The sequence below is a fragment of the Sporocytophaga myxococcoides genome (assembly GCF_000775915.1).
Lineage (GTDB): Bacteria > Bacteroidota > Bacteroidia > Cytophagales > Cytophagaceae > Sporocytophaga > Sporocytophaga myxococcoides_A.
Window position 1 is genome coordinate 403,700 of sequence record NZ_BBLT01000001.1, and the last position, 57,671, is coordinate 461,370.

Consider the following 57,671-nt stretch of genomic DNA (forward strand, 5'->3'; position numbering starts at 1 on the left):
TTGGGATGGCGGAAACTCTGGATTATTTAAATACAACTCTATTCGACTTTTCCCATTCTTCTTTATTGAAAGATGCGGAGACTAAAATGTAAACTTGAAAAATAGTTGTGCTTGGCATGAAATCCTTGTTTTATTTGGTATTCCTCCTGTTATCAGGATTTTTTACGTCTGTATATCAAATTGAAAAAACTAGGTACATTGAGCATGTCCAGAATCGTAGAAGAGATAAGTCCTCCTATAACGACTACCGCTAGTGGCTTTTGGGTTTCTGATCCGATCCCGGTAGAGATAGCTGCTGGGAGCAGTCCAAGGGAAGCCATTAGAGCAGTCATTACTACTGGCCTTAATCTTCTTGTAGCACCTTCTTTAACTGCCTGTTCAAGTTCCATACCTTCTTTTAAATTTCTCTTAAATGTATTTACCAGGATTACTCCACCCTGAACGGAAACACCAAAAAGCGCAATAAACCCAACTCCTGCAGAAATACTGAAATGGATTCCCGTTATATACAAAGCGAATATTCCCCCAATTATTGAAAATGGAACATTCATTAATATCAGGAAAGAATCTTTTACATCTCCGAAAGACATATAGAGGATGAGGAAAATTATAAAAATACTGATCGGTACAACAAATTCTAGCCTCTTTAAAGCCCTTTGCTGATTTTCAAATTCACCTTTCCATACTACTTTGTAACCTTTGGGTAGGTGTAGAACTTTGTTAACCTTTTCCTGAGCTTCCTTAATTGTACTACCCAGATCTCTTCCTCTTACCGAAAATTTTATTGCAATAAATCTCTGATTACCCTCCCGGTATATGAATGCAGGGCCAGTCTCACTGGTAATATCAGCAAGTTGTTTTAAAGGAATTCTTGATACATTATCTAAAGTTGGCACCATTATATTTGCTATTTTCTTTTCTGAGTATCTGTATTCTTCATCATAACGGACAACCATGTCAAATTTCTTTTCCTCTTCAAAGACCTTGCTTATTGATTTTCCACCTACTGCCATCTCTAATGCTGCCTGACAATCCTGGGTAGAAATATTATACAAAGCAAGTTTGGAAAGGTCAAGGGTGATTTTTAATTCGGGTTGTCCAATATTTCTAAACACTCCCAAATCCTTTATTCCCTCGATATTTTTAATTACATCATAAACTTTGTCAGCAGATTTTTCAAGAAGGTTCAAATCCTGTCCTAGCACTTTAATTGCTATAGCTCCTTTTACTCCGGAAACAGCCTCTTCTACATTGTCCTGAATAGGTTGAGAGAAATTAAAAATGATCCCTGGGTATCTTGATAATCTTTGAGAAATGGCATCAATTATTTCATCTTTGGAAATGACACGCTTCCATTCATTTTCAGGATAAAGATCTACGAAAAACTCAATATTAAAAAAGCCTGTAGGGTCAGTGCCATCGTTAGGCCTTCCTGTCTGTGACATTACTCCTCTTACTTCAGGAAACTCTTTAAATATGGAACGGAAAGTTTTGGTATAATAATAACTTTCTTCAAGGGAAACAGACATGGGCATTGTTGCTCTTACATATATAGATCCTTCATTGAGATGCGGTAAAAACTCGGATCCTACGAAACGAAATGTAAATAGGGCAAGCGCTAAAATAGCTCCGGAAATAATAAGTGTTCTTTTAGGGTGCTTGATTGTTTTCGTGATTAAAGGAGTATATACCTTCAGGAGATTTTTTATGATGAAATTTTCTTTTTCTGTTACGTCTTTTGGAATGAGATAATAAGACAGCATAGGGATTAAGGTAAGGCTGATAATCATAGCTCCCAGAAGCGCAAATCCGATAGTATAGGCAAGAGGGGAAAATAACTTTCCTTCTACTTTTTCAAATGAAAAGATTGGAAGCAGGGCTGCAATAATGATAAGCTTGGAAGTAAAAATAGACTTCCCCATTTCAGTGGCAGTTTGAATTACCCAACTTAACTTTCCTCTCTTCTTAAATTTGTCAAAACCAAGCTGGTAAGCTTTGTGTGCCAATACAACAAAAATACCTTCTGTCATAACCACTGCACCATCGATTATGATTCCAAAATCTATGGCCCCTATGGACAGCAGATTTGCTCTCATTCCTTTCAGATACATTAATATTATTGCAAATAATAAAGAAAGAGGGATTACAATAGCGACTATAATTGTAATTCTCCAGTTTGCAAGAAAAATAAAGAGGATAAGCGTCACAAGTGTAATTCCTGTAATCACATTTTCTCCAACCGTATGAAGTGTGTATTTATTAAGAGTGGATCGATCGTAAAATACTTTCATTTTTACATCATCCGGCAAAATCAATTCATTCAGCTCTTTTACCTTTTTTTTCAGGTCAGGGAGAACTTTTCCAGGATTTTCCCCTTTTCTCATCAGAACAATTCCTTCTACGATATCATCAAGACTATCAAGACCCACAATACCTATCTGAGGTAAATAGGATTCTCTTACAACTGCAACATTGGCAATCTTTATAGGAACCCTGTTAATATTTTCTATGATGATATTGGAGATGTCTTCTACATTTTTTACAAGTCCTATACCTCTTACCACGAAAGCTTCTGAACCACTTTTTATGACATTTCCGCCCACGTTAATATTTGAGTTCTTCAGAGCATTATAAACGTTAATGGCAGTGAAGTTATACTGCGCAAGCAGGTGAGGGTCAAGAATCACTTCAAAGGATTTTACCTTTCCACCAAAACTCACAACATCTGCAACACCTTCTACAGACTTTAGCTGTTTGTCTATAATCCAATCCTGAATTGTTTTTAATTCTCTTACATCTTTGGTTTTGCTTTGCAGACTGTATCTGTAAATTTCACCTGTAGGACCTGAAGGTGCTTGTATTTCAGGTACTACTTCATCAGGGATATCTGAATTTGCCAGTCTTGAGGATACTTCTGTCATAGCCTCAAAAGGTGTTACGCCATCATCAAAAATTAATGTGACTACTGATAGGCCAAAAAGTGAGACTGATCTTAATGTGTTCTTTTTGGGAACGATATTCATCTCCGTCTCAATTGGAATAGTTACGAAGCGTTCAATTTCCTGTGCACTTCTCCCAGGCCATTGAGAGATGATTATAATATTAGTATTGGTCACGTCAGGAAAGGCTTCAATAGGAAGTCTGGTAAAACTGAATATACCTGCTAAGGCCATTAAAGCAGTCATAAGCAGAATGAAAATTCTGTGTGTAACTGAAAAAGATATTATATAACATAAAAATTTATTCATATCATATATGATTCATGATATGGTTGTATATGAGCAGACTTCCTTCGGAAACAACTATGGAACCCTCGTCAACGCCTGATTCTATAAAAGTTCGGTGAGATGATTTTCGAAATATCTCTACTTTTTTAATGACCAGATTTTTATTAATCACCTGTACCACAAAATAGCTGTCTTTATCAAAAATAACAGCACGAGGATCGAGAGCAATAAAGCGCTGAGGAGAAGGTACATCTACTTTTAACTTAGCATACATTTCAGGTCTTAAAAGTTTCTCTGAATTATCTATTACCACTCTTATTCTTAAAACCCTTGCTGTTGCTTCCAGAACATGACTTACCTTATCGATAGTACCTGAAAATTCTTTATTAGGAAAAGCTTCAGTAGAAATCTTTACCATTAGCCCTACTTTCACAGAAGATATATCATCTTCAAAAACATTTCCCCATATCCATACTTTGTTCAAATCAGAAATTGTGAAGAGGTTCTTGCCATCTTTACTCACCTTCATGTTATTGGTAATATTCTTTTCAACCAGGTAGCCATTGATCGGGGATTTAATAATTGAAAGAGGGATTTTGCTGTCTTCTGAGGTACCAAAAATCGCTAAGTTTTCTTTGTTTTTTTGGAGCTCATTTTTACTTTTTTCAAGTTCCTTTTTAGCAGATAGATATTGCAGTTTTGAATTGAAATCAGCTTTGTATAAATCTTCCGCTACTTTAAAATTTTTCTGGGCCAGTTCATAATTGGCCTTGCTCGCATGATAAACTGTTAGGAGTTCTGAAATGTCACCGCTTTTTATTGATACTAAAGATTGACCTTTCATTATAGGATCACCGAGATTTACATTTATATCCTGAGTAATACCTGAAACCATCGGGAAAATCTGAACTACATTATTTTCATCAAATGATATACGGCCATTTAAAACAATTTCATCGCTTAACTCATGAAACTTAGCAGTATCTGTCTTGTAAACGAAATACTCAGAATAACTTTCCTGTGGCTTTAAGAGGGATTTTAATTTGGCTGATGGCTTGAAAAGCAGATAGCCTAATAAAAACGAAGCAATACATAGCAATACAGTTATACCTATCCATATTGATCGTTTATTTTTTACCATAAGATCATTTAGTAAAAGTTGGAATTAGTAACATAGTTTATTTGCATCTGACTAATAATAAGGTTGTATTCAATTTCATATAAGTCCATCTTTCCGTTTTCATAAGTTCTGATTTTATCCATGAAGTCAAGTATACCTATAGTTTTGCTCTCATATAACTGAACTGCTTTGAGAAGTATCTGGTCCAAACCGATTTTATAATTCGGATCTATTTTTATATAAATAGCATAAACAGTTTGGAAACGCAAACTGGCGTTGTTCACTTCCTCTTTCAATTGTAAAGTGGCCTGATCGATAGCTATTGCCTTAAGCTCTTTCTGAAGTTGAGATAGTTTAATGTTCCCCTGATTTCTATTAAAAATCGGAAGATCTATAGCTGCGTTCACTCCGATATAATTAGTAAAAGCATTTCCAAATCTGTCATAGGCACTACCAATCATTAAATCGGGGATTGCAATTGCTTTTTGGTATAAATAATTGATTTCAGAAAAACTCAATTCATCCTTTGCTACTTTTAAATCCGGTCGTCTGGACAATGCTGAGTCTTCCAGTATTGGTAATTCATATTTGGTAATGCTCTGCCTGCTTTCTTTTTTTACAGGAACGACAAAATGATTCGACGTTAACCGAAGCATTATTCTCAGATCTGATTCATTATCATTGATGTCTTTTATTATATATACCTTTTGAAGTCTTATGTCTTGTAATTCGTATTTGATTCTCAATATGTCATAACCTGCAATATCCCCATCCTTTAAGCGGATTTCAGAAGCTTTTAACAACTCCTCAAGCTGAGCTTCTTCGAGTGTCAGCAGATTCAGCTTGTTCAAGTCGTAATATATGGCATAAAAGTCCTGATATAGCTGAAATTTTAAGGATCTTAATACATCCTGAAAAGTATGAAAAGCAATACTTTTATTGGTTTCCTGCATCTTTACCAGTTTCGTTCTTTTTCCTGCCAGTCTTATTAACTGTTGCAGGTGCAGTTCAACCTGTCCGTTCTGGTCTGTAAAATCAAAAGGTCTGTGATCATTAGGATTATAAAGTACAATTTCTCCGAAAAAAGATGGGTTGTTCCATAACCTTGCTTGCTCTACTGCCGCCTCGGCAAAAGAGATATTATATTTTTGAGCAATAAGCTGAAAGTTTTTCTCAAGAAATATAAGCTCTGCCTGCTCAATATTGAGATAAAGTGTATCAGAATTTTTGCTGTATAAATTTTTAGATATCCCATATAAATGGGAAGAATACATAAACAGAATAAATATGATAAACACTTTCACGGAAAATGTTTTTAATGATAGAAAACAGGGAAGACAAGCAAAGGTTTAAATAATTCCTCCCTTGAAAGGAGGCAAAAGTTTATCTGTAAATTTCTGAAAATATTTTGTTCCGCTTTTTCAAGGAAGGGAGTGGAAACATTTTTCAGACATTTAATTGTTAAAATCATAAGTGAAGGCTGTTGGAAAGCTTTGTTTAGATTTAGTATTATTTATGAGGAGGATATCATGGAAAGTAAAGTTTTAAGTCATGGTCATGAGACGACCTCCCTACTGGTATTCCAGGAAGGGGATGAACTCATCAGTACTCTTGAAAAATACGCCTTCGATCATGATATCACTTCTGGACATTTTGAAGGGATTGGTGCATTTAAAAATGTAGTTGTCGCGTTTTTCGATTGGGACAAGAAAGAGTACATAAAAATTCCTTTCGATGAGCAGTTGGAAATTTTATCCTTTAATGGAGATATAACTATAGAAGATGAGATTCCCAAAATACATGCGCATGTTGTATGCGGAAGAAAAGATGGGTCGGCGGTAGGTGGCCATCTGGTTGAAGGATATGTAAGACCAACGTTAGAACTGGTTTTATATAAATCAGATAAACATCTAAGGCGAAAAGTGGATCCGAAGACAGGTGTACATGTAATTGATATCAGAAGCTCGGGAGATTAATTTTGCTGTAATAATCACTAATTGAATTTCTTCTAAAATTAAGTTGATTCTAAAAGTAAAAAACAAACCTATGAAAGTGAATAATACAACATATTTCACTCTCAGAATATATCATTTTAAACTTCAGTGAACAGACACATACATTATTCTACATCTTGAAACATATTATAATCACAGTGCATCCGAGTCAGATATCTTTTCCACAAGATCTCTGGTCACCTCGTCCAATTCAACAGCAGATTGCAGTACATATCCAAGAAGGTCATCATTGCTATCTCCGTTTTTCTTATTCAGTTCAATTAAATTGATCAATCCCATTATCCTTGCCACAGGAGCTCTTACTTTATGTGATTGATACCAGGCTATTTCTTTCAATTTTTTATTCTTTTCAATAATTAATTCATTATTAATTTTTAACTTTTCATTAGCCCTCTTGATTTTCTCTTCATCCTTTTTTCTATCAGTAATATCATGTACATTACCTATGAGATTCACGCATTCATTGTCTTCGTTAAAGACCGGAGATATAGTCACTATTCCTTTTTTCTCACCTGCGGGATAATTTGTGGTTTCTTCCCATGAAACAGTCGTTCTTTTTTCAATAGCTTCTTTGTATTTAGATAAAACCAGAGAATAAGACGGATTTGGAATGACCTCTTCAACAAGTTTGCCCTCAATGTCCTCCTTGGAAAGCTCCGTAGCATCAAGAAATCTTTTATTGATAGTAGAAAATCTAAAGACATCGTCTTTTTCTATATCAATCAGGAACATGATCTCATTTGTGGAATTGAACACTAGTTCAAGTTTTTCTTTATATAGTTTTGCTTCTGTCTCTGCAAGTTTTCTCTCCATTACATATACAAGAATTCTTCTGACGCGATCTATACTGTTTTCTTCCTCCTTTGAAAGCTCCCTGATTGATTTATGATATATGGCAAATGTTCCTAACAAAACATCTTTTGAATTGATGATTGGGTAAGACCAGGAAGAACGAAGGTCAAAATTTTTTATGATTTCCATATAATGATCCCAGTAAGGGTGATGGAATATATCCGAAACTTCAACCTTCTTTCTCAGAAATGCAGCGCTTCCGCAAGATCCGTAACCAATTGCTATTTTTGTTCCTTCCACTTCCTTATTAAAAGCTTCAGGAAGATGTGGAGATGACCAATTATATAAGCGGCCATTTTCCACTTTAAGAACAGAACAAAGCATGTCAGGATGAATATCTCTCAGACCGTTCAGAAGGAATGTAATTAATTCCTCTACTGAAGAATCTGGCTGGACATAGTGCTGAAGGACTGATTTCTCCAGATTTTCAAGCATCTCAATTCTTTTTTGTTCAGTAATATCCCTGATTATTCCCATAATCTTGTTATTACCAAACAAGCCTTCTGCAATCTCAGCCTTTGCAGAAATTATTCTTGGGATATCTTGATTCTCAGGACAGATCTGCACCTCAATATCATATTTCATATGCTCCTGAATAAGCTTTTGACCGGCACTTCTCACTTTGTCTATTTCTTTGATTAATGGTTCGATTTTGCTTATAGGTATTTCTGCAGCTACCGGAGCGAATCCGAATAATTCACAAGCTTTTTCTGATCCCCATATTACATCTTTGTTTTTCTCAAGCTCCCAATATCCAAGCTGCCCTATTTCCTGTGCTTTCAGCAGTCTGGCCTTATCTATCCGAATCTGTTGTTCTTCCAGTTTACGGGATGTGATATCCCGAAAATAGATAGTAAGTCCTTCCGCAGATGGGTAAATATTATTTTCAAACCATTTATTAAAAGGAGGGTAATATTCTTCGAGATAGATATATTGCTGTGTCTCCATTGCCTTATAATAGGCCTTATAGAAAGGCTGATCGATTCCTTCCGGAAATTCCGTCCAGATATGTTTTCCGATCATGCTTATAGGATCCCGGCCGAATATTTCTCCAGCCTTTTTGTTCATATAGGTGTAGCACCAATTTCTGTCAAGAGCAACAAATGCGTCAGATATTCTGTCGAGTACCGCTAATAAATTCTCCTGACTATATACATTTAATAAGGATTGAGAAGGTTTCTTTTCCATTGTGCTTAAAAAATCAAAATAATAGAACTCTAAAATATTGATTCTTATTGATTTTCAAAATGGTTGTAATGAAATAGAAGGATAAAAATTTGGAAAGAGAATATTGGGAGTAGTTTTGATAGGAAAATTTTCCCATCCAATTCTATTTCACAGAATCAGTTCCTGATGAATCACTATGAGAAGGATAATTTTTATCTATTCCGTCAGAGATCATTTTTAATACTTTGGCTATGACATGCACATTAGATTCTTTTTTAGGATGTTGTAATGGTATCGCAAAAGGTAAAGTATCGATTGGAGCAATATGTTCCGGAGCTATAGAACCCTTATCTTCATTTTCATGATGCTCATAATTACTAACAAATTTTATAGTCTCTGTTGAATTTTTATTTTGAGTAAAATCTGTTGCTTGGTAAATACCGTATAGACCAATAACCATAATGCATATAGCAAATGAAACTCCAGGGAGAGAGTGTTTTAAATTGCTCATATATAGAGGGTTTTAGGTAATACTAAAATATCGTTAAAGTGTTAGAATATTTTAGAAAGTATTTTTTGTTCTGATGGAATTATTTCCAATTTTACAAAGACTTCATAATAGAACAAGAGAATCATCCGGGATACTCAGTCAGTAGTTTATAATATGAATTTAATAATAACCTGTGTCATCATCTTAGTGTCTGTTATTACCTCTTACGGACAGAAATTTACACTGCAGGACACTACTTTTAACATAGGTGATGTTTTGATCTCACAGGATATTCTGTTCGATTTTAACAAGGCAATTATTAGTTCTGAAAACTATGATTTGCTTGATAGCATAGCATCTTTTTTACAAAAAAATAAAAAGCTGACAATTGAAGTGAGTCTTCATAGTGATGAACGTGGCTCAGGCAAATATTCTTAATGTCTGACATGTAAACGTGCTAAAGCGATTGCTGACTATATAATCTCAAAAGGAATATTTGCAGACAGACTTTTAGCGAAAGGATATAATGCCAGCAAACCTTTGATTAAAGGTGCGAAAACGGAAGAAGAACATCAACAAAACAGGCGAACTGAATTTAAAATTTTAAGCACTGATTATGTTGAATAGTATTAAGTAAAGACAAGTAATGATAATCAGGTAATGAAGAGGAAATACCAGTTAATTTTAATTTTTAAGATGATAACCCTAATTTCAGCTTTTGCAATTATGGTATCTTTATTTGCCTTTTATTCTATAAAAGAAAAGAAGCAGTCTGAACAGTTTGTATGTGGAGTAGTAGATGAGCGGCCTATATGCGGGAATGCAATAAGGCAGATGAAGATTTCTTTGATTATAAATAAAACTGGACAGCGATTATTTCAAGATAGTTGCAGGGCTTGTCATAGTATTCATGACGTTGTTGTAGGACCGGCATTAAAAGATGTAGTAAAGCGAAGACCTAAAAAGTGGCTTTATAAATTTATCAATAACTCAAGTGCTGTTATAAAATCCGGAGATCCATATGCTGTTGAGTTATTCAATAAATTTGGTAAAGCTGAAATGAAAAACTTTAATTTCACAAAGGCTGAGATAGATTCAATTCTGGATTATATTAAAGTTGAGTCTGATTATTAAAGTTGCTGCTTACAGGATGATGATTTTTTGATGATTGCATTAACTATTTTTATTTGCCTGGTAAGTTTAAGAGATTCATTTTTAGGTGAATAAAAAAATAGTTTCTGATATCAATTTATAATTCCTATCTATTTTTTGCTATAAAAGCAAAGTGTCATATTTCTATGTCTTGTTTATTGTCGTTTTAGTGGAGGTATTATTGTTATTTATCGACAAAAAGTATATTTTGGTATTTAATTGACATGAGAATTGGATTATTTATCCGTCCCTTTATAACAATTTATTGTCAATGTTCAGCATTTCAGCATATTACGTTTTAAGATACTATTTTCAATGATGTCGGAAATTACGATTTCAGAGATTAATGATTTATTTGAATCTGTTTATAAAACTTATGGATATGATTTCAGGGAATACAATCCTGATCATTTGAAACGCAGATTGATAAACAGGATGGCTCTTTCTCAAATAGGATCATTTGGAGAGTTGAAGAGAAGAGTAATAGCGGAACCTGTTTTTTCGTCCCTCATTTTCAAAGATCTTTCCATTCAGGTTACTGAAATGTTTCGTGACTCCAGTTTCTATGAGGCCTTCAGAGCTAGTGTAATTCCTTTTATTAAAACATATCCTTTCGTGAAGATCTGGCAAGCAGGCATCGCCAGCGGTGAAGAGGTTTATTCCATTGCCATACTTTTAAGAGAAGAGAACTTATACGACAAGTGTATGATCTATGCAACGGACTTTAATCAGCATGCCTTGGAGCAGGGGATGGAAGGCGTTTATCCGGAAAGTAAAATAAAAAAGTATATAAGAAATTATCAGCAGGCTGGAGGAAAAGCTTCATTGAGCGATTACATTGTGCACGATTATAACCGCATCATTATTAATTCAGATTTGCGTAAAAACATTGTATGGGCTAACCATAATCTCGTTACAGATAAGGTCTTCTCCGAAGTGAATATTATACTTTGCCGGAATGTTATGATTTATTTTAATAAAGAGCTTCAGGAAAAGGTTCACGCTCTCTTTTTGGAAAGCCTTGCAAATGGAGGATTTCTATGTCTTGGAATGAATGAAAGTTTTCCTGCTTCTTCTATAATGAAAAATTATTCAACGTTTGATGTCAGAAATAAAATCTTTAAGAAGAAATACAGGGCCTTGTCACATATGAAATAAGATTATTAATCCTGAATGCTTAAAGTAAATCCCAAATATAGATCCGAAAATACAACATATGAATATAACGATTAAAGCTAAGCTCATACTCAGTATATCTTTGATTCTGGTTATTATGTTTTCTTCATTGTTTTATCTCATCAATCAACTATCTATATTAAATGATAGGATGGCAAGACTGGTGGAAATGACAACAGACCGCATTATCTTATCAAACGAACTTGTTTACCAAGTGATGGATATAACAAGAAATGAAAAGAATATCATTATAGAAAAAGACCTTTCAGAAGTAAACAAATATGAACAGGAGATAACTAAAACAGTTCGGCTTGCCGATGGCAGACTGAGAGATCTGAAATATAAGTCAAATGAAGAAGCCAGATTTCTCTTGAATGATTTTGAAACAGAATGGAAAAAGTATAAGTCTGTTTTGACAGAAATAATAAAATATGCAAAGCAGAATGAAGTAGATCCTGCTTATACGCTTTCAGTTAAAAGCGCCAGAGAACCAAGGGCTTCTATGATTGATCTGCTGAATAGAGTAAATGAGCTTAACAAGACAAGAATGATGGAAGTAAAAGCTTCGAGTCTTGAGGCATATAATTCTAGTATCAAGCTGATATCAAGCCTGGTAGTCATATCATTGTTGGCATCTGTTATACTTACATATTGGATTGTAAGGGCAATCACGGGCAGGATTGAAAGAATTTCTGAGGTAGCTACAAAAATTGCATCCAGAGAGTTTGAAGATTTAAGTTTTGATGACAACAAGAAGGATGAACTTGTACCTGTAGTGAAGGCTCTTGAAGATGTTCTATCCAGCTTCAGAGAAGTTACCACAAGTGTGCGCAGTATAACAAACGGTGATTATTCTGTAAAAGTAGTTCCAAAGTCGCAGAAGGACTTTTTAGGAAATGCAGTGAACATTATGAACACAACTATTGAAGACGCAGTAAAAACAAATGCCCGTCTATCTTGGCTTACATCAGGATTAAACTTCCTCAATGAGAAATTGCGAGGAGACCAATCGCTGGAAATGATTACGGAGAAGGCTATTGCCTTTCTTAGTGAATATACAAAATCGGATATAGGGGCATTATATCTTGAGAATAATAATTCGGTTAAACTAGCCGCAAGCTTTGCTATTACTCCTTCTGATATTCACAGAAAAGAATATGCTTTTGGTGAAGGTCTTCCTGGTCAGGTCGCTGCAGACGGTGATTTCAGGCACTTTACTGATCTTAGACAGGAAAATCTCAGAGTATCTTCTTCTGTATTTGAAGCAATTCCGGAAAATGTTGTTGTTTTTCCTTTTTCAAAGGATGAGCAGTTGCTTGGCGTAGTTGAGATAGGAAAGTTAAAACCATTTAGCGAAACAGAAATAGAATTTTTCAAAGTAGCAATGCCTGTTATCGGCATATTTATATATTCCGCAATCCTTCGCAAGCAAACACAGGATCTTCTCGAAGAAACTCAAAGACAGAGTGAGGAGCTGCAGGTGCAGCAGGAAGAGTTAAAGCTCATCAATGAAGAATTGGAACAGCAAACACAGCACCTTCAGCAGCAACAGGAGGAATTGCAGGCAGCAAATATCGAACTTGAAGAGCAGACTCAACATGTAGAGATGAAGAATCAGGAGCTACAGGCTGCTAAGACAGAAGTTGAGATGAGCAATAAGTTTAAATCTCAGTTTCTTGCCAATATGTCTCACGAGCTCAGAACACCGCTAAACAGCTTGCTTATTTTGTCCAGGGATCTTTCAGAAAATAAAAAGGGAAATCTGGATGAGGGCCAGGTTGAAAGCGCGAAGATTGTATATAAAAGCGGAGTGGATCTGCTTCATCTGATCAATGAAGTACTAGACCTCTCTAAAATAGAAGCAGGCAAAATGGATTTGAATATTGAAGATATAAGAGTGAATCTCTTTATCGAAAATATTCATCGTAATTTTGATCATCAGGTGAGGGAAAAAGGTTTAATGTTATCGGTAAATAAAGATTCAGATTTACCTGATTATATCAAAACAGATCCTCAAAAGCTGGATCAGATCATTAAGAATCTTTTATCGAATGCAATTAAGTTCACAGAAGCTGGGAGTATCGATGTTTTTATAAGGAGGAATTCTGATATCACTATAGCAATAGATGTAAAGGATACAGGAATAGGAATTCCTGCTGAAAAGCAAAACACGATTTTTGAAGCCTTTCATCAGGGGGATGGAAGTATATCCCGCAAATATGGCGGAACCGGGTTAGGGCTTTCTATATCTAGAGAGCTTGCAAAATTATTAGGTGGAGAAATTAAAATATCAAGTAAACCTGGACAGGGTTCCGTTTTCACTATTATTATTCCATTGATTATACCTGAGGTCAGAAATCATTCAGAGATAAAGACTGAAGAATCACTACCTTCTGAAAAGAAAGAAGAATTCCTTAATTACCCGGGGATTGCTGATGATCGGTTGGCAATAAGCAAAAAGGATAAAATACTTTTGATCATAGAGGACGATCTCAATTTTGCTCAGATTTTAAAAAGACAGGCAGCTGCAAAAGGATTTAAAGTATTGGCTGCATCTAGTGGCGAAGACGGACTGGTTCTTGCTGATAAATTTAAACCGAATGCCATAATTCTTGATTTAAGTCTCCCGGGAATGGATGGAAGAACGGTGCTTCTTGAACTGAAGAATAATCCTGCTTTACGTCATATCCCGGTTCATATTATTTCTGCAATGGAGAGGACGCTTGACCCTATTAAGGCGGGAGCTGTGGAGTATCTCATCAAACCCATAGATAAGGAAGAGCTTGATCATGCATTTCAAAGAATTGAAAATTTCATAAATAAAAAAATGAAATACCTTCTGATTGTTGAAGACGATCAGAATAACAGGGAATCGATAAAGATGCTGATTGGCAATGGTGATGTAAAATGTATGGAAGCTGGAAGCGGAGAGGAGGCTATAAAACTGATGGGTAGCGCTGATATTGATTGTATTGTTCTGGATCTTGGATTACCTGATATGCCTGGTCTAGAGCTCATTAAAAGAATACAGAAGGATAAAGAAAAGGTTCCTCCTATAATCATATATACCGGAAAAGAACTGTCAAGAGAGGAAAGTGAAGAACTGCAGGGACTAACAAAATCCATTATTATTAAAGGGGTTAAATCAGAAGAACGGCTTCTGGATGAAACAGCTCTCTTTTTACACCGTACTATAGGCAATCTTCCTGATCATAAAAAAGAGATGATCACGGAGATTTATAAAAGTGAAGATATATTTCGGGATAAAAAAGTTCTTGTTGTTGATGATGATATGAGAAATGTCTTTGCCTTATCCAAAGTACTGAAAGAGCAGGGAATGAATGTGTTAAAAGCAGAAAATGGCATAAAGGCACTGGAGGCTATTACTAATAATCCTGATATCTCTCTGGTACTGATGGATATAATGATGCCTGAAATGGATGGTCTGGAAGCAATCAGAAAAATCAGGTCCATGGAAAGCTTTAAGGAGCTTCCTGTTCTTACCCTGACTGCAAAGGCAATGAAGGAAGACAGGAAAAAAAGTATAGACGCTGGCGCTAATGATTATATAAGTAAACCGATTGATCTGGATCGGCTTATTTCATTGATGAAAATATGGATAAAGAAGTAAGGTTCGGATATAAATATTATAACTATGTTCAGCAAGCCTAAGATATTAATAGTTGATGACAAGCAAGAGAATCTCATCGCACTAGAAACGGTCTTAAGGGATCTGGATGTTGAAATTATTAGAGCGACGAGCGGCAATGAGGCATTGAAGCAGACATTGAACCACGATTTCTCACTTGCACTCATCGATATACAGATGCCTGAAATGGATGGATATGAACTGGCTGCCATTTTAAGAGAGGATGAAAAGACGGCATCTTTGCCATTTATATTTATCTCAGGAATTTATACAGACCATGTAAACGTCTTTAAAGGCTACGACAGAGGAGCATTCAGTTTTATTACCAAACCTTTTCAACCTGAAATACTAATAAACAAGGTGAAATTGTTCATCGGGATATATCATCATGAATATATGCTGAAGCGACTGAACGATGACCTGGAAAGAAAAAATGAAGAGCTAAGAATTGTCAACAAAGAACTTGAGGCCTTTACCTATTCTGTTTCCCATGATTTGAGAGCACCCTTGAGAGTTATAAATGGTTATTCCCAGATAATTCTTAAAGAGCACGCAGATGTTGTAGATGAGGAAGTGAAAAGACTGCTCAATATTGTAGGTTCTAATGTAAAAAAGATGGGAGACTTGATAGACAATTTGTTGTCATTTTCAAAAATTGGCAAGAGAGAAGTGAATAAAGATGTTGTCAATATGGATTTACTTGTCAAGTCTTGCATCGAAGAAATGAAAGCTACACATGAAGGAAAAAAAGTAAACTGGATAATTGCTCCATTACATCCCTGTTTTGGGGACTCTCATTTGTTGAATCAGGTTATGATTAATTTTCTTTCCAATGCTGTGAAATATTCAAGTAAAAAAGAACAGCCAATCGTAGAAATAACTTCCGATATCAAAGGGGAAGAGGTGATATACTCTATAAAAGATAATGGGGTTGGGTTTGATATGAAATACTATAAGAAACTATTCGGAGTGTTTCAACGTCTTCATCGTGCTACAGAGTTCGAAGGGACAGGAGTAGGATTGGCAATAATACAGAGAATAGTTATGAAACATCACGGCCGTGTCTGGGCAGAATCAAGCATGGATAATGGCGCTAACTTCTTCTTTTCTGTTCCTGCAGTTAATTTATAAATAGCAGGAACTGTTATTAAATCAATTAGTTATTTATCCAATTCCTAGGCTGAGATGAGGAAATCGTAGGAATAAATATATTGATTCTGGTTCCTTCTTTCTCATTACTTATCAGGGTAATGGTCCCATTCAGTCTGTCCAGGATGGTCTTGGTAATATATAATCCTAGTCCTGCGCCTTTCGAAAGGTTACTTCCTCTGAAGAACATTCCGAACACTTTATCCTGAATGTATTTTTCAATACCTATACCATTATCTTCAACCTGAAGACTTAAGCCTGTTTCACTTACTTCTGCAGAACAAATAACTTTTCTTTCGGATTTATTTTTGTCCATAAAGACGATGGCATTGTGAATCAGGTTAAAGAAGACAGAGAAAAGAAGATTAAACTCAGACCTGAAATATTGTTGTCCCTTATAAGTTAATTTAAGGCCAACTTCTTTATAGTTTTCTATTTCAGAAATGGCAGATCCAAGTTTTTCAAAAAAAAGATCAAGGTCTATATCATCAAGTTTTATGTCATCATTGTAGATGAATTGGAAGCTACTTAAATTCAGTACAATACCTTCCATTTTTCTGTTTACCTGACTTATGATGTTTACATATTCAGTAATATCCTTTATGCTATTGCTTTCAGAATGCTGGATAAGGTTTAAAATACCTTTTACTGAACATATCGGTCCTCTGATGTCATGTGATATCCGATATACAAGACTTTTTAATTCTTCTACTTTTATCTTCAGTTTATTCTCAGCTTCTTCTCTTTTTTGTTTTTCTTTAACCTCGTTAAGTACCCTGGTTATAGCAGGTTCCAGTTTATGCAGGCTGTCTTTAAGTACATAATCATTTGCCCCCTGGATCATTGTTTCTACTGCAAGTTCCTCACCAAGTGTTCCGGTAACAAAGATAAAGGGAGTCAAAGGGTTATGTTTTTTAGCAATGCTTAAGGCTTCTAACCCGCTGAAAGTTGGCAGAGAAAAATCAGACAGAATAAGATCTGGTCTGAATTGCAGAAGATGTTGATTGAATTCTTCTTCAACTATTGCCCTTCTTGCTTCAAATGAAAAATTTATTGATTGGAGTTTTCTTTCAACCAGTTCAAAATCAAAGTCATTGTCCTCTATTATCAGAATTTTTACTTTTTGTCTACTCGTAAGATTCTCCTGTAGCATTGAGTTGGATCGTTAAATAAGTATAGTGGAAAGCTTAGACAGACTTAATTTTAGTCTCGATGTATTCTGGATATTTAGCTATTAATATAAAAAAGAAACTTGACTTATTCAAAGTTATAACAACATTTTGCTTATAATGTTTTTATGCAAAATGTCAGATTTAATGTGATGGAGCTGAATTATAGAATATCAGGACTGAAATAATTCTTTTGAATTGTATGGAAACTCAGGGTAAACACTGAATAGCATCATAGTGCCACTATTCCTTCATTAGTTATTCTGGTTCCAAATGCAGATGAAAGAAATTGCATGCGGGCTATTGCATATTCTTTATCATGTCCTGTAGCCAAGGATACCTGCAGGTTTTGAATGATAACAGGTATTAGTTTAAATGCACTTATCTGCTTATCCTTTATGGTGCATTCAAATAAAAATGACCTGTCATTCCTTAGCAAATCATTTACAACATAATCATCAATAAAATCTCCTGTATCGTATAGTATTAACTTGCCTTTGTATATTTCAATTCCCTGGAAGATGTGTGCACTATGTCCATGTATGATGTCTACACCGAGGTCAATAAGTCCGTGAGCAAACTGGATCTGTTTTTTATTTGGCTCCATTTCCATATTTGGTCCCCAATGAATAGATACAATCAACACATCAACTTTACTTCTTAATTTCAACACTTCAGATTCCAGTTCTTCGGTATCATCGATAGTAATAAAAAATGTACCGGGATGAGTGTTCGCTCTCCATGATGGTTCATTATCTGTACAACCAATGATACCTATAGTGATATTGTTCTCTTCAATAATTACAGGTCTTTTGGCTTCAATGATATTTATACCAGCCCCTGAATGCGCAATGGAATGATGATCAAGAATACTTATGGTTTCTTTTAATCCCTCTGTGCCAAAATCTCCTATATGATTATTGGCAAGATTAACAATGCGGATATTGGCTGCTTTAAGGGTATTGATTTTATCCGGATCAGCTTTGAAGTTGAATACTTTAGGGACAGGTTGCGAGGAAGTAGTAATGGCTGTTTCAAGGTTTATGATATTTATTCCTTCCCCCTGAAGCAAAGGCAAAACATCACCCCAAGGATATTCATATCCAGATTCTGAAATCTTAAGATTAACAGTTCTTCCAATCATCACATCGCCCATTAACCTGATGGTACAAGAGTTTTTCATAATAAGATACTTACCGGTATTAAGTGATTATGTTTAAGTGGTTTATGAGGGAGGGGGAAATTTTATATTTGAAAATTATATATTTAAAGGTGTTGTTTGTCTTAATCTGAACCTTGCTAAGAGAAGGGCGGATTAAATCATTAGGGAGCTTGGTGATGATGAGGAATTGTTTTGGCTGGTATTGCGAATTTATTTGAATTATAAGAAAGGCTGACTAGTGCAAAGGATTTTCGAGAATAGCGATACAATCGCCATTCTCGAAAATCCTCGCTGCAAGCAAGGACTATAGGTTTAATGTTTTTATTCCTGAAATCATTTATTCCTTAACAATTTTTTCGGTATATATTTTACCTGAGGAAGTAGTAGATATCAGAATGTACATTTTTGCGGGAAAGTCCTTAATTGAGATGCTTCCTTTACCTGCATCTATTGTTCCGGAAAATACAGGAGTGTTTTGCATGTTGATTATTGAGATTTCCATGGTTTCATGGTTGGGGTTTTCAATATTTAAAACATCCCTGCCTGGATTCGGATAAGAAAAGTGTGATTTAAATTGTCGGTTGCAGGCTTCTCTTTAATACCGGTTGTTATATCAATAAAAGCAGAGTAGAGTATTAATGTTTTTATAGTTTCATCTTCACCATTTAAAGTAATAATGAATTTAATAGAATTTTTTCATGGTATTGAATCAGATTAAATATGATTTTAAAAATTTGTTTAAAAATACAGATATTGCAGGAGTATAAAAATATTGTCTCTATTCCATTATAAAATTTTTCACTGTTATTGTTTCTCATAAAGTCAGGTGTCGGGCTTGCCTGATAATGTGAATGTGATTGAATTTTATGAAAGGTTAGCAATTACTTAAAATTTTTGAGAATAGCGATACAATCGCAATTCTCGGAAATCCTCGCTGCAAGCGAGGACTATTGGGGTTATCGGACAGTTTTAATTAATTTTTCAAAATCCGGTTGTATGAATTCATATTCTGTTACGCATTTGACGTTTCCGCAATTACGTATTACCAAAGGAAATTTTTTAATATTATTAGAATTTATCATTAATTCATATTGAACTTCATCTTGTGTTTCAAATTTCCAGACCGCTATTTCATTGGTTTGGTCAATTATATAAATTGAAATATTTGTTTCTTTTTTGTAGTAGTCCAATGTTTTATATTGATACACCTTATCAGAAACCTTATTTGAATTAAGTATTACGAATACACCAGGTCCATCAGAAAATTGTCTTAGTATAGTTGAATCATTTATGATAAAACCAAAATTATACATCCAATCAGAAGGACCATATAAATAATATTTATTATTAATCTTATAAATGGGAGTCCACTTGGATAAGTTATTGAGTTTATTGCTAAACTTAAGAGCTGAATTAATATTTTCTTTTATGTGTTGATAGTATTCTTGGTATATATGGAGATTGTCATCTGGATAGGAAGGAATTAACCACTTGTACTCTATTCTGGAAGTATCGTGGGTAATATAGACCTCTCCATATTTATCTTTTTTTAAAAGTTTCTTATCACTTTCACTTTGAGAGAAAGCCAATTGAGAGATAATTAATGCTAAAAATGTTAAAGATAGTTTCATAATTACTATTCTGTCGAATCTTTCAGTCTTCCTACACAAACTTTTTCCACCAAATCTTTTAATACTGAAACTCGCTCGCTCAAGTACTCCAAATCCTCTTTATTTATTGAATAGTTCTTTTTATATCTCGCATCTATGTACGCCTTCTTTAGAAGTTTGAAACGCTCATCCTTTTCAGGAATATCACGGGGAAATACCCTTTTAAATTCTTCATTAATAGTTTCTGCCTGATTACCCAGCTCCTCAATGTCGTGGATCTTTGCTTTGTAACCTGTAAATACTAAGAGCAATGCAGTGTAATATCTTTCTGTAGCCTGATGAAGTTGAAATGCCGATTCATTTAAATAACCTTTGTCCAGCCCAAATTGAAAATGTTCTAAAAATCTGTTTGCACTTTCGAACCATAAGTCATATTCTTCTTTGGCTCTGGTTTTTACCTTTTCTGGATCAATTGACTCTGGAAGTACTAAAGGAAAGTTTACATTTCTTTTATTGTCATAAAGGATAATTCCTTCTTTTACTATGTCCGAGAAAAAGTAACTTCCATGTGCAAGTTCACTTTTTAAGTATCCCCAGTTATGATGAATAAGATTTGCCGGTGCTGTAGTATGTAATTGTGCTATAAGTTTTTCAAGCTCTCTCCATTTAACGGATAAAGCATTATCCAATTTGGTTTCGGTAACAACCAGGATATCGTAATCACTTTTGTATTCATAGGTGATGCCATCTTCCGAATATCGGTCTTCCACCCAATTGCCTCGCGCATATGAGCCAAATAAAATGACAAAATCGGGATGCATCTTCTCAATAATAAGATCAGTGATTAATCTTAGTTCTTCTCTTTTAAATTCCGGAAGATGGTCCTGGCTGGTTTTCAAATTATATTCAATTAGTAAAACATGAATTTATTGAAAAGTAAAGGATAATTAAAGTAAATAGTGAAAATTCCCCTTCCAATATTGAAGATCTGGAAAATAATTAAATCAGATTCAGAATAATTATATCCTCATTTTAGATATACGTCAAGCGTTTTTTGTTGAAAATCTTCCCACGGTTTTTCTGTGTGGGGCCACAGAAGCCTCTGATGCTCCCACGGAATCTCGGTGGCATCCTACAAAGGTTTGGTATTACCCACAGCGATTTCGTTGGAACAATCGGAAGAGTCGGATGGCCCCACGGAAGACTGGTGGGGCCTCACAGGAATTCTGAAGCTCCCACGGAGCTTAGGGAACAATCCACGGATGTTGTGTACTATTCCACGGAACTTCTGTGGATATAACCGGAAGAGTCAGATTTTGCCACGGAATAGCCGGAGGGGCCTACGAATGTGGAAAAAGCCTGAGAGTTTTAAGAGGAGATAAAAACACATGGAAGATAAGTATTGAAAGTCTAATTAGAATCAGGAAGAGGTGGACGGAAATGTAAATCTGACGTTTGAGTATGGTTAGTTCATTGCTGGAGCCTTACCAGCATATCTGTATAGGATTAGGCGTTAGTTCGCCTATCAGTCCCAATTCGGCCTTATTTCTAGCTTTTCTCCTGAAGGGAATCTTAACAGATTGGATTGATGCCATCGCTTTAAGCGATGGCATCAATCAGATCTGGCAAGTTTAAGAACATCTCTTTCAAATTAGGGATATTAAAATAATAGGTCAACGAGCACCGTCAGCCTTCTTATAAATCATGACCCTAATCATTTCTGAACATATTGAGCAGCTTTCCTATACTTAACTTCACGCGTGCCAAATAAATCCAGGTTAAACGGACAAGTATCTTCTCCAAGCTCATCTCTTATCAGGGCATGTAACTTACCTAACATTATCTTTACAACTTCAGATTTGAATAAAGGATGATCAGGATGGGCAATGTTTTCCATCTCTCCAGGATCATTAACCAGATCATGCAGTGTAACATCACCAGTAGCATATAACTCTTCTATAGTCGAAGGATTTCCATATTCTTCAGGACTGAACCAGCGCACCAGTTTGTATTGACCATCGACCACTGCACGAAAGAATGTTCGCTTCCTAAAATCCGGGGCACCATGTTTTTCCCCGGTGTACTTCATGTATTCCTTACGGTCGGCAGAGGCCGGAAGATCAGTAAGCTCTCTTAAAGCGCCAGTCAGTGACCATTCGTGATCAAGTGAGTGTAATCCATCCCATGCAAATAAAGCTCCGTCCCCTGGTGTTTCTGCACTTCCCCGAGGACCTGGTTGTTCCGGATGAAGTATTGCATTCTTCAGACTACGTCCTTTGAGATGAGGATAATGCTGCTTAATTTCCTCTTCACTAAGTCCAGCAAAATCCAGTAGTGTAGGAGCGAGGTCGAGCAGGGACCCTACTGCTTTTGTACGTTTTCCCTTAGGGCCTCCCGGAACACAAACTGTCAGGTTTACTATAGCTGCTTCATCAAAGTGGATCGCTCCTTTCTGAGTCATTCTGTGGGCTCCATTCATCTCTCCATGGTCACACGTAAAAAATACTATTGTATTTTCCCATAAATTCTGACGATCCATTGCTTCAAGGATTTTCAGGAATTGGGCATCAACCAGGCGCATTGCATTGACCAGGTAATTGCGGCGTATGAGCCAAAGATCCTCACGATCATCGGGAAGACCTCCGTAATTTTTATCTATAAGTTCTTTGTATGCCTGTATTGCGTCAGGTTGATATTTATAATCGTCAGCAAAATTTTCCGGCATGGATATATCCCATTTCTTTTCAAACCATCCCAGCTTTTGAACCTGAGTTTGTTTTCCGACCATGTGCCCATTGGGGTGAGGAGCTTCAATAGGATCGGTTTGCAGATACATGATGTCATGAGGGTTGACAAGACTACTGATCAGCAGCCAGGGCTTATCCAGTTGTGTGGCTTTGTTTTCAAGCCAGTCAACTGTTTCAAATGCTGCAGCTCCATCATATAGTTCACCCTGCAGGGGAGTACCGAACATTTCACCCCATTGCTGCAGGTCAGAAAAGCCATAGCGTTCAAGAGCATTTTCATTATGAGGTAATTCAGATAGATGCCACTTTCCTTTGAAGGCAGCATAATAACCCTGGTCACGAAGCATATGACCAATGGTTGGTATAGCTCCGGATAATTCATTGATCCAGGCAAAATTTGTATTATCCCATAAACCTGTGTTTTTCGCATGTACTCCAGTCCACATAGAGGAGCGTGAAGCTGTGCAAATAGGTACGGTGCAATATTGGCGGTCAAAGCTTACGCCTTTTGCTTCGAGTCTGCGCATAGCGGGGAAAGGAACATTGTCAGGAACTTTCATATGTGTCTGCCATTGATCCATGCAAAGGATAAGGATATTGGGTCGTTGTTTATTGCTATTTTGGTTTTCCATATTTCTCAGTATTATTATATTGTATCCGTTTCATAATATAAAAAGTACTTTAAGAGTCAGGATTCGAGTGTATTATTATTTTTCTTGCCTTCGTAAGAGATTCGCTATAGGAAAAAGAAGGATCAATGCCAATAGAGAGGAGAGTATAACTACTATAAGCGTTCTCCGGTCATCAAATCCCTGGGTGGCAACAACAGTAGCAGCAGAAATATTACGCTGAGCTGTCCCTAATGCCAGGACATGTTTTGCAGCAATACCAGGTCCACCAAGCAGGAATCCAATACCAAAAGCCCCAATAATCAATATTGCAGCTGCTAATATGATACCTTCTCCAAGTATTCCTAAAATTGCTTTATAGTAAACAATAAATGTTATTGAAAAAAGAAGTATTAAAGCTAAGCTTGATAGTTTGGCAAGAATAGGCTGCAAAAGATTAGTCCATTTCGGAATATAGGCGTGGAGCAGGAAACCTATAGCAAGAGGAACAAGCATTGTCAGCACAAGAGGGGTAGCGATAGCCATTGGGCTTATCTTAGCTTCAGGAACTTCTATAGGTACTACCAATGGCATATATACAATTGTGAGCGGTAACAGAAGGGCTAATAGAGATGTACTGAGAGCAACATCAGTTCCCGCAGCAATTGTAAGCTTAATCAGAAATGGTGCACCTGCGGCACATGCAATCAGAATCAATCCTATCTCAACAGGTCTTTCCATCTGAAAGATATGAATGAGAAGATAACCTAGTATTGGTACCAACACAAAATTTGCTAAAAGAGCTTTAGCAACTTCAGGAATATTTCTCAGTGGAGCAATGATTTCATGAATCCTATAACTAAACCCCACAGATAGCATGCTTGAAGCAGCAAAGAACAGAACGATAATATTTAACAGTTTGGAAAGTGTTTCAAGCATAAGGCAGGAGTTTTTTGTTTAATAGAACCATGGTAAGTAATTTTTTTATATTGATAATCTTACCGTTATTCAACCTGATGGATTAGCTGTTGTTTATTTTATTAGGGATATTTTATTGGATTAAATATTTAGTTCCCTTGTCCAAGCCAATAAACCTCATCCCTAACCTTTCTCCTGAAGTAGAAGGGAAAAGTCGACGATAAAATGTTGAATTAAATGCGCTATAATTAATACCATACGCATTAAAGTCCCTCTCCATCAAGAGTGGGATTTAGAATGAGGTCTTTTAGAATTTTATCTAATGTGTCAATTATCCTCAGACCGGGACTTAAATAGTTAATTTTATTTATTTTAACATCTTTCTGCGTTTCCCGTTGTGCTCTAAAAATTGTTAATGAAAAGGATTTATTTCTTTGCTATTATAACTTTTTTATTTGCCTGTGTAAATGCTTATTCACAAACCGCATCTGATACTATTCCTGATATTACCAAACCTGCCAATGAGCTGGAACTTGCTAATACGCTTCAGAATCCCATAGCACACCTTATAAATCTTCAGTATCAGAATAATTTCGAATTTAAAGTAGGGCCGCAGAATGCATTCAGGTATACTTTAAACTTTCAGCCTTTAATCCCTTTTCATCTGGGAGAGAAATGGAGCATTATTACAAGATCAATTATACCTGTCATATCCCAGATAGGAATGTCAAACCCTACGGGTAAGACAGGCATTTCTGATTTTGTATTGAATACCTATCTTTCACCGAAAAATATTCCTTTTGTCCTGGGAATAGGACCATCAGTACAGTTCCCTGTTGCATCAAGTCCGGCCTTTGGTGCTGGGAAGTGGGCAGGAGGAGTAACAATAGCGTTGCTTAAACAATTCGGTTCATTTCGTATCGCAGCTATTCCTCATCATCTCTGGTCAAATAAAGATGACAGAACCGAAAGGAATATAAACTTTACCTTCATTCGATCCTATATCACCTATCTAAATAAATCCAGAACGACATACGGCGTTTTTTCGGAAGTTATAAGAGACTGGAGTGCCGGAACCTGGAATGTTGGCCTTACACCAACCATAGGACAGTTAACCAAACTGGTAAACCAGTATGTAGATCTCAGTATAGGAATTAAGTATTATGTAGTTGCTCCTGAACAGGCTCCTCAATGGGGTATTCGGGTTACTGTGATAGAGGTTATACCAACTAAAGCACTTAGTCGGATGATGAATAAATAAAACAACCTTTATGTCTTCTAGGGTATAGGAATGCTATTACCGGAAATGGTTAAACGATGGTGAAAACCAAATTATTAAAATCCCGGAACGACTAGCCTTCCGGGATTCCCTTACATATTATAGCTTTCTAGAGCTTTCTTTACTGATTTACCTTCATTAAATATTCTGCCTCTGAACAAAAAAAGTCCTATTGCAGAAACTGCAGCTATGTTAGCAGCTATCAGGCCAATTGCAGCTTTCCTGTTATACTTCCACATGACATTGAATCCTTTCTCTGCATAAATATTGGGTACTTTCCCTTTTTTCAAATCATCAATGATTCCTTCCACAACATCTACACGATCGGCAATCAGCAAAGGCAACCAGTGACTGAACTGTCCTTCGTTGTTCTTATATGCATATCGTCGAATGGCTCCGCTCAGGCCTTTGGGAGGTACAGATGTTCCGAATACTGCACTTAAGTTTGGTCTTTCTGTTGATTTGAGAATTTCCACAGTTTCAGCCTGCTGTACTGATCTTTCCCAGGTATAACCGTTTTGTTCTTCGTCAGTACGGTTAGGCTTCATGGGGTAGGTGGGATCGTTCTCCGGGTCCGCATCTATTCCCCAGTCTTTGATATCAGGTATTCCTTTTGCTATTTTTTCCATATGAATATCTTTTATTCTTTTACTGTAGGAGGAATGAGAATTGGTTTGATACAGTTATCCAGTTTGTCCGAAAAGATCCTGTATGCATCAGATACATTTCTTAAGGGCATTCTGTGTGTAATGAGTGCTTTCGGTTTGATTGTTCCCTTCTGAACATGATCTATCAGTTTTGGTAACAGTCTTTTTACAGATGCCTGATTGGCACGAATTGTAATACCTTTGTTCAATACGTTTCCTATAGGTACAAGATTTCCTGTAGGTCCATATACACCTACTATCGAGACAATACCACCTTTTTTTACAGAGTTTATGGCCCAGAAAAGTGCAGTGGCGGAACCGGCCTGCATCAGCGTTTTTCTTCCTGTAATCGTCTGCATAGCGCTACCGGCAGCTTCAGCCCCTACAGCATCAATACAGACATCAGCGCCAAGCCAGTCCGTAGTTTTCTTGATAAACTGTACCGGGTCTTCAATAGATTTAAAATTATAAGATTCACATTTAGCATAGTTCTTTACAAACTCCAGCCTGTATTCATTGTGATCTATCACTATGACCCTTCCTGCTCCAAATAACCAGGAACATTTAGCTGCCATAATTCCGATAGGTCCGGCGCCAAATACTACCACTGTGTCTCCCGGCTGTATTCCACCCATCTCTGCTGCCTGATAACCGGTAGGTACTACGTCAGTAAGCATAACAGCATCGTCCAGGTCCATTCCTACAGGAATCACAGTTGGGCCAAAATTTGCATATGGAACCCTTACATACTCTGCTTGTCCTCCATCATATCCACCGGCAGTGTGAGAGTATCCGAAAATTCCTCCGACTGCTGTAGCTTCAGGATTCGATTCATGACAATTGCCGTACAGTCCTTGTCTGCAGAAGGAACATTTTCCACATGCAATATTAAAAGGCACCAGTACCTTATCTCCCAATTTTAATTTATTAACTTCTGATCCTAACTCAACCACTTCTCCTACGAACTCATGACCAAAAGTACTACCTACACGTGTATCCGGTACGTTTCCATTATATAAGTGCAAATCAGAGCCACAAATGCATGAACGTAATACTTTCACGATACAATCCTCCGGATGAAGGATTTCAGGCATTGGTTTTTCTTCTGCACGGACCCTTCCCGGGCCCCGATAATTCATAGCAAGCATATTTTTCCTTTATCGTCCAATAATTTTTTTTAAGGGAAGATTCTCCTTTGGAATTCATCCCTTTTTAAAGAACCTCTGGTATTGTTTAAAAGTTAAGGCCAAGGAATGTGGGCTTAATAAGTGGGAGATATTGGGTTGATATAGATATGTTTGATCATGAAAGATTGTTATAGCTTTTCATTCTCAGATTACTTTTTCATTTTACCTCAAACTTTGGCTCCTTAAGGTAGTTTTTTAGTTATGGAGGAAGGTTCCGGCAATAAATCAGAAAAATGTGATAAACATCCCTTTACTACCCAATATAAAATGGAAGAACTGGGATTTGGCACTTCACCGGAAACAGAGAACGAACGTCTGATATTTCATGATGGGAGGTTTAATGTTCGTAGGTCAGGATTAATGCTTTATGGAGGAAATAACAGCCTGTATCATTGGTTTACTTCTGCAGATTGGGGTACATTTTCCATTGCAATCATTATTCTTTATCTCATTTTTAATTTGTTCTTTACAGGGTTATACTACATTGCAGGTATAGAAGGTATTATCAGAAGGCCTGGCTTAAACAACTTAGAAAAGTTCTTTGAGGTATTCTTCTTTTCATCTCAGACATTAACTACAGTGGGGTATGGTCGCGTGAGTCCATTGGGGATTGGAGCTAATGTGATCGCTTATTTTGAATCTCTTACAGGCCTCATGTGTTTTGCTGTGGCGACAGGTATTATGTATGGCCGTTTCTCTATGCCCAATGTAAAACTGCTATCCAGCGATAAAGCATTGATTGCTCCTCATAAAGGTAAAAAATCGTTTCAGTTCAGAATCGCAAATGCACGCAAGAATCAGTTATTGGATGCTGAAGTACAGCTTATTTTTTCATGGGTAGATGTTTCATGCGACAGACCAATAAGGAAGTTCAATAACCTTAAACTGGAGATTAATAAGATCAATTTTTTCCCATTAAACTGGACATTGGTTCATGTAATAGATTCGGAAAGCCCCATTCATGGCTGGACCAAAAATGATTTGGAAGAATCTAATGTTGAATTCCTTGTTTTGTTTAAGGCCTTTGATGATGTCTTCAGCCAGGTAGTACATTCAAGAGTTTCTTATAAATACAATGAAATCGTCTGGGGAGCCTTTTTTGAATCTATGTTTCGTAAAGACAGACATGGAGAAACCTTGCTTGAAATGAAGAAAATAAGCAACTACAGTCTGATAAAAGAAAATGATTTTTTTGACTATCTATAATTTAACCTTACTGTTATTTAGTTATTTTTTTTGTAGTATTAGTGTTTTAATTTCCCTTGTCAATAAGAACCGGCCTTGAGGAAATTGCGTTAAAAAAAATCAATGAATGTAGCGGCCAAAAATTTTGATGTTTGAGCCCGACGATAGGAGGGCGAGTTTCAAAATTTTTAGCGTAATGAATTGAAATTTTAGCAAATTTCCTCACAGCCTTGGATTCTTTTGGTTGCTTTTCTCATCAAGGAGATAAGTGACAAAACGAGTTTAAAGTGATTAATATGAAATCGATGCATAATTGATTTTGTAACGGGAGTTAGTCATTAATCCTATTTTTTAAAATAAGCTGATGGAGATAACTTTTAGTGTTATGGAGAAAAAACATATCATCAAGGTGTTTTTGTATATTACTGTTAAATAAATACTTTTATAAGGATTTATAAAAAGCATACATTTGAGACTTATTGTTAATATTGTTTAGAATGACTTGAGAGGATTCAATAAGTTATTATTAATCTGTTAATAAACATTCTGATTAGAAATATAAGATCTTTCTTAAATAAAGTAGCTATTTTGTAGGACTTAACATATAAAGATTGTGAAATGCTACAGCGCGTATCCGATAAGCTCCGTGAAGCCGAATTAAAACTTGAACTACGTTTTCCAAAAAAACTATTTGATTTCATCAGAAAACTGGAAAGTCCTGAAGTGATCTTTGGAGAAGAAGAATGGACTTTCCCCATTGTGACAGATGATCCTGATAATCCTTCTGAAAACTTTATAATCTCTAAGTCTATATGGTTTATTAACCAATGGAATATGAATGCACTTGTATTTGCAGTCGGAAGATATGGAGATTATCTTCTAGCTCTTCAGGATAAGAATGGCAGAATGCTGAAACAGATATTTGTACTAATTACTGAGAGCTCAGAAATAAAAGTTTTTAACACAAGCCTTGATAAGTTAATAGAGTATGGCCCCTTTGATTATATGGAATGGAGTGATTATTATTTGAAACTTGAAGACGGTGAAGTTATTAGAGGTGAGGAAATGAGTGATTAGGATGTGGTTTAGGTTTTAGAAGTATTTTCTTATGAATGCAGCAATGTATTTATAAACTGATATGGAGTAAACGGTTCTGTTAGACTAAGTTTTTTCTATTTCTACCTCTTTGAGCCAGGCAATGGCTTCTTCTTCATGATCAAAAATCTTTATCTGCACTAAGTCTCTGTTCTCTACTTTGGTAGCAATATTTTCTATTGCAACCCGATTGAAATAACTTGTGGGCTTAACTATTGCAATAGCCTTAAATCCTTTTTCGCTGCTGCGGGGAATAAAACTGTGCTCTATCCAGTTTTGATCCTCAGTGCTTATTAGAATCATATCTTTGATATTTGCCAATACCTTGTTTGCTTTATGCTCCACCAGTGTTGCCAGCATTTTTTCAGAACCTGACTTTAATTGCCTGCTCGTCGAATAACCATACCAGTTCATTACAACTACATTAAGGTCAGGATTATAAAAAATATCGTAAACAGGTCTTGTATCCATTAAAAGTGGAATTAAATCTGATCGATAACTTTAAATAAATAAAATTGTTTTCATAATTTGAATAAATAATCAATAGAAAAAAATCCCTAGAGGAATGTCAAATATGAGTTTTAATGTGAATAGTTTTTTATGTATCAGGCTCCATTTAACTTTTTTGAAAGTGGTTTCTTTTGTGATTTTGTATTTATTTGCAGCCTGGATTGATAATTATTTGTCTACAAAATAACCTAATGAAAAAGATATTTTTATTCTTTCTTCTTCTGTCACAATTGACATATGCTCAGGAAAAGTACTCTGGAGTTTCGACGCACTTTGAGGCTTTGGGCACTCCATATGGAGGATGTGGAGTTCCTCCGGATCTGGTAGAGACTGAGTACTTTGTTGCATTGAATGTTTATCATTCTCCAGGAGTGGGCACCTCCTGGCCTCGTCCTTTAACAGGAGCGGATACGCTCTTTAAAGGTGAGTTTAATAATGGCCGCAATTGTGGCCGATGGGTGAGGGTTTCTATCATGGAAGACTGTATCGGAGGAACCAATGATGGAGCACTGGGACAACAATTTTGCAGAGGCGCAAATGCTAAATGGACCCATGATAAATATTCTTATGCTTATCTAAATATGATTGTTACAGATGCTTGTGGTGACAATAACGGTTGGTGCAGGGATAGCAAATATCATCTGGATCTTCATACATCATCCCTGAATAAATTTGAGAAAGACGGACGGGCTGTCAATGATATGAATCCGGGGCATTTTAATAACAGAAAAATCGAGTGGGAATATATCAAATCCCCAGGGTATACAGGTGATATCGATATTTACTTTATGCAAAACTCACAACAATACTGGGCTAGTATTTTAATAAATCACCTTGAAAACGGAATACATGGTGTTGAACAAAAAGTAGGGCAGCAATGGGTCAAACTAAAAACCAATAGTGATATGGGACAAGCTTTTATTGTGGATCCCTCAGAGCAGCCTTATAGAATAAGAGTATATGATGCAGAAGATAAGCTTATTAATAATGGAAGAGAATATATCTTTTCATTACCGGCTTCTTGCGGAGGCAAATGTCCTGTTCCTGCTTCAAAAGCGACCTATCAGGTTTATGATCCAGTCATAACATCATTAAATGAAGAAATCAAGGATAAATTCTTTTATGTCGGAGGTGTTAATGACAATCATGTAATAATGTGGGACCTAAATGAAACGGTTAACTCCGTACATCTTGTTGATTTGTTGGGCAGAACTGTTAAAGAATTTAAAGTGAATTCTGTAAAAGGTTCTCTTGATCCCGGCTCTTTATCCGGAGGGTATTATAGAGTGGTTTTTTATGGAAATAATAGTATTCTGGGCTGTAAGACATTAATAAAATAAATAAGTGAGAATTTACCAACAAGAATGAAAGTAGAATATGCTTATTTTTGCTAGATGAATTAGATCTTTCTCTTTCAGGAGAAGGTCAACTTAACATATCAGACTCATCTGACATATAATTTTAATAAAGGATGAATTTTCTTTGTCATTGTTGAGCTTGTGAAGGATCTGATAATCACAAAATGATTTGCGATTTCAATAAATCTGCCAGATAGTTTAATTGCATGTTTTGAAAGCTCAGATGTTTCGCAAGTTCAACTATGACATAAGAAACTCTTGAAGGTAGGTAACAAGATTTTGATCAACGAAACAAAAAACTGTTAAGGGAATTAGACAAGGTGAAGTAATAGGTTGATGAGGTTAATAATTGAAGTGATATATGGAGCGTTCAGAAAGTATTATAAATAAGACAGGTAATTTTAGCGCATATCTGGGTGCAGTTGTGGTGGTATTTATCTGGTCTGGTTGGATCACTTTATCCAGGATGGGGGTTCAGACAAATCTTACTCCATATGATATCACCTTACTTCGGTTTGGAACGGCGGCTCTGTTAACCTTGCCATTTAGTTTTCGATATGACTGGAAGAATGTAAAATGGCATCAGATTCTGCTGGTTGCTCTTGGGTGCGGTTTTCCTTATACTATGTTATCATTTATAGGATTAAAAACTACAAAAGCTGCAAACGCGGGTGTACTGGTGAATGGCATGCTTCCGGTTATCGGGTTGCTTTTTACTTTATTCTGGTTTAAGGAGAAAGTAACTAAAATGAAATACTTTGCAATATTAATATTACTGATTGCCAACCTGCTCATTTCGGATCTCGCCTCCGGCTTTTCCGCTTCATACTTGCCTGGCATTCTCTGTCTGCTTTCTGCTGCTTTGGTGTTTTCAACTTATATGGCAGCTACAAGGCAATGGGGATATGGCATGAAAGATGTGATTGCTTTCGTTCCTCTGGTAAATGTTGTTTTATTCTTACCATTCTGGTTTACAGATGAGTCTGCAATTTGGACTTCACCTCTTCAGGATGTGCTGGTACAAGTGATATATCAGGGAGTAGTTGTAAGTATTTTTGCTTTGCTTTTAATTACCTACAGTGTAAGTAAACTTGGCTCAGGTACAATGTCTGTTTTTTTATCTTATGTTCCTGTTGTTACAGCAATACTAGCCTTCTTTTTTCTCAAAGAAACATTGTCCTATTCTGAGCAGGCTGGTATAGTCTTATGTTCTGTCGGTCTGATGATTTATTCAAAGAGTTGAAAAAAAGATTTACATCATATGGTTAGAGATCATTTAAGGGACTCCTGATCTCCATCATTTTGCTCAATAACATTCATGTATTTTTTCTCAGCTCAGAAGGAGAATACCCATACTGTTTCTTAAATGCAGAACTAAAATGATTCGGATTTTTATATCCCAGATGAAGCGCGATTTGATTGATGTTCATTTCTCCTGAAAGGAGCAGTTTCCGGGCTTCTTCCATACGTTTCTGAAATAAATACCCAAATACTGTAGTACCGTAAACTTCTTTAAATTTTTTCTTCAAATAAAATTCATTGGTACCTACCATGTGTGCAAGATCTATGAGAGAACAAGGAGACTGTATATTGTTCATTATGATTTCCTTTGCATGCTCCATGATTTCTATATCTTTTTTTCTTAATGATTTTCTCGATTGAGTATTTTCTGTTTGGGAATGTTCATATTGCTCAAACTGAAGCATGAGCAATTCTATCACCTTAGCTTCAATCATCCATCTTTTGTAGTATTCGGTGCTTTGAATATTTTTTATATCACGAATAATTGCATGCATTGCTGGTGTCAATGGAAGACTGGAAGAGCAGAATTTTCCAGGATTTCCATTAATAATATCTTGCCTGAATGAATCAAAAAGTTCATTCTCTGGTAACAGCTTTAAGAATAATACTGGGTTAACATGAATTCTCACTAGTTGAATATTATCCGAAGGAGTATGTTCATGTTGAGCTTCAAATTTTGAATAATAAAGGATATTATGCTGGTTCGCATAATAGGTTAATGGTTTCTGATCCTGAATTATCTCTGTTAATGAATTACCTGAAAGCAGGAATTGAAGCGTAATTATTGAGAAATCATATTGAAACAGAAACTTAAAATTCTCATCTAAAGCAATATTGCTATAACTAAGCCAAAGATCTTTCATGTATATATCATGAGCATTCCCATAGGTAGTATTAAAGCCTATTTCATATATGTTTTCAGTAAGCGGCACTTGTGGACTTTCAATTTCCGCCGGATAAAGAATATCCAATTCACCTTTATAAGGTTCAAGATTTTTAATCCTAAGTTTCATTTTCCCTCTGATATAAGCCTAGTCTGATGACTTGAACTGTCATCTAGAATAAACCATAGTAATATTAATGCACTCCCTATATTGCTCTTTCAAATGTTAGAGTGAAGTCTCAATTAATCCCTCTTATATATAATATATTCCGTTTGGCGTACCCGATTTTGGGGTGGAGAAAATTATCTTTGTTGGCGTAAATTTAAATGGAATTAGTCTAAATAAAAAGTAGTAGATGGTAAATGTTTTCTTGGTTTTACTTAAAGGGATTGTAGCACAATAGGTTACTTGGTTGTCTTTTTTGTCCAGGTTCTAAACAAAGTAATATGGAGTTTGCCGGATGAAGATGGAAGGTTTGAATTACAGACCAAAAACAGAGAAAATATACGATCATTATACAACGGGTTGCTATGAAAATAATCGAAAGAGACAATTGAAATTATATATGCAGCAACAAGGAAATGCAAGTTGAGTCTGGTAATAATACTGTTCTCGAACGTCTTGAATAGCTGATCTGGACAGTTGGAAGGAAAGACCTGCCTGTTGCCAAATTTTGATTTAAAACATCAATAAAAAAAAGAACATGAAGAAGTTCACATTCAGAAAGTTTATAAATGATATCCACTTATGGTTGGGTATTGGAAGTGGTTTAATTCTTTTTATCATTTGCCTCACTGGCACTATTTACGTCTTCGCAAAAGAGATCACAGATTGGATGGATAAAGAAAAGGTCACCATTTCTGTTCCTGAAAATGCAAATACTATTCCTGTAACAGAACTGGTAGCTTTATTGGAAAAGGAGAAAAAGGATACTAAAGTTACAGGTATTCAGATACCTGAAGGGAAAGATAGGTCCTGGTTATTTACACTCACACCAAAAGATATCCTCTTAAGAAGGAGCAAGGAAGAAAGAGAGGCAAAGCTGAAAGAAGGGAAGAGAGAAAAGAGCGAAGGGAGAAAAGCTTCAGATGATAAATCAAGACAAAAGGGGCGAGGAGCAGATAAAGATTCAAAAGCTAAAAATGAAAAAGGAAAAGGTCGTGGTGGAGATCGTGAGCGGATAAAAACGTATTACGTGAATCCATATACCGGTGAGGTATTGGGTGATACAAGAACGACATCTTCTAAATTTTTCTTGACCATAATGGGATTGCATCGATGGCTGCTTCTTGATCATGATATTGGCAGGCCTATAACGGGGACAGCTACGCTTATATTTATATTTATGGAAATTACAGGCCTGATATTATGGCTTCCTGCCAAACTCAAAAGCTGGAAGAAGTGGAGTGCATGGAAAGCCGGATTTAAAATTAAGACAGAGGCCCGTTGGAAAAGAATCAATCATGATCTTCACAATACACTTGGCTTTTATACATTCCTACTTCTTACTCTTATGGCCTTGACAGGGTTGTGTTTTTCTTTCGAATGGTTTCGCAATGGAGTAGGTAATGTTTTTGGGGCAAAACCATTTGAAGACAAAAAAGCTGTTGCTTCGGTTCAGTCTGAATATGCAGGAGCGAATCCATTGTCATTGGACCTTATCATAACAAAAGCCAATGAAGTATACCCTTATAATGGAGATCTTCGCTTAAGCCTGCCAAAAGATTCTGTAGGCCCGGTTATCGTTTATAAAGCTCATACAGGTTTTATCGCATCTGCAGGAACGGATCGTTTGTATCTGGATCAGTATACAGGATATACATTGAAGAAAGAACCATTCTCAGATAAAAGAACAGGGGAACAGATTGTAGCATTGATTTATCCTCTTCATGTGGGCGAGGTATTCGGTACATTCACCAAAATCATTTATTTCATTGCTTGTCTGATTGCAACAAGTCTTCCTGTTACTGGAACTTTCATTTGGATTAATAAGCTTCGAAAAAAATCTGAAAAGAATGAAAGGGGAAAAACTAAAAAGAAATCTTCTAAAAAAGACAAAACTAGTCAACAGAATGCAAGTGTTGAACTACCTGTTATGAAATCAGATGCATAACTGATACCAAAATCATAGAACTATTTTAATCTAAAACATAGAGTATGAAAATTACATCTTTACTTACTTTTTTATTTTCTTTATTTATCCTGAATACAGGAAATGCCCACAATATCTGGATTGAAACCAATAATACAGGTAAAGCGGGAAAGGAGCATTCAGTTAAAATTTACCTTGGTGGTTATGGAGAAAACGAAAGAGACTCTGTAAGCAAATGGTTTAGCAATACCAGAGAGGTTGTGCTCTTACTTACCAAACCTGATGGTACAAAAGAAAATCTTACAACGAAGCCCTCTGGTAATTATTTAGAAGCATTATTTACACCTGCGAAAGATGGTTGCTACACCATATCAGTATCGCATGAAGTTGCGGATGTTTATGGTACAGCTAAAATTCAGTACTATGCCACTTCCCAAGTAAAAGTAGGGGCATCTGTCGAAGGAATCAACAATGTGATTACTTCAACAGACATGCCTGTTCAGCTTATCTCTACCAACCCGGTTGTGAAAAAAGGTGTTTCACTGAAGGTAATGTACAAAGGTAAAAATCTTGATAAATCACCTGTATCAGTTGCGTCTCCTTCAGGTTGGGTAAAGGGCTTTGAGACAAATGCCGGAACATTCACCTTTGATGCCATCTGGCCCGGTGTTTATGTGATTGAAGCATATTACACAGATAAAACAGAAGGTTCTCTGAATGGAAAGGAATATAAATTGATCAGAAATATCTCAACCTATAGTTTCACAGTGGGAAGGTAATACTTCCCTTTTTTCCTATGCTATGGAATCATTAGAATTATTAACAGAAGCATTTCATAAATACTGTAAATCCCGCGATGTCAGACAAAGCGGGATAAAAGTATTGGTATTACTCAAGCTTTGGTTCGATCCTGTTTATAAGAGCGCTGATAATATTTTTGTAGAGCTTAAAAATACCGGTGCTAATTGTACGGCTGCCAGTATTAACAATGCACTCAACTGGCTTCTGGCTGAAGGCTTTTTGATTAAAGATTCATCCCTAAGAAAGGCATTATATTATTGCCAAAAGAAAGAAAGTATTGTGCTGCTAAAATTACCTGGAGAAACTTCTTGTGGTTTTGTGCGCAAAATTCAGTGATCTAAAATTGGATTTTGAGAAAATAAATTTTCCAGCTAGTCTTGTGGCATTTTCCATCCTCCATAAACTTTATCCAGTAATTTTGCAGCAAGTATAATCTGATAATCCTGATCTCTGTTTCCTATGATCTGTACTGCAAGTGGTATGTTTTGTGCATTTAGTCCCATTGGAACAGAAGAGGCAGGGAAATCAAGAGCACTGAAAATTGTGGTATAGTTCCAGTCCAGTGGGCGCATTAATGGAGTTTTATTCTTTGGTGCAACTCTTGGAAATACGGGCATAAGTATCAATGCATTTGTACCTAACATGTTTTCAAGCTTATGAGAAAGATTAATTCCTTTCTCGATAATATACTTTACTTCTTTTTCTGAACGGTGAAATACCTTTTCACCAAGACACATCAGCAAACCAGGTAAAGTGAGATGGCTTTTTCCAATTAGTCTGTATCCCAATTCTTTTATTAAGGAAAGGGATTTACCATTTCCGAATTCTTCACTAAGGGAATGTGGATTGGCATCTGTCAGTTCTGATTGCCAGATTTCAAAAGCATCATAAAAAATTTTATTGTCAAGATATTCGATTTTTGCACCATGATCGCTGAACGTTTTACCCGCAAGTTCTATAGTATCGGAGATTTCTTTATCGGGGTAACTTGCAAAATGGATATCTGGAGAAGGGCAGAGGTAAATTTTATAATCACTCCAGTCCGTTTTCAAAAAGTGGAGTTGTGCTTCATGTGCATGAAACTCTTTGTCATGGGCTCCGGACATGATTTTGATGAGAGGAAACAGATCTTCTGATTTTCTGCACAAAGGTCCTATTACCAGATTGTTTTTGATCTCGCTTTGATCCAGGTTTTGCTGATCTACTCGTTCGCAAAAGGCATGTCCTTTAATTGGTATCAGATGTGAGGAAGGCCTGTGTCCGAATATTCCGCAAAAAGCTGCCGGCATTCTGATAGAGCCTGCAATATCGCTGCCTATTCCAAATGGAACCCCGCCCGCACCAACTATAGCTCCCTCTCCACCACTGCTTCCTCCAGGAGTCCTGTCAGTGTCATAAGGATTTTTAGTTCTGCCATATATTTTATTGTGACTCTCCATCCAGAAGTTACATTCAGGTGTGTTGGTTTGTCCAAGAATGATTGCTCCTTCTTGCTTCAGGTATTGAACAACTATTGAATCTTCCTCAGCGAGCTTGCCTTTACGGAATATGGAGCCGGCTGTTAAAGGATATCCTTGCATGGAAATACTCTCTTTGACTGTCAACGGAACACCGCATAAAAGGCCTCTTGTCTCGCCTTTCAATATCTTTTCTTCTGATTTACGGGCTTCCAAAAGCGCTTCTTCAAATCGGAAAGTAATAACTGCATTGATTTTATCATTTACATTTTTGATACGATTGATATGGGCATTGACGACTTCAACCGGGGAAACCTCTTTCCTCTTTATCATTCTTGAAAGTTCAAAAGCGCCCTTATTTAATAATTCTTCCATCCAATTAATTTCTTCCCAATGCTATCCTGGTCTTGTAAACATAAATATAATTCATCTATGTATACCTAATGGCTAACTGTTTATGATCTTTAATGTTGCTTTATACAAAAATAGGTTGAGTTATTTAGTTCCCGTATCAAAATCTAATAAATTTCATCCCTAACCCTTTTGTTAAAAAAGAATGGAACCATCGACGATAAAAATACTTGAATTAAAACTGATTTAACTAATAACATACATATTAAAGTACCTCTCACTAAGGAGAGGTATTTAGAGTGAGGCCTTTTATGATTTTACTTTATGTGTCCTTTATCGTCACGGGACTTAGATAGCTAATTCAATTCAGAAATACATCCTTTAAGTCGTAATCAGTATAATTTATGCTGAAAAAAAAGCGGAGTAAGTAGCTTTTGCTATAGGCTCCGCAGTTGAAAATTAGAAAAGAAACTTTATCCTGAATGATTCATGGAATAATTGAACTCTGCAATCCAGCCATGAATGATATATTCTATTGTATCATTGTTGTATCTGTTTTTGGAGTATCGTATGATAAATTCAAGAAGGTTGTCGCTGCCTTTACGAACGATGCAGTCCAGTTGGTTTTTCCTTTCCTGCTGAGGAGAAAAATATTCATAACTGTTGTTCAATATTATTTCTGAATCTTCTGTAAGAAGTTTTTGAAAAGGTTGAAAATTCAATCGTACATTATTAAATATTACCCTGGGTTTGAAACCTGTTTTTTTGGCTTCCATATAGGCTTTATTAAATGCTTCCGTCTGATTTTCCTCCTCAAGGTTAACTATCAGTGGGAGATCATAAGCAAAGAATCCTGAAGAATTCATGTATGTTTTATTGAAATTCGGGATAATTCTCCCATGATAGCGTACGTCCAGAGGGATAAGGTTCGTATTGGTCCATTTTCCAAGAGTGGTGACAAGCGCTGAGCCTATGGTGAAGAACAGATTAAATCTTTTATCTTCTGTTTGCTCCGTTTGCAAAGTCAACTTCATTTCTGCCTGATCAGAAAATGTATTCGAACCTAACGCATTATCAACAGGGAGATTTAAACCATGAGTCGCATCAGTATTGTTGATGAAACTGATTGTACCATCATTTATATTATCAAGATAGTTGATATAGGACTCATTAATCATATTTTGCTCAGGATGAGAGCCGTTTAACAGAGAAATAAGATTTTTCAGGAGGGTGATGCTGGTAATCCCATCACCGTAAAAATGATGATACTGAATTACTCCACGGTAGTTATTTATGCCTGTCAGAAATATAGATACAGCCAATACTGGTCCTTCATATATATTAATTCTGCCTGGAATATCATTTGTTTTTTGTTTGACAAGGGCATCTTGATTCCATGAATCAAGGACGGAAATATCTTCGAATTGAATCAATGTTTGTTTACTGGAATTATGATTCCACTTAAGCAAACCTTCCTCTTTTTTATAGATTCGCTGGAACAGAGGGTACAGTTCTATTAGTTGTCCTACAGCCTTAGCGAGTGTTTCACTATTGAGGACTTTTTCATTATTAAGAGAAAAGGAAAACTCATGATTTAATACCCATTTATCTTCAATAGGATTTAAATTGAGAAATTCCTTCTGCACGGGGCTTAGTTCTAGGTCCTGTGCTATATCGTATCCAAGTCTGGATGCGAATTTTTTTGTGTCTGAATTCAAATTCGGAAGAACCTTATATGCAGACTTCCAGAAGTAAGAAAATTCTTTTTTTACCGAATCATGTTTAAGAAAATTCGGATCTCCAACACTCATAGAGTTATCATGCAAACCTTTGATAAGCTTGTTACCTTCATAGGGGTTGAGCATTGATTCTTCAAAGGGAATCTGTAGGAAATCATTAATAGCAGTGAGCGTTGCTTTAGGATTGGCAATCAGATCTTCATAATAGACAGTTATGGCTTTTCCAGCAGGAATCTCAGAGATAAAATCGACAATGTTTTTATTGAAGTCATACCAGATTTTCTCTGCATTTTTGTCCGGATCAGATTCGTTTCCCGGAATAAATTTATGGAATCTGTTCCTTACTATGGATTCCATAACGGCAAATGGATGCCTAACGAGAAACACATATTTTGCATTAGAAAACTGCTTCTCAGCTTTCCGCAAAACATTGATGTCAGAGGCATAACTTGGTGATTTGTCTATCAGCATCATATCATTAGTCATATCCTGTATTCTCCTGTATACCTCTTTCACTGGAAGGCTTTTTAGCTCCTCTTGCTCCAGCCAGAATTTAGCTTCCTCAATACTTGTATTTTTTAATGTTTTAATTGTTTCAATTAAACCATCTCCAAGACCGCTGTTACCTAACAGTAGTTTTCGCTCTTTTAGATTGGAGAAATTAAGAAGGTGCAATTCAGGAGGGGCAAACAGCTTTGAATTACCCATCAACATTGCTCTTAAAAGTGTGGAACCTGATCTTGGGGTGGAAAGCAAGAATACTACGGGCCTGGTAAGTCTAACTCCTTCTTCATCTGCTGAATGAGAAGACAGATTTAACTTCAATTCTGATTTTCCTACTGTAGTTTTTTCCGTACTTTCCTTTTGCAGATATGCACTTAGTTTGTCGATAGAATCATATTGAAGGATTTCATTGACATAAACAGGCATATTAAGTTTCTGCTCTATTTTTTTTACTAATGTCATTCCAAGAATAGAATCCAGTCCATATTCCATAAGAGATATACCAGAATTGATCTCTTCAGGATTTTTCTTTAGTAATGCAGAAGTTTCTTGTACTAAAAACTCTTTAATGTCAGAGCTTTTGGTCGTAATCGTTTCATTTGCTTTATTGCTTTCTATATCTTTAGAAACAAGACCTTTCAAAACATGCTCTCTTAAAGTTGGTGTGCTGAGCCAATGAGAAGTCTTTTTTAGCGGAAATGTAGGCAAGGATAGTCTATCTACAGGTTTATCATAAAGTAATTTCCAGTCTACTGATTTGCCTTGTTGCCATAAGTTTGATAGCTCTTTATAGTTGCCTGAATTAATCAATTTGTCAACTATTTCTTTTCCAGTTTCTTTTGATAGAGGTGATTCATTTCCTACCGCTTTGGGTGATTCGATGAGAGAGTTTTGCAGAAACTGATTGATCTTATGTAGAAGGTCATTAATGGTCGAAACTGTAAATGACTGTCTGTACTCATGAGCAGTGCGGCCTGTCTGAAGAGTATAAGCAATGCTGTTAAGTTCAGAGTTTGTTACAGGAGTATCTTTCAGATATTTAAGGAATCTGTTGAGGTAATCTATAAGCTGTCCGGCAGAAGGTGCGGAAAATGGAATTATAAAAACTTTATCTGCCAGGTTTGGAGCAGTATTTTTTCGAATAAATTCTTCCAGTACCACATGCGCATTTGTACCACCGAACCCAAATGAACTTAAACCTGCTCTTCTTGGAGTGACTGCATTTACCTTAGGCCAGTCTCTTGTTTTCTGGACTATATAGAATGGTGAATTATTAAGATTAATAAAAGGATTGATTTCCTGAATGTGCAATGATGCCGGAATTTTTTTATGTTTCAGGGCCATCAGGACTTTAATTAAACCAGCCATACCAGCTGCAGCTTCCAGATGGCCGATATTACTTTTTACCGCTCCGATACCACAATGGGCTGTACTTGGAGCAGCAACGTTCTGATCTTTTTGTAATGTCCGGAATGCTCGCTTTAGTCCTTCAATTTCGACAGGATCTCCCAATGCAGTGCCCGTTCCGTGGGCTTCTATATAATTGATGCTGTTGATATCGCAGCCAGACCTTCTTATTGCCTGAGAAATTACATCAGCCTGAAGTGTAGGATTTGGTGCCGTAAGGCTGTTACCTCTTCCTCCATGATTTACACTGGTTCCTTTTATGACTCCATGTATTACATCTCCAGCTGCTATAGCTTGATTTAATGGTTTGAGAAATACAGAACCAACACCTTCACCTCTTGCATATCCATTGGCGCTTTTGTCAAAAGTCTTGCAGCGTCCGTCTTTCCCAAGTATGCCCGTTTTGCCAAAGGCAAGAATAGCAAGAGGAGATAAAACAAGGTTCACTCCTCCGACAATGGCCTGTTCGCAATCTCCATTGTGAATAGCCTGAACAGCCCTGTTTAGTGCAACCAGGCTGCTGGAGCAGGCTGTATCAATGGCTTCGCTTGGCCCATGTAAGTTCAGCCAATAGGATACTCTGTTCGGAAGAATACTATGTGCTAATCCGGTTGAATGCTGAGGTTCTACATCAACTCCGTTTATGATAAGCAATTCATGATAGTCTCTCGTGGAAACCGCAGCAAAAACACCGGTTTTGGTTCCAGATAATGATTGTGGTGTATAACCTGCATCCTGAATACATTTCCATACAGACTCCAAAAATAGTCTTTGTTGAGGATCTATGACTTCAGCTTCTCGACCTGAAATTTTGAAATAGTCAGCGTCAAACTTATCAACATTGTCAATGTATCCCCCGGCAAGCATGAAATCTTCTTCTGAGTCGCAGTTTAACAGGCCTGATATAACTTTCCACCATTTTAATCTGTCTTCTGGAGTATGCGTCACCATATCTTTTTCGTTTTCCAGATTTTTCCAGAATACATGTACGTCCGGTGACTGAGGAAATCTTCCGTCCATACCGACAACAGCTATGTCCCTAGTATTTTTATCATTTGCCGAAGAATTAAACTGATTGATTAAAATTGGTTTTTGAAATTTGTTTAAAATTTCTGAGGTTGAATCTCTTTCTTTAGAATCTGCTGATGAAGGAGATAGGTATTTAGTGATATTGGTATAAATGTCATTCAGATTTCTAACATTGGTGATTACTATTGCCGGGATTCTCAAACGATAATCCTTATTTATAAATTCTAATAATTTTGTAAGCTTCATTGAAATATCTCCGTAACCTAGTTCAGCATACGGATCTTCCTGAGGTGAGCTTTTTATCTCAGACCATCTTGATTTTAGATAAGTAAGTGTGGGAGCACCAGTATTTATTTCACATTCGGTTAATATTTGATTATCTGAGGCATTGCCAGATGCAGCTGGAGCAGGAGATACATGCTCTCCTGAACTTATTTTACCCAGAAGTCTTTCTAACTTATCTCTCTGGCCTTTTATAACACATAGCTGACTGTTATCGGAAGCCAATATCCTGTCAAAAGCGAATAATCCATCATTATTACCCAGAAGAAAAAGGCCAAATGATTTTTCCATCATATCAATTACTATTTGATGTGGCATCATTCCACCACTTTCCCATAGTGGCCAGTTTATTGATATGCTTTTACCTTTTTTCTGTCCTTTTTCTGATGCAATTTGTCTTTGTCGCAAATAACCATCCATAAAACCATTTGCAGTTGCGTAATCTGTCTGCCCTCTGTTGCCAATAAAGGAGCTTATAGAAGAGAAGCCTGTAAAGAAGTCCAGAGGCTGATCATCCACTGTTTTATCAAGATTGATAAGGCCAGCGATTTTGACATCAAGCACATTTTTTAGCTGTTCTTCTTTTTTCGAAAGGAATGATCCGTCTTCAATAATGCCTGCTGCATGAATCACACCTTTCACAGGGCCGTATATGGTACCTACCTCTTTGATAATTTCCCTCAGGTGATTTCTGTTCTTTACATCACAAGATCTGTAGATAATATTTCCCCGGCTCCCTGTTACTTTTACTCCAGTTAGTTGTGGTTTACGTCCTAAAAGAACTACCGTACATCTTGCTTTTGAGGCTATGTGCATAGCTAAGAGTTGCCCCAGTTTTCCTGATCCACCTGAAATAAGGTAAGAACTGTTGTCTTTTATTTCAATACCGGAAGGACTTGTATTAAATTCTTTTTCAATAATATTAAGCTGATAAGTCTCTGTTTTTATTTTAACAGTGCATTTTTCTTCATTGAAAAAGGTTTGTCTTTTAATCCATTCAAGGCTCTCTATACTGAAAGAATCAATGCCTGTAACATTTCCTTTAACATAAGGTAATTCTGCACTTACAGATTTCATAAGTCCTCTGAACGCAAATAACAAAGGAGAACTAAAAAGATCTGTTGATTCTATCACTACGGTAATGGAATATTGGCTCTTTTTCCTTATTACAGATATTTTTTTTACCATATTCTGTACACTCATATAGACACTCTCCACAAGCTTTACAGCATTTATGCCTTGCGACAATAAAGTCTGATCTTCATTAATGTAAAGAATAAAATTGTATGGCGTAGCCTCTTCCAGAGTAATACCTGAGAACTCATGTTTTGAAGCAGGAATATTTACACTTTGAAATGTTTTTCTGAACAGATGTTTTTTTATCTCGCTGAAATCATTTTCCTGTAGCAGGATAACATGATTATTAGTATTATTTAGTGAATCCTGAGGAATTACCTTTTCCCAGTGCAAGGTAAAGCCATGTAAATTTTCTACTTGCAGAGGAGCGCGATAATTACTTTTTTCAAAGATATCAATATTAGGCTCTGGCACGTCAATAGCAGGAACGGATGATGATGTCTTAGGTATCTCTGTCTCAGGTTTACTTAAATCAAAATATTGCTCAAATTCTTGTTTAAACTCTCTTGCGAAATAATCTGCAATGCTTGAAAGGTTTTGATATTCAAAAAAAACAGTTGGATATAAAGTTATTTTAATATCCTTTTCAAATTCTTCCGCAAGGCTTACAAGAGAGGAGGAACCCAGCCCAAGATCAAGCAGGTTCTCCTCCATGTTTATCTGGTCTGGATGGATTTCTAAAACAGATGCAATACGTTGTTTTAGAAAATTAGAAATCCTTATATGGAGCCCGATCATTTCTTCATGATCTGTCACAGGTTTTATCAGGGCATGGTCCTGGCTGTGTATTGAGTAATAATTTACTATTTTATCAGAAAATTCTGAAGTGAAATATCCTATGATTTCCTGAAGTGTTTTGTATTCAAAAAAAACTGTCGGATATAGTTTAATCTCTAATTCCTGTTCAAATTCTTCTGCAATTTTAATCACTATAGAAGAGTCAAGTCCCATATCCAGCAGGTTTTCACTGAGATCCAGATGCTCGGCATCTGTCTGAAATTTTTCTGCAAACTTGGATAGAATGTATTCTTTCACCAAAAGATTTGCATCTGACAATGCTGAATTTCCTGTCGTGTTATATGAATTTAATATTTCCATAGCTGTTTTATTTTAAAGATTTTTCAAATTGAATAGCTTCTTCTACTGTAATTAATCCCTTCTCTAGTTTTTCTAAGATTTCACTATAGCCTATGATGTTTTTAACGGTAGCCCGGTCGTATAAAGAAGTTTCCTTTACTGATTCAGAAATTGGTTCGACCGGATAGCCTGGCCAGAAGCGTTTCTTTTTGAATTTAGTTGGTGGCAATGGTTTCCTGGTCGGGACATAAGATGGATCCGTTTCTTCAAGGATCATATGACAGTTAGTTCCTCCGAAGCCAAAAGAGGATATTGCGGCTCTCCTTGGTTGTGATTCAGTTTCCCATGGTTTGGTTGCAGTAACAGGATAAAAAGGTGAATTTTCAAATTCAAACCGTGGATGTGGATTCTTACAATTAAGACTTGCGGGGATGACTTTGTGTTTAAGAGCCATGGAAACCTTTATCAAACTTGCTACACCTGACGCATGCAATAGATGTCCGACATTAGCTTTGACAGAGGCAATAGCGCAGTATTGTTTTTGCAGATTTCCTGCTCCATATATCTGACCAGCTGCTTTTACTTCAATCGGGTCTCCTAGTAATGTTCCAGTGCCATGAGCTTCCAGATAAGTAATGCTTTTCCTGTCTACACCAGAGTTATCCAAAGCCATTTTAATAACTTCTTTTTGCATGAGCATATTGGGCGTAGTTAACCCCATCGTTTTTCCATCATTATTTACCGCAGATCCTCGTATCACTGCACAAATCTGATCTCCATCCTGAAGTGCTTTTTTATATGATTTGAGTAATACGATTCCTGCTCCTTCTCCAAGTACAATTCCGTTTGCATTTTTATCAAAGACATTACATTTTCCTTCCGGAGACAATACCTCTGCCTGACTGAAGCCAATATGCCCACCATCTGCAAGAAGGAGGGTGATGCCTCCAGCAATAGCCATTTCACATTCTCCCAATCTTATTTTCTGGCAGGCTTCATGAACCGCGACAAGAGAAGATGAACAAGCTGTGTCTATGGTTAGTGATGTTCCTTTTAAATCATAAAAGTCTGAGATCCTGGCTGAGATCATATTCTGAATGGTATTAACAATAACATTCCTCTTCAGATCTCCATCCATATCATCTATCAGCTCTCCCCATTGTCCCGAAGCCCCTCCGGTGATTACTGCTATATTTTTATTTGCAATCTCAGCTTTGGTATATCCTGCCTGGTCGAACAGTTGCTGTGTCAGCTCAAGAAGTATTCTTTGCTGAGGATCGAGACACATAGCATCATTTTCTTTAATTTTAAAGAATTCGTTATCGAAAGCACTGATATTATTTATAAATCCTCCCCACTTCGAGTACGTTTTTCCTTTTTTCCCTTTTTCAGAATCAAATGAATTCCTGTAATCCCAACGATCTATAGGGATTTCCTGTACTACATCTTTTTCTTCCACCAGGTTTTTCCAGAACTCCTGAGGAGAATCTGCACCTGGAAATTTGCATGATGCAGCAATGACAGCAATGGGCTCTGGTGCATTAGAAGGGGAAAAGGCATAAGCAGGTTTATCAGTAGAAGTATTTAACGTATCTGATATGCGATTAGAAGATACTGAACCTTTAGTATCTTTTGCTTTATCTTTTTTACTTGTAAAATATTTTAAAGTAAAATTTTTAATGTCCAGATATACTCTTCCGTATTGGTCTATCAGGAAAATGTTAAACTGCTGAAGGCTTACATCTTTAGTGAAACTGTCTTTTTCGACTCTTACCCAAAGTTCAGAAGGCATAGCCTCAGAATGAATAGACAGTTTTTCTATAAAAAACGGCACCCAAAGTTCTCCTGTAGTTGAAGGAGAATTGAATGAAAATCCGGCAACGCATTGAAATATTCCGTCAAGTATCATAGGGGAGAGCCATGTCTCTTTATTATATGGCGTTTTCAATCTGCCAGTTACTCGTCCTTCCGAAACATATAATTCTTCTATAGTTGAGAAAGAAGGACCGTAATGAAACTTATTGTTGTTGAACCAATGATAAATGTCATTGCTATTGATTTTGCTAGTGGAGCCACTGATTAATTCTGGGATGGAAGAAATTGATAGGGGAGCAATAGCTTCCGCTTTAACTTCTCCTTTTGCCAATTGTTTCTGTACTGACTTAAAGATGTATTGACGAAAATCTCCTTTATCTGTAAAATCTATTTCAACTGGAATGTCTTCTCTTTCTGCTATGAGTGGGGCAAACCATGATATGTTGCGGAAAGTATTAATTTTTTCATCAAGGGTGTTATCAGAAATTTTCTTTACCAGATCCAGATATCCGGCTCCTGCAAATATCACCTGTCCATTTATTACATGATCTGCAAGTTCTTCAGACATTCCATGTAAAGTAACAGGAACTTTTGTAATAACTCCTTGATGACTCACAGTACCGGCAACAAAGTAAGGCTTTTTAACAAATTGTTTATTTAATTCGTTTGACTGTTGAGAGTTGTGTGCTACTGAAAGCCTGGTATAGGTGAGTGTTCCGGATTTAAGCTCTTCATTGATTTTAGAAACAATATCATCGATAGATTTGCATTCAAAGAATAATGCAATAGAAAGTTCCGGGAAAAGCTTTTCCAGTTCTGATGTAACTTTCATAATCACGACGGAATCGACCCCATATTCTTCAAGGTTTACATTGTTGTCAATCTCTTCCTGTTTCAATCCTAAGGCTTCTGTTAATATGCCAGTAATTTTATTTCTGATTTCATCAGATACGTTTACCTCATTTACAATATTACTTGTTATTGGGTTAATGTCAATTGTATTGAGGCTAACAGCAGGTTTTAAATCGTTTAAAAGATAGATAAGATTGCCTGATGTTAGCTCCTCTTTGATTTTTTCAGAAATATCATTGATGGTTTTACATTCAAAAAATAAGGCAATAGAAATGCCTGAGAAGAGTTTTTCCAATTCTGATGTAACCTTCATGATGGCAACGGAGTCTACTCCATATTCGTCAAGTGGTATTGATATACTCAGTTCATTTGCAGGTATGCCCAAAGCTTCTGATAGTACATCTTTGATCACAGTTTTTACTTTCGTCGTAAGGATTTCGCTATAGTTATTATCCGACAGGAATGCCTGTGCAGGAGTTGTGTCAGATTGTTGCAATAATGGCGGGTTTAGGGTTTCTGAGTATGTTAAAGTGCCGTTATTTACCTCATCTGTGATGCGGGAAACAATATCATTTATTGATTTACATTCAAAGAATAGAGCAATGGATACTTCAGGAAATAGTTTTTCAAGTTCTGAAGTGACTTTCATGATAGCCACAGAATCGACTCCATATTCTTCCATATCGGAATACGGATCAACCTCTTCAGGAGACAATCCGAGTGCATCGGACAGAATATCTGTGATCTTTGTGCGCACAACTGTAGATATATCAATTGAGGTACCATTTTTAGTTTCCGAAGATTTAGTGACTTTTAAAGGTTCTGTTATTGTTTTAGAATGAATGCTATTGCCCTGATAACTCAATGTTCCTTCAGATAGCTCAGTGCTTATTTTCTGAACGATATCATTGATCGACTTACATTCGAAAAAGAGTGCTATTGAAAGTTCTGGGAAAAGTTTTTCAAGCTCGGATGTCACTTTCATAATGGCAACAGAATCTACACCATATTCTTCAAGGTTAGCCGTGCTGTCTATTTCATCAGATGATAAACCGATGGCTTCTGATAATACGGAAATGATGATATCTTTGATCTCTTCTTTTAAAAGTATGGAAGTTGCCTGCGGCGTAACTATTTTTTCCTCTTTTGCTTTAACTGTAATGCTTTGCCAGCTGTCACTCGAGTATTCAAAATGGGTGTCATTGAAAAATCCTTTACATCCTTTTTCATCTCCTTTGAATACAATGACTTGCTGATTGCCCGACTTAAGTATCGTTTGAAGAGCCTGCATTCCCTCCTGGTCGGAAATGCCATCAATACCACTGTTGCGCATCATGTCAATATATGGTGTGGCAAGTTTCATTCCTCCTTCATTCCAGTATGGCCAGTTAACCGATATGTATTTAACTGGAGAACTTAAATTCTTGTAGCTTACAAATTCATCAAGAAATCTGTTTGCTGTGGAATAATCTGATTGGCCCATCTGTCCGGCAACTGCGCTCACAGATGAATAAAAGATCACAAAATCAGGTTGTGCTCCTGTAAGAGCCCTGTCGAGATTAAATGCACCTTTAATCTTAGCTCCTGTAACATTGTTAAAGCTTTCTTCTGACTTTTTCAATAAAAGCTTATCGTCTACAATGCCTGCTGAATGAATTACACCGTTTAGTTTTCCATGCTGTTTTACAATTGAAGAAATGAGTATCTGTGCACTTATTGGATCAGCAATATCTGCTGCATGGTAACTTAATTTACCGTTGCTCTTGTCCAATAAATCTTTTTGAGTTACAGTAAGATTTTCGACTGGTTTTCTTCCGCTGAGTATTACCTTCTGGGCGCCCAGTGATATAAGTAGCCTGGAGGTGGCAAGGCCAATAGAGCCCATTCCTCCGGTAATCAGGTAAATTCCTCCCGGTTTTATTGTTACTTCGGATTTCCCGGATACAGGAATCATTGGACCTACTGAATATTCGAATCGGTTGTTATTGATATAAATCGATTCTCTTTTAACTAGTGCACCATTGTTGTTAAATTCTTTTATAATATTTTCAGCTCGACCATCAGGTGAAAGTATATTTCTAAATTCTGTTGTTTTGATATTTATTCTGCTGTTTTCTTTTGCAACAACTTTGGCGAAACTTCCAGCAGCTTTGTATGCAGCTTCGTTTTTGTTAGCTGTTGTCCAGTAGATCAGAATATTTATTTTTTGTTTTTTAAATGTTTCTGATAGTTGTTTGATGTGCCTGAATAAATCAATCAGAAATTTATAGTCCGGAGAAAAAAAACTATCTGCATGAATCAATATATCTATTTCCTGTGACCGAATACTTGCAGACAACTCATTGTAGAGCAAAGCATAAGTATTTGACTTTTGGAGTGGAAAGGAATATCCTGAAAAGTCTTCGCTTAATTCATTTTCCGACTTTATCCATTTTATTTCGCTGTTGTAATACTTTCTCAGTGCATCTAATTCTCCTTTGTTTTGTGAAAACAGAATGCAAGCGGACTCACGTTTATTAGTATTGGATGCTATAGGAGCTTCTTTCAATGATAACTGAAAATAATTGAGAGGTAGCCCTGAATCATTAATAGCTTTGATAGGATTAATAGGTCCTTGCTTCGTTATTGTTTCAGAAGGTGTTGTTGAATAGAAATTCTTATTATTCCGTGAATCACCAAGTATGCTGGCCATTGGCTCATTTGGCTCAAGGTTCTTATACCAAAGTCTTCTTTTGTTAAAAGGATAATAAGGAAGAGGAATTCTTCCCGGAATATTGTTTTGATATAACAAAGTCCAGTTAATATTGGCACCAATAGACCATGCACGTATTAGCTCGCTGATATCTTTATTTTTCAGAAATTCTGCAATTTGTACAGAGGAAGGAAGAGCAGCAGTTTTGTCGGGTTTTGAAACGATAACATGGTTTCTGTTTCCATCCATAAATGATTGAAGCTTTTCTCTGATTTGTTGTAAGCTATTTGCCGTGAATGCCAGTCTATGTTCCATACTGATTCGACCAGTTTGGAGTGTAAAAGCAATTGCTGATAGTGAAAGTTCGGAATAGCCAGGGTTATTTATGTACTCTACCATCCTGGAAGCATAAGCCAATAATGCTGACTCATCCTGAGCAGATAAAATAATGGCATGTTCTGATAAATGTTCCGTTTCTTTATATTCAGAACGATATTGGTTGGCTTCTTCTACTACAAGGTGAGCATTGGAACCTCCTGCTCCAAATGAACTGATCCCCGCTAATCGTTTTGAATAGGTCGTACTTGGTTTCCATTCTTCTATTTTTTTCTGAATGCGAAAAGGAGAGTTGACAAAATCGATATATGGATTGACGGGTTCATTGTGTATACTTGGAACTAATGTTTTATGGTTAAGCTGAAGGATTACTTTGTGAATGGAAGCTACACCTGCTGCAGATTCCAGATGACCAATATTGCTTTTGACAGAACCGATAGGACAATTTTCTGGCTTATAGTTACTGTCTGCATAGGCTCTGGTAAGTCCGTTAATCTCAATTGGGTCTCCCAAGGAGGTTCCTGTCCCATGCGCCTCTATATAGCTGATGTCTGAAGGTTTTATGCCTGCATTAGAAAATGCTGTTTTTACTACTGAAGCCTGGGCACTTGAATTTGGTACAGTAAAACCACTGACTTTACCACCATGGTTTACTGCGCTACCTTTGATAACAGCATGTATAAAATCTTTATCCTGAATAGCCTTGCTAAGGGGCTTGAGTAACACAGTGCCTACACCTTCTCCAGGGACATAACCTGAACCACCTTCTCCGAAACTTCTGCATCTACCGTCAGTTGCGGCGAATTTTCTTGCTGCAAGTATATAATGTTTATAAGGATGCAGGTTAAGATTTACTCCTCCAGCGATTGCAAGATCTGATTCTCCACTGATAATACTTTGACATGCAAGGTGAATGGCAGATAAGGAAGAAGAACAAGCAGTGTCTACGGCCATACTCGGACCGTTAAAGTTCATTGTGAAAGAAACTCTGTTGGCAATTGACCAGTAATTACTGGAATTAACCACTATTTCACCACGCGCGTATTCTTCCATTGCAAAAAGTTGGTAATGTCCCCACATAACACCAGCATAAACGCCTACTTTCCTGTTTTCATCGCACATGTTTTTCGGCGTGTATCCTGCATTTTCAACGCAGCACCACGCAGATTCCAGAAATAACCTTTCCTGTGGATCTATATAAGAAGCTTCTTTTGGAGCTATCTTAAAAAACAAAGGATCAAAGTATTCTATCTTATCTATGAAGCCTCCCCATTTGGTAGTGCTGGTATCTGTTTTATTGGCATCCGGGCTATAGAACCCTTCTATGGGCCATCTGTCACGTGGGATCTCACGTATACAATCTTTGGCAGATTTTAAATTTTCCCAGAATGATTCGAGATTACCTGCTTCAGGGTACATTCCGTGAACCCCAATAATAGCGATGTCGTTATCTTTATTCTGCTTATATTGAAATTGCTCTTCAGTTGATCCCATGGCTTTTACTGTTATAGGTTGGATTTTATAAGAATTAGTTTGTTTGCTCAATAGTTGATCCTTTTCTTCGATAGCTTTTTCAGAGATGCTTTTGCTGACAATCTTGTAAGTATCGACTATGTAAAGAGCTGCCTCTGCTATATTCGGATATTCCAAAAAGAGGGTCTTGGGAAGTCCTGGAAAGTTTTTGTCAAGCTTATTAATGACATTCACGAGTATAACGGAATCAAGTCCTAAGGTCTCAAATGATTCATCATTACTGAATGAATCCAACTCATAGCCTAATTCTTCGCTTACCACTTGCTTAAGTAGCTTTTCTATCTCTTCAGTTGTTTGTTTATCTGAATCGTTTTCAATTTCTCTGGTTTTGGTCTTAGATTGTGACCGGTTCCATTGTACCAGTTCCAATTGAGTAAATGTCATGCAGGTTTCATTATTCTCATCAAGGATCGTGATATTAAACCTTTCGATAGGTGAAGTGGTATTTTCCTGTGTTAATCGTTGAGTTATAATTTTTACCTTGTCACCTGGTAGTTTGTAGAAACTTGCTTCTTTTAACTGATATGGAACAAAAAGCTCAAGGGAGGTGTCAAATGATGGAAGGAGGGTAACGGCAGTCTGAAACGCGGCATCTACTAATAGCGGATCTATAATGAAATTATTTTTATCCGGAGAATTATATTTGAAATTGATTGTTGCTATAGCTGAATATTTTTGTCTGGATATTTTCTCTATTAGTCTGAAGTGTTCTCCATATCTGAATCCGCTATTGTTAAAAAGAGAATAAATATCATTGCCGGAGAGTGTGTTACTGCTCTCTGACTCTGAAAATAATGAAGGTAGACTGTTTTTAGTTAAATTATCCTGAAGTTGGAAAAATGTTCCTTCAGCCAGTGATCGGTCTGAGCTTTCATTACCTGTAGAAAAATTAACGTGAATTTCCTGTCCGGAATGATGAAGTGTAAGCGTTATAGGTTTTTGATTATGATCCCGTAGTGAAAATGCCTGCTTCCAGATTACATCCTTTAAACCAAATCTTTTATAGTCTTCGCCTGATAACTTCACGCTTTCTGTAATCATTTCCAGATATGCTGCTGCTGGAAGAATAAAGTTATGCTCTTGAATAAGATATTCATGCTGACTGAAGTTAGTTCTGAAAATTTGTCTTCTGAACGTTGAAATATTTTCCTCAATAAGTGGCATCAGTCTGTTGTGTTTGGCGGGTTCTTGAGGTGTATAATCATCAATGTGATGACAGGATCTTTTCATAGGGTGTCCGGGAAGTTCTTTCCTCAGCCCCTTTGATTTATTTCTTAAAGCTTTCCAGTCGCATGTTGATCCTTCCTTCCATCTTGATAATATATTTTTATTCACATTTTCTTCAGAGATTATTTCATTACCGTTAAGCCATTGAATGAATTGATCTCTGCTATTGCATATTACATAATCACGACACGTATAATCTGTGCGGCTTTCCTGCAAGGTGTAAGCTATATTTTGAAGTGTCAGCGATGTATTTTTTTTCAGATATTCAGCAAGCGTTTTTTTATATAAAGAAAGGTATTCTTCATTTTTGGCTGATAACGGAAGTATATAATATTCCTGATCTGAAGGAGGCTCTGAAATTAGTGGAGCTTCTTCCAGAATAATATGAGCATTGGTTCCTCCTACACCGAATGAGCTCACTCCAGCTCTTCTGGGAAATGGTCCGCTTTTCCAATCTATAGCATCTGGATTTACCAGGAATGGGGTTTCTGAAAAATCGATTTCCGGATTGGGTGAAGTGAAATTTAACGTTGCAGGTATCATTCGATTCTGAAGTGCCAGCACTGTTTTGATAAGGCCTGCAATACCGGCAGCTTTATTCAAATGACCAAGGTTTGATTTTACAGACCCTATATAGCAAGATGTTTTTTCGGATGTGGCTTCTCTGAAGACTTCAGCCAATGCCTCTATTTCAATAGGATCACCTATAGGAGTGGCGGTACCATGTGCTTCAATAAATCCAAGTGACTCAACGGGAATACCTGAAACGGCGAGTGCTTCACGTATAACTTTTTTTTGTCCTTCCGGGCTTGGTGAATAAAAACTGTTTTTGACTTTTCCATCATTGTTTACAGCTGAACCTTTGATAATTGCTAAAATATTATCCCCGTCATCAATTGCATTTTTTATCCTTTTAAGTAATATAAGCCCGATACCATTTCCAAATACTGTCCCTTTGGCGTTTTTGTCAAAAGGCCTGCAATGCCCGTCAGGACTGAAAATTAGATTGGGATCGTAAATATATCCAGCCTGTGGAAAGAGGATGGAAGCTCCACCACAAATGGCCATTTCGGATTCATGATTCAAAAGACTTTCACACGCCATATGTACTGCCACCAAAGAGCTGGAGCAGGCTGTTTCTATTGTCATGCTGGGTCCTTTTAAATTCAGGTGATAGGAAATACGTGTTGAAGCAAAATCTGCATCATTGGAAGTAAATGCTATATAGTCGTCAGATTGACTGACTAATGACCTATATCTGTGAGCGTAATTGTTGTTAGCCACAGAAAGATATACACCTGTTCTTGCTTTAATATTAAGAGGTGAGTATCCCGCCTGTTCTATTAGTTCCCATGCACACTCCAACGATAGTCTTTGTTGCGGATCAATGATGGCAGCTACCTTCGGACTATATCCGAAAAATGAGGCATCCCAATCATAAGGATGATCAATCACGGAACCTGCGTTTACAAAGTTTGAACTTCTTACTTTTTCCTGTGAAATTCCCAGTTCATTAAGTTCTTCTCCGGAAAGGTGACTAATTCCGGTCTTTTTGCTAATAAGCATATTCCAAAAGGCTTCGGAGGTGGAGGCTTTGGGAAACCTCATGCTCATTCCAATGATTGCGATATCGTTGCTGGTGTAGGTGTTCATGGTACTAATGTTCTATCTATAGTTGATTCTTATATCTTTTCTTAATTGTGTTTCAATAATTTCTATTGCCCCGGTCTCTTTTTCAGATATAGTTAAGGCTAAAGGTTTAGATACTTTTCTTACTGCTGTCAGATTTTCTTTTTCTATCCAGTTTGCTTGTGCTCTGATTGTCGTGTACTTAAAAAAATCCACAAGTCTTATCCTTAATTCAGGGAAATATTGTATGAATTTATTCTGAAGTTCAGGTATTAACAGAGAGCTTCCGCCTTCATCAAAGAAAGCTCTTTCCATACCAGAGGCGGCTTTGCCAAGTACTTCTTCCCAGATTTGTATAATCTGTTTTTCTATATCATTAGTATTTTCTGATTTATCAATTTTGGCGGTGAGATATTCACCATTGGTAAATAATAGGTTTCTGTCAATTTTTCCATTGGGAAGAAGAGGTAGTTCCGCCCTTTTATAAAATGAAGAAGGAATCATATAAGTCGGTAAGAATTTCTTCAGATGAACCTGTATTTCTTGTATATTGAGTTGACCTGAATCTGAAATAATACAAGCTTTGAGTTCAATATTACCTGAAACATTCTTCTCTGCAGAAACACAACAGTCTGTAATATTTTGATAGTTCTTTAGTATATGTTCAATTTCTTCAAGTTCTATTCTATATCCCCTCACTTTTACCTGATGGTCATTTCTTCCGTAATAGTAGAGCATTCCGTCTGTCGAAAACCTTACTATATCGCCCGTTTTGTATATGACCTGTTCATGCACAGGCTGATCCGTAATCCTTATAAACTTTTCTTCAGTAAGTTCAGGTTGATTTAAATATCCTTTAGCCAGCCCATCACCTGCAATGTAAAGTTCACCCTGCGCTCCAATAGGTACCGGATAAAATGACTCGTCAAGTACATGTAATCGTGTGTTTGCTAATGGTCTTCCTATGCTTATGTCATTGGAGTTTGTTATTTGACAATAGGTTGATTCTATGGTAGCTTCTGTTGGTCCATACAAGTCCCATAATTCCACTCCTGTTGATAAAATTCCTTTTGCTATTTCCTGAGGTAAGGCTTCTCCTGTTGAAATTGCTTTTTTAAGAGATGTTGTATTGTCCCACCCTGATTTGAGTATTAGTTTGAATGTTGTTGGTGTACCTTGTAAAATTGTAATCTTATAGGATTCTATAATTCTCCTAAGTTCTTCTCCGCTTTTTTGCTCTTCTTCAGAGGCAATATAGACACTTGAACCAGTGAGTAGTGGAACTATAATTTCAGTAAATGAAATATCAAATGAAATGGTAGAGATGGCTAGTATTATGTCCTTATCGGTAATTCCAGGGGATTCTATAATAGCTTGATAGAAATTCAGAAAACCATGATATGGTACTTCTACCCCCTTGGGTTTTCCTGTTGATCCTGATGTGTAAATCAGGCAAAGAGTATCATCAGGGGCATAGAACTCTGTTTGAATAGTATAGGAGTTTTGAACAATACCATTATTGATATCTAATATAGGATAACCTTTTGGTCTAATGCCAGATGTAAGAACGAGATCAGGAGATGCATGTTCAAGGATATAATTAAGCCTGTTCTCCGGCAACTCCGGATCTAGAGGGATATAGGTGGCTCCGATCTTATATAAGGAAAGGAAAGCCATCGGTATATTCTCAGTTCTTGATAGTAATATAGCGACTCTGGATCCTTTTTTGATTCCGAAATCATAAAGTGAATTAGATAAGATTTGGACTTGGTAATAAAGCTCATTATAAGTCATTGTACTATTAGAAGTAATAATCGCAACCTTCTCCGGGTGAGAATTTGCTTTTTCTTCAAAGATTGTATAAAGGTTTGATATCTTAGGAATTTCCTTGTAAGTAGAATTCCAGGTATTCAGGAGATTTTTTTCTTTTTCACTAAGATTAAGTAATTCCCTTATCGTATTTTCAGGAGCTGTGGAGATTCTTTCTAGTATATCAAAATAGTTATCCGCTATAAATTCAATGGTAGATTTATTAAATCTGTCTGCATTGTAT

General features: G+C 36.5%; 34 protein-coding genes and 1 pseudogene (1 of these 35 cut by a window edge). 15 read left to right on the forward strand and 20 right to left on the reverse strand.

From position 1 onward, the window contains the following. Positions 1-152: 152 nt before the first annotated feature. From MYP_RS01715 to MYP_RS01725, 3 genes are read right to left on the reverse strand one after another with little or no spacing between them, the layout of a single operon-like run. Positions 153-3,248 (reverse strand): efflux RND transporter permease subunit, encoded by a 3,096-nt coding sequence (locus tag MYP_RS01715; protein ID WP_045457589.1) that lies wholly within the window; start codon positions 3,246-3,248, stop codon positions 153-155. Between the two features lies 1 nt (position 3,249). Beyond that, entirely contained in the window at positions 3,250-4,368 is a 1,119-nt protein-coding gene (locus MYP_RS01720; RefSeq protein ID WP_045457591.1) for an efflux RND transporter periplasmic adaptor subunit, read from the reverse strand. A gap of 8 nt (positions 4,369-4,376) precedes the next feature. After that, the gene (locus tag MYP_RS01725; protein WP_045457594.1) at positions 4,377-5,621 is read right to left on the reverse strand and encodes a TolC family protein; all 1,245 of its coding nucleotides are present in this window, start codon (positions 5,619-5,621) and stop codon (positions 4,377-4,379) included. 255 nt (positions 5,622-5,876) lie between these two features. Here MYP_RS01725 and MYP_RS01730 point away from each other — a divergent pair, with 255 nt between their 5' ends. After that, on the forward strand, positions 5,877-6,323 hold the full coding sequence (locus tag MYP_RS01730; protein ID WP_045459051.1) for a PPC domain-containing DNA-binding protein: 447 nt from the start codon (positions 5,877-5,879) through the stop codon (positions 6,321-6,323). Between the two features lie 171 nt (positions 6,324-6,494). On the opposite strand, the gene MYP_RS01735 is transcribed toward MYP_RS01730, so the two are convergent. Together MYP_RS01735 and MYP_RS01740 are read right to left on the reverse strand one after the other, a co-directional pair. Then, positions 6,495-8,402 (reverse strand): PAS domain-containing protein, encoded by a 1,908-nt coding sequence (locus MYP_RS01735; protein WP_045457597.1) that lies wholly within the window; start codon positions 8,400-8,402, stop codon positions 6,495-6,497. Positions 8,403-8,544: 142 nt separating this feature from the next. Further along, the gene (locus tag MYP_RS01740; protein WP_045457599.1) at positions 8,545-8,892 is read right to left on the reverse strand and encodes a hypothetical protein; all 348 of its coding nucleotides are present in this window, start codon (positions 8,890-8,892) and stop codon (positions 8,545-8,547) included. Positions 8,893-9,045: 153 nt separating this feature from the next. Here MYP_RS01740 and MYP_RS01745 point away from each other — a divergent pair, with 153 nt between their 5' ends. The 5 genes from MYP_RS01745 to MYP_RS01765 all read left to right on the forward strand — a co-directional run bounded on the left by MYP_RS01745 (position 9,046) and on the right by MYP_RS01765 (position 15,979). Continuing rightward, positions 9,046-9,309: an OmpA family protein gene (locus MYP_RS01745; RefSeq protein WP_156140243.1), complete on the forward strand. Its 264-nt coding sequence runs from the start codon at positions 9,046-9,048 to the stop codon at positions 9,307-9,309. A 258-nt stretch (positions 9,310-9,567) separates the two neighbouring features. After that, entirely contained in the window at positions 9,568-10,005 is a 438-nt protein-coding gene (locus MYP_RS01750) for a c-type cytochrome (RefSeq protein ID WP_052429886.1), read from the forward strand. Positions 10,006-10,338: 333 nt separating this feature from the next. After that, positions 10,339-11,181, forward strand: a complete 843-nt coding sequence (locus MYP_RS01755) for a CheR family methyltransferase (protein ID WP_045457606.1) — start codon at positions 10,339-10,341, stop codon at positions 11,179-11,181. A gap of 58 nt (positions 11,182-11,239) precedes the next feature. Further along, entirely contained in the window at positions 11,240-14,830 is a 3,591-nt protein-coding gene (locus tag MYP_RS01760; protein WP_197059986.1) for a response regulator, read from the forward strand. A 24-nt stretch (positions 14,831-14,854) separates the two neighbouring features. Then, complete coding sequence (locus MYP_RS01765; protein ID WP_045457609.1) at positions 14,855-15,979, forward strand: sensor histidine kinase; 1,125 nt, start codon at positions 14,855-14,857, stop codon at positions 15,977-15,979. 25 nt (positions 15,980-16,004) lie between these two features. Here the strand turns inward: MYP_RS01765 and MYP_RS01770 are convergent, their stop codons facing one another. The 5 genes and pseudogenes from MYP_RS01770 to MYP_RS01785 all read right to left on the reverse strand — a co-directional run bounded on the left by MYP_RS01770 (position 16,005) and on the right by MYP_RS01785 (position 20,837). Continuing rightward, entirely contained in the window at positions 16,005-17,150 is a 1,146-nt protein-coding gene (locus MYP_RS01770) for a hybrid sensor histidine kinase/response regulator (RefSeq protein ID WP_045457611.1), read from the reverse strand. A 248-nt stretch (positions 17,151-17,398) separates the two neighbouring features. After that, positions 17,399-18,349 carry a CapA family protein gene (locus tag MYP_RS01775; protein WP_045457614.1) on the reverse strand — a complete coding sequence of 317 codons (951 nt, stop codon included), beginning with the start codon at positions 18,347-18,349 and terminating at the stop codon, positions 17,399-17,401. A gap of 316 nt (positions 18,350-18,665) precedes the next feature. Continuing rightward, positions 18,666-18,872 (reverse strand): annotated as a pseudogene (locus MYP_RS25625) (T9SS type A sorting domain-containing protein); the annotation flags it as partial. A 412-nt stretch (positions 18,873-19,284) separates the two neighbouring features. Then, positions 19,285-19,959 carry a hypothetical protein gene (locus MYP_RS01780; protein ID WP_156140245.1) on the reverse strand — a complete coding sequence of 225 codons (675 nt, stop codon included), beginning with the start codon at positions 19,957-19,959 and terminating at the stop codon, positions 19,285-19,287. A 5-nt stretch (positions 19,960-19,964) separates the two neighbouring features. Further along, positions 19,965-20,837 (reverse strand): HEPN domain-containing protein, encoded by an 873-nt coding sequence (locus tag MYP_RS01785; protein ID WP_045457619.1) that lies wholly within the window; start codon positions 20,835-20,837, stop codon positions 19,965-19,967. A 562-nt stretch (positions 20,838-21,399) separates the two neighbouring features. On the opposite strand from MYP_RS01785, the gene MYP_RS25945 reads away from it, so the two are divergent. Continuing rightward, positions 21,400-21,573, forward strand: coding sequence for a hypothetical protein (locus MYP_RS25945; RefSeq protein ID WP_156140247.1), 174 nt, complete (start codon positions 21,400-21,402; stop codon positions 21,571-21,573). A gap of 79 nt (positions 21,574-21,652) precedes the next feature. Here the strand turns inward: MYP_RS25945 and MYP_RS01790 are convergent, their stop codons facing one another. Beyond that, the gene (locus tag MYP_RS01790; RefSeq protein WP_081990371.1) at positions 21,653-23,317 is read right to left on the reverse strand and encodes a sulfatase-like hydrolase/transferase; all 1,665 of its coding nucleotides are present in this window, start codon (positions 23,315-23,317) and stop codon (positions 21,653-21,655) included. A gap of 75 nt (positions 23,318-23,392) precedes the next feature. After that, positions 23,393-24,232, reverse strand: a complete 840-nt coding sequence (locus MYP_RS01795; protein WP_045457625.1) for a bile acid:sodium symporter family protein — start codon at positions 24,230-24,232, stop codon at positions 23,393-23,395. 394 nt (positions 24,233-24,626) lie between these two features. On the opposite strand from MYP_RS01795, the gene MYP_RS01800 reads away from it, so the two are divergent. After that, a complete protein-coding gene (locus MYP_RS01800; RefSeq protein WP_045457627.1) occupies positions 24,627-25,472 on the forward strand; it encodes a hypothetical protein in 846 nt (281 codons plus the stop codon). Positions 25,473-25,582: 110 nt separating this feature from the next. On the opposite strand, the gene MYP_RS01805 is transcribed toward MYP_RS01800, so the two are convergent. Next, entirely contained in the window at positions 25,583-26,119 is a 537-nt protein-coding gene (locus MYP_RS01805) for a hypothetical protein (RefSeq protein WP_045457630.1), read from the reverse strand. An 11-nt stretch (positions 26,120-26,130) separates the two neighbouring features. Beyond that, positions 26,131-27,285, reverse strand: a complete 1,155-nt coding sequence (locus MYP_RS01810; RefSeq protein ID WP_045457632.1) for a zinc-dependent alcohol dehydrogenase — start codon at positions 27,283-27,285, stop codon at positions 26,131-26,133. A 240-nt stretch (positions 27,286-27,525) separates the two neighbouring features. On the opposite strand from MYP_RS01810, the gene MYP_RS01815 reads away from it, so the two are divergent. Both MYP_RS01815 and MYP_RS01820 read left to right on the forward strand, forming a co-directional pair. Continuing rightward, positions 27,526-28,530, forward strand: coding sequence for an ion channel (locus tag MYP_RS01815; protein WP_045457635.1), 1,005 nt, complete (start codon positions 27,526-27,528; stop codon positions 28,528-28,530). Positions 28,531-29,127: 597 nt separating this feature from the next. Further along, positions 29,128-29,586: a hypothetical protein gene (locus MYP_RS01820; RefSeq protein WP_045457638.1), complete on the forward strand. Its 459-nt coding sequence runs from the start codon at positions 29,128-29,130 to the stop codon at positions 29,584-29,586. Positions 29,587-29,670: 84 nt separating this feature from the next. On the opposite strand, the gene MYP_RS01825 is transcribed toward MYP_RS01820, so the two are convergent. Next, positions 29,671-30,075: an STAS/SEC14 domain-containing protein gene (locus MYP_RS01825; protein ID WP_045457641.1), complete on the reverse strand. Its 405-nt coding sequence runs from the start codon at positions 30,073-30,075 to the stop codon at positions 29,671-29,673. Between the two features lie 230 nt (positions 30,076-30,305). Between MYP_RS01825 and MYP_RS01830 the strand changes: the two genes are divergently transcribed. Continuing rightward, positions 30,306-31,454, forward strand: coding sequence for a hypothetical protein (locus tag MYP_RS01830; RefSeq protein ID WP_052429889.1), 1,149 nt, complete (start codon positions 30,306-30,308; stop codon positions 31,452-31,454). A 379-nt stretch (positions 31,455-31,833) separates the two neighbouring features. After that, positions 31,834-32,715, forward strand: a complete 882-nt coding sequence (locus MYP_RS01835; protein ID WP_045457644.1) for a DMT family transporter — start codon at positions 31,834-31,836, stop codon at positions 32,713-32,715. A 73-nt stretch (positions 32,716-32,788) separates the two neighbouring features. Here MYP_RS01835 and MYP_RS01840 read toward each other — a convergent pair whose 3' ends face one another. Further along, complete coding sequence (locus MYP_RS01840; protein ID WP_052429890.1) at positions 32,789-33,787, reverse strand: helix-turn-helix transcriptional regulator; 999 nt, start codon at positions 33,785-33,787, stop codon at positions 32,789-32,791. 574 nt (positions 33,788-34,361) lie between these two features. On the opposite strand from MYP_RS01840, the gene MYP_RS01845 reads away from it, so the two are divergent. Genes MYP_RS01845 through MYP_RS01855 form a run of 3 tightly spaced genes read left to right on the forward strand, consistent with a single transcriptional unit; the run spans position 34,362 to position 36,887 of the window. Beyond that, positions 34,362-35,771, forward strand: a complete 1,410-nt coding sequence (locus MYP_RS01845) for a PepSY-associated TM helix domain-containing protein (RefSeq protein WP_045457647.1) — start codon at positions 34,362-34,364, stop codon at positions 35,769-35,771. 44 nt (positions 35,772-35,815) lie between these two features. Continuing rightward, positions 35,816-36,529: a hypothetical protein gene (locus tag MYP_RS01850; protein ID WP_045457650.1), complete on the forward strand. Its 714-nt coding sequence runs from the start codon at positions 35,816-35,818 to the stop codon at positions 36,527-36,529. Between the two features lie 22 nt (positions 36,530-36,551). Continuing rightward, positions 36,552-36,887: a hypothetical protein gene (locus tag MYP_RS01855; protein WP_045457653.1), complete on the forward strand. Its 336-nt coding sequence runs from the start codon at positions 36,552-36,554 to the stop codon at positions 36,885-36,887. A 35-nt stretch (positions 36,888-36,922) separates the two neighbouring features. On the opposite strand, the gene MYP_RS01860 is transcribed toward MYP_RS01855, so the two are convergent. The 4 genes from MYP_RS01860 to MYP_RS01875 form a co-directional block, all read right to left on the reverse strand. Continuing rightward, on the reverse strand, positions 36,923-38,383 hold the full coding sequence (locus MYP_RS01860) for an amidase (protein ID WP_045457656.1): 1,461 nt from the start codon (positions 38,381-38,383) through the stop codon (positions 36,923-36,925). 449 nt (positions 38,384-38,832) lie between these two features. Beyond that, the gene (locus MYP_RS01865; protein WP_045457659.1) at positions 38,833-45,555 is read right to left on the reverse strand and encodes an SDR family NAD(P)-dependent oxidoreductase; all 6,723 of its coding nucleotides are present in this window, start codon (positions 45,553-45,555) and stop codon (positions 38,833-38,835) included. 7 nt (positions 45,556-45,562) lie between these two features. Then, entirely contained in the window at positions 45,563-55,642 is a 10,080-nt protein-coding gene (locus MYP_RS01870) for an SDR family NAD(P)-dependent oxidoreductase (protein WP_045457662.1), read from the reverse strand. Positions 55,643-55,654: 12 nt separating this feature from the next. After that, positions 55,655-57,671, reverse strand: the 3' end of a protein-coding gene (locus MYP_RS01875; protein WP_045457665.1) for a non-ribosomal peptide synthetase. The gene runs 3,149 nt beyond the window's last position; only the last 2,017 of its 5,166 coding nucleotides appear in the window; its start codon lies beyond the right edge, outside the window; its stop codon occupies positions 55,655-55,657.

Excerpts from the sequence above, each read along its gene's own strand:
- MYP_RS01805 (WP_045457630.1), bottom strand. The coding sequence starts at position 26,119 with ATGGAAAAAATAGCAAAAGGAATACCTGATATCAAAGACTGGGGAATA.
- MYP_RS01795 (WP_045457625.1), bottom strand. The coding sequence starts at position 24,232 with ATGCTTGAAACACTTTCCAAACTGTTAAATATTATCGTTCTGTTCTTT.
- MYP_RS01840 (WP_052429890.1), bottom strand. The coding sequence starts at position 33,787 with ATGAAACTTAGGATTAAAAATCTTGAACCTTATAAAGGTGAATTGGAT.
- MYP_RS01800 (WP_045457627.1), top strand. The coding sequence starts at position 24,627 with ATGAAAAGGATTTATTTCTTTGCTATTATAACTTTTTTATTTGCCTGT.
- MYP_RS01870 (WP_045457662.1), bottom strand. The coding sequence starts at position 55,642 with ATGAACACCTACACCAGCAACGATATCGCAATCATTGGAATGAGCATG.
- MYP_RS01720 (WP_045457591.1), bottom strand. The coding sequence starts at position 4,368 with ATGGTAAAAAATAAACGATCAATATGGATAGGTATAACTGTATTGCTA.
- MYP_RS01735 (WP_045457597.1), bottom strand. The coding sequence starts at position 8,402 with ATGGAAAAGAAACCTTCTCAATCCTTATTAAATGTATATAGTCAGGAG.
- MYP_RS01765 (WP_045457609.1), top strand. The coding sequence starts at position 14,855 with ATGTTCAGCAAGCCTAAGATATTAATAGTTGATGACAAGCAAGAGAAT.
- MYP_RS01775 (WP_045457614.1), bottom strand. The coding sequence starts at position 18,349 with ATGAAAAACTCTTGTACCATCAGGTTAATGGGCGATGTGATGATTGGA.
- MYP_RS01835 (WP_045457644.1), top strand. The coding sequence starts at position 31,834 with ATGGAGCGTTCAGAAAGTATTATAAATAAGACAGGTAATTTTAGCGCA.
- MYP_RS01730 (WP_045459051.1), top strand. The coding sequence starts at position 5,877 with ATGGAAAGTAAAGTTTTAAGTCATGGTCATGAGACGACCTCCCTACTG.
- MYP_RS01755 (WP_045457606.1), top strand. The coding sequence starts at position 10,339 with ATGATGTCGGAAATTACGATTTCAGAGATTAATGATTTATTTGAATCT.
- MYP_RS01865 (WP_045457659.1), bottom strand. The coding sequence starts at position 45,555 with ATGGAAATATTAAATTCATATAACACGACAGGAAATTCAGCATTGTCA.
- MYP_RS01830 (WP_052429889.1), top strand. The coding sequence starts at position 30,306 with ATGAAAAAGATATTTTTATTCTTTCTTCTTCTGTCACAATTGACATAT.
- MYP_RS01725 (WP_045457594.1), bottom strand. The coding sequence starts at position 5,621 with ATGTATTCTTCCCATTTATATGGGATATCTAAAAATTTATACAGCAAA.
- MYP_RS01715 (WP_045457589.1), bottom strand. The coding sequence starts at position 3,248 with ATGAATAAATTTTTATGTTATATAATATCTTTTTCAGTTACACACAGA.
- MYP_RS01815 (WP_045457635.1), top strand. The coding sequence starts at position 27,526 with ATGGAGGAAGGTTCCGGCAATAAATCAGAAAAATGTGATAAACATCCC.
- MYP_RS01845 (WP_045457647.1), top strand. The coding sequence starts at position 34,362 with ATGAAGAAGTTCACATTCAGAAAGTTTATAAATGATATCCACTTATGG.
- MYP_RS01770 (WP_045457611.1), bottom strand. The coding sequence starts at position 17,150 with ATGCTACAGGAGAATCTTACGAGTAGACAAAAAGTAAAAATTCTGATA.
- MYP_RS01825 (WP_045457641.1), bottom strand. The coding sequence starts at position 30,075 with ATGGATACAAGACCTGTTTACGATATTTTTTATAATCCTGACCTTAAT.
- MYP_RS01790 (WP_081990371.1), bottom strand. The coding sequence starts at position 23,317 with ATGGAAAACCAAAATAGCAATAAACAACGACCCAATATCCTTATCCTT.
- MYP_RS01860 (WP_045457656.1), bottom strand. The coding sequence starts at position 38,383 with ATGGAAGAATTATTAAATAAGGGCGCTTTTGAACTTTCAAGAATGATA.
- MYP_RS01855 (WP_045457653.1), top strand. The coding sequence starts at position 36,552 with ATGGAATCATTAGAATTATTAACAGAAGCATTTCATAAATACTGTAAA.
- MYP_RS01750 (WP_052429886.1), top strand. The coding sequence starts at position 9,568 with ATGATAACCCTAATTTCAGCTTTTGCAATTATGGTATCTTTATTTGCC.
- MYP_RS01745 (WP_156140243.1), top strand. The coding sequence starts at position 9,046 with ATGAATTTAATAATAACCTGTGTCATCATCTTAGTGTCTGTTATTACC.
- MYP_RS25945 (WP_156140247.1), top strand. The coding sequence starts at position 21,400 with ATGGTTAGTTCATTGCTGGAGCCTTACCAGCATATCTGTATAGGATTA.
- MYP_RS01740 (WP_045457599.1), bottom strand. The coding sequence starts at position 8,892 with ATGAGCAATTTAAAACACTCTCTCCCTGGAGTTTCATTTGCTATATGC.
- MYP_RS01850 (WP_045457650.1), top strand. The coding sequence starts at position 35,816 with ATGAAAATTACATCTTTACTTACTTTTTTATTTTCTTTATTTATCCTG.
- MYP_RS01760 (WP_197059986.1), top strand. The coding sequence starts at position 11,240 with ATGAATATAACGATTAAAGCTAAGCTCATACTCAGTATATCTTTGATT.
- MYP_RS01810 (WP_045457632.1), bottom strand. The coding sequence starts at position 27,285 with ATGCTTGCTATGAATTATCGGGGCCCGGGAAGGGTCCGTGCAGAAGAA.
- MYP_RS01820 (WP_045457638.1), top strand. The coding sequence starts at position 29,128 with ATGCTACAGCGCGTATCCGATAAGCTCCGTGAAGCCGAATTAAAACTT.
- MYP_RS01780 (WP_156140245.1), bottom strand. The coding sequence starts at position 19,959 with ATGAAACTATCTTTAACATTTTTAGCATTAATTATCTCTCAATTGGCT.